This window comes from Rhizobium sp. 18055, assembly GCF_902706285.1.
Taxonomy (GTDB): domain Bacteria; phylum Pseudomonadota; class Alphaproteobacteria; order Rhizobiales; family Rhizobiaceae; genus Rhizobium.
Genome location: NZ_CACSKD010000011.1, coordinates 1 through 52,330, shown reverse-complemented (window position 1 = coordinate 52,330; position 52,330 = coordinate 1). Strand labels below are relative to the sequence as shown.

Here is a 52,330-nt window from a genome sequence, read left to right as displayed (position 1 = left end):
AAGGGGTCGGTGTCGCCGGCCGGTATCGGCGTCATCGTCGGCGCCTTCATGTTCGGCATCGGCATGCAGCTCGGCGGCGGTTGCGCTTCCGGCACGCTGTTCACCGCCGGCGGCGGCAATGCCCGCATGCTGGTGACACTGCTGTTCTTCGTGATCGGCTCGGTGCTCGGCACGGTGAACTTCGATTGGTGGGTCAGCCTGCCGTCGCTGCCGCCGACATCGCTGGTGACGACGTTCGGTGCAGCCGGCGGCATTGCCGTGTCGCTCGCCATCTTCGCTGTCATCGCCGGCATCACCGTGCTGGTCGAAAAGCGCTGGCATGGGACGCTGGAAAAGGAAGCACCGGCTCCGCGTCAGGGTCTGGCGCGCGTGCTGCGTGGCCCTTGGCCGCTGGTGCTTGGCGCCGTGGCGCTGGCGCTGCTCAACTTCGCAACGCTATCGATCGCCGGCCGCCCATGGGGCATCACCTCGGCGTTCGCCCTCTGGGGTGCCAAGGGTGCGCAGCTGATCGGCTTCGACCCGACCGCCTGGGCTTACTGGCAGTCGCCGGGTAACGCCAAGGCGCTGGCCGATAGCGTGTTTGCCGATATCACCTCGGTGATGGATTTCGGCATCATTGCCGGCGCCATGCTGGCTTCGTCGCTGGCCGGCCGGTTTGCGCCGAGCTGGGATATCCCGCTGCGCTCGGTGCTGGCCGCTGTGATCGGCGGCTTGCTGCTCGGCTATGGTGCACGCATCGCCTATGGCTGCAACATCGGCGCCTACTTCTCCGGCATCGCGTCCGGCAGCGTGCATGGCTATCTCTGGGCCGTGGCCGCTTTTGCCGGCAACGTCATCGGCGTGAAGCTGCGGCCGTATTTCTTCTTCGAGAAGAAGATCCTGCTGCGCAACGACGGATAAGTCATTTCCGGCGAACAGAAGATCGCCGGAAATCATCTCGGGTTTCGCTGGCGCGCGGTTCCTGACGGAACGGCTTCAGGACACACCCAAACCCTTGAGATCGCGGAGCGCTGTCTTCGCGATCTCGTCGATCGTCATGTCGATATCGACCGTCACCACGCCGGGCTCGCCCGTCGGCACTTCCAGTGTCGCCAGCTGGTTTTCGAGCAGCGACAGCGGCATGAAGTGGCCTTTGCGCTCGCCCATGCGCCTGGTCAGCAGTTCGTCGGAGCCGTGCAGGTAGACGAAAAACAAGTCTCCATCGACGGCGGCACGCAGCCGGTCGCGGTAGCTGCGCTTCAGCGCCGAGCAGGAAACGACGATCCCCTCGTGGCGATCAAGCGCCGCCTTCATGGTCTGGCCGATGACATCGAGCCAGGGCATGCGGTCCTCGTCGGTGAGCGGAATGCCCTTCGACATCTTCTCGACATTGGAGGCCGGATGCAGCGCGTCGCCTTCGGCAAATTCGACGGCGAGCGCCTGCGCGATCGCCACGCCCACGGAAGACTTGCCGCAGCCGCTAACCCCCATGACGATGATGGCATGGGGGTGCGTGTTGTGTCCTGACATTGCTATTCTCACTCCTCACTCCGGCACGATCCGCCGAAGCCGGAGACCCAGGCCTACGACGCGATGGCCGCATGCTTGCGGGCCAGACGGGCCCTGATGGTCTCGACATCGGCGCGCGGCGTCGCCGCGAACAATGTCTTGGTATAGCTGTGCTGCGGATCATTGAAAACCTGATCTCGCGTGCCGTACTCAACAGCTTCGCCGTAGTACATGACCATGACGTCGTCGGCCATATAGCGGACGACCGAGAGGTCGTGGCTGATGAAGACGTAGGTCAGGTTCAGCTCGTCCTGCAGGTCGGCGAGCAGGTTCAGCACCTGCGCCTGCACCGACAGATCGAGCGCGGAGACCGGTTCGTCGAGAACCAGGAGCCGCGGGTTGAGCATCAGGGCGCGGGCAATCGCAATGCGCTGGCGCTGGCCGCCGGAGAACATGTGCGGGTAGCGGTTGAAGTGGACCTCCTGCAGGCCGACCTTCTTCAGCATCGACATCGCCAATGCACGGCGCTCGGCAGCGGGCGTGTTGGTGTTGATGATCAGCGGCTCCATCAGGATGTCGCCGATCTTCTTGCGCGGGTTGAGCGAGCCGTAGGGGTTCTGGAAGACAATCTGCACCTTGCGGCGCATATCGGGCGTCAGATCGCCGGCGGCGATATCGACCTTCTTGCCGTCAATGAACAGTTCGCCGTCGCTGGCCGGGTCGATCATGGTGATGATGCGGGCGAGCGTGGACTTGCCACAGCCGCTTTCGCCGACGATTGCCAGGGTCTTGCCCTGCTCGACCTTGAAGTTGACGCCCTTGACGGCGTGCACGGTCTTCTCTTTCTTGAACAGGCCGCCCGGCAGATAGTAGTTGCGGACGATATTCTTGCCTTCGAGAACTGGCGTCATTGGGCAGCTCCCCCCACGGTTTTATCCGGATTGAAAATCTCGCCGATGGTCGGCAGGCGGTCACCGGTGGCATTGTCGGGCAGAGCCGACAGCAGCGCGCGGGTGTAATCGCTCTTCGGGGCTTCGAAGAGGGAGAGCACGTCGGCCTCCTCCATCTTGCGACCCTTGTACTGGACGATGACGCGATCGGCGGTTTCGGCCACGACACCCATATTGTGGGTGATCATGATCAGGCCCATGCCGTGCTCGACCTGGAGGCGCATCAGGAGATCGAGGATCTGCTTCTGGATCGTCACGTCGAGTGCCGTCGTCGGCTCGTCAGCGATCAGCAGCTTCGGATTGCAGGCGATGGCGATGGCAATCATCACACGCTGGCACTGGCCACCCGACATCTGGTGCGGGAAGTGGCCGAGGCGCTCGGCGGGGTTGGGAATACCGACGGCCTCGAACAGCTCGATGGCGCGCTTGCGGCGGGCCGACTTGTTCATGCCAAGGTGGATGCGCAGAACCTCCTCGATCTGGAAGCCGACGGTGAAGCACGGGTTAAGGCTGGCGATCGGCTCCTGGAAGATCATCGACATGTCCTTGCCGATAATCTTGCGCCGCTCGCTTGGCGACATGCCGAGCAGGTTGCGGCCGTCGAAGATCAGCTTGTCGGCGGTGACCTTTGCCGTCCAGGGCAGGAGGCCCATGGCGGCGAGCATCGAGACCGACTTGCCGGAGCCGGATTCGCCGACGATCGCCAGCACTTCGCCGGCATCGACCTTCATCGACACGCCATCGACGGCGCGGAAGGTGCCGGTCGAGGTCTGGAACTCGACGACGAGGTTTTCAATTTCGAGAAGTGCCATATCAGGACCTCTTCAGTTTGGGATCGAGCGCATCGCGCAGGCCGTCGCCCATCAGGTTGATGGCGAGAACGGTGATGAGGATGCAGAGACCCGGGAAAGTGACGAGCGACGGCGAGCTCTGGAAGAACTCGCGGGCATCGGCCAGCATCGTGCCCCACTCAGGTGTCGGCGGCTGTGCGCCCATGCCGAGGAAGCCCAGCGCCGCCGCATCGAGGATCGCTGCCGAGAAGGCGAGCGTTGCCTGGACGATCAGCGGTGCCAGGCAGTTCGGCAGGATGGTCTTGAACATCAGCCGCAGCGTGCCGGCGCCGGCGACGCGGGAGGCGACGACATATTCCTTCTCACGCTCGCTGATGACGGCTGCACGCGTCAGGCGGACGAAGTGCGGCTGGTTGACGATCGAGATGGCGATCATGGCGTTCAGCAGGCCGGGACCGAGAACGGCGACCAGCACGAGGGCCAGAAGCAGCGACGGGAAGGCCAGGATGATATCCATGACGCGCATGATGATGGTATCGGTGCGGCCGCGGAAATAGCCGGCAAACAGGCCGAGCAGCACGCCGGCGACCGCCGACAGCGAGGCGACGACGAGGCCGATGAACAGCGAGAAGCGGGTGCCGTAGATCAGGCGGGACAGCATATCCCGGCCGACGGCATCGGTGCCGAGCAGGAACGAGCTGTTGCCGCCTTCCGACCATGCCGGCGGCAGGCGCTGCATGCCGCTATAGGGCACGATCGGATCGTGCGGCGCGACGATCGGTGCAAAGATCGCCATCAGCAGCACGAAGAGAAAGACGACGAGGCCGATGACCGCGCCCTTGTTGCGAGAGAAATAGTACCAGAACTCCGACAGGGCGGAGGGCTGGGCAGACTTGGTGTTTGTCGTGCTCATGTGCCGCTCCTAGTGCCTGATGCGTGGGTTGATGAGACCATAGGTGAGATCGACGAGCAGATTGACCAGCATGATGATGCCGGCGATCAGCAGCAGACCGCCCTGCACGACCGTATAGTCACGCTTGAACACGGCATCGACCATCCACTTGCCGATACCCGGCCAGGAGAAGATGGTTTCCGTCAGGATCGCCCCCCCCAGCAAGACGCCCACCTGCAGGCCGATCGAGGTGATGACCGGGATCATCGCATTGCGCAGCGCATGGACGCCGACGACGCGCAGAGGCGCAAGGCCCTTGGAGCGCGCGGTGCGGACATAGTCTTCGCCGAGAACCTCCAGCATCGCCGAGCGCGTCTGGCGGGCAATGACGGCGAGCGGGATGGTGCCGAGCACGATGGTCGGCAGGATCAGCGACTGGAAGGCCGACTTGAAGGCGCCGGCCTGGCCGGAGATCAGGCTGTCGATCAGCATGAAGCCGGTGACAGGCTTGAAGAAATACATCAGCGAGATACGGCCGGAGACCGGCGTCCAGTGCAGCGTATTCGAGAACAGCACGATGAGCAGCAGGCCCCACCAGAAGATCGGCATCGAATAGCCGACCAGGGCCACACCCATCACGCCCTGGTCGAACCAGGTCCCCCGCTTGACGGCGGCGAAGATGCCGGCCGGGATGCCGAGGATGACGGCGAACAGCATGGCGCAGATCGACAGTTCCAGCGTTGCCGGGAACAGCGAGCGGAACTCCTGTAGCACCGGCCGCTTGGTGACGATCGACGAGCCGAGATCACCCTGCACGAGATTACCGAGGTAATCGAGGTACTGGACGTAGACGGGCCGGTCGAGACCGAGATCGTGCATGATTTCGGCGTGGCGTTCCGGCGCCATGACGCGCTCGCCCGACATCAGCATGACCGGATCTCCGGGCAGCAGGCGGATGAACGCGAAGGCGATGATGGAAACACCGAGGAAGGTGGGGATCAGGACCGCAAGGCGCCCGATGAAAAATCGAAACATGTCATATGTCCATATTAGTCCGGCGGTCAGGTATCACTCCTGACCGCCGGCCAAGCCCGGTCTTGCCGGGCATCTTTGCATAGATTTGCTTATTCGGCGATATCAACGCCATCGAAGCGGTGAACACCGACCGGATCCTGCACGTAGCCGGACACCTTGGCGCTCATCGGAACGAATTCGGTCGAATGGTCGATCGTCGCCCAAGGTGCTTCCTTCTTAAAGACGACCTGTGCTTCTTCGTAGAGCTTGGTGCGCTCTGCGACGTCTGCCGTCTTCTTGGCCTTCTTCACGAGGGCGTCGAATTCAGGATTGCACCACTGTGCGCGGTTGTTGCCGCCAACGGCTTCGCAGCCCAGCAGCGTGTCGAGGAAGTTGTCAGGATCGCCATTGTCGCCGGTCCAGCCGAGGATCGCAGCGCCGTCACGGTCCTTCGCCTTGGAGAGCTTCAGATATTCGGCCCATTCGTGGGTGACGATGTCCACCTTGACGCCGACCTTTGCAAGGTCAGCCTGCATCAGCTCGGCAGCGCGACGTGCGTTCAGCATGTACGGACGCGAGACGGGCATAGCCCAGATCTTCATGCTCAGATCCTTGACGCCAGCGGCTTCAAGCATCTTCTTGGCTTCGTCAGGGTTGTAGGCATCGTCCTTGACGGCGTCGTTGTAGGACCACATCGTCGGCGGGATCGGGTTCTTGGCAACCTGGCCAGCGCCCTGGAAGACCGCATCGACGATCGCCTGCTTGTTGATCGCCATGTTCAGCGCCTTGCGCACTTCAGGCTTGTCGAACGGCGCCTGCAGCGTGTTGTAGGCGAGGTAGGAAACGTTCAGGCCCGGCTGTTCGAGAACCTTGAGGCTGGAATCAGCCTTCAGATCCTTGACGTCGGCAGCGTTCGGGTAAGGCATGATGTGGCATTCGCCAGCCTTGAGCTTCTGCGTGCGAACGGAGGCGTCAGGCGTGATCGCGAACACCAGATCGTCGATCTTTTCCTTGCCCTTGAAGTAGGTTTCGTTGGCCTTGTAGCGGATGACGGCATCCGGCTGGTAGGCAACGAAGGTGAACGGACCGGTGCCGAGCGGCATCTGGTTCATCTGTTCCATCTTGCCGTCAGCCTGAAGCTTGTCGGCATATTCCTTGGAAACGACCGAAGCGAAGTCCATCGCGAGGTCGGCAAGGAACGGCGCTTCCGGATGGTTGAGCGTGAACTTGACGGTGAGATCATCGACCTTTTCGACCGACTTGATCAGGTCAGGGAAGCCCATGCCGGCAGCGTATTCGTAGGAAACGCCGGCAACGTATTTGGCCCAGGGGCTATCAGCCTTCAGCTGGCGCTCGAACGAGAAGACGACGTCGTCTGCGTTCAGCTCGCGGGTCGGCGTGAAGAAGTCCGTGGTCTGGAACTTGACGCCAGGGTGCAGCTTGAAGGTGTAGGTCAGGCCATCGTCGGAAACGGCCCAGCTATCGGCCAGGCCCGGCTCGACTTCGGTCTTGCCATGCTTGAACTCGACCAGGCGGCTGTAGACGGTACGCGAAGAGGCGTCGAACGTCGTGCCTGCGGTGTAGATGGCAGGATCGAAGCCTTCCGGCGATCCTTCCGAGCAGTATACGAGCGTCTTCGACCAGGCCGTCGACGCCATGGCAGAAGCCAAAACAGTCGCTGCCAGAAGGACAGAGATCTTTTTCATGATTTCGTTTCCCAGGTTTGTTCTTTTATAAGTTTTTCTGATGCCGGATTATGCCTCCGGATCGAGCGCAGATGGAACGATATTTATTTGCTGAAATCAACGACCGCGATTGAAGAATTTTCCAGTCGGTCAACTTTAGTAATTTTAGCTGAAAATCGTCTATTTTTGGAGATATTCTCGGATAATTTGCCAATACGTAGAGAATTTTCTATAATTTCAGCAGACAGACAACCCTATGCTTCTATGCGTAACGCGTTTCCACAGCCGAATCCGAAAACGAAACAACCGCAGACACCATGGGTGACTGCGGTTGTGGATAAATCGAATTTGCTACTTTAGGCGGCCGGAGCGACCACTGCCGGCTTGCGGTAATGCTGTTCACCGGTGATGCCGAGCAGAAAGTTGATCTGCGGACGCGCCTTGACGAGGTCGTCGATCGAATACTGCGACAGCACGTCGAAGAAGGCGTTCAGCGCCTTGCGAAGTGCCGAGTTCAGACCACAGCTGTCGATCAGCGGGCAATCGACGTCACCATCGTCTTCGAAGCATTCGGCCATGGCGAAGCTGTCTTCGGTGACGCGCACAACATCGAACAGGCTGATCTTTTCGGCCGGCTTGCCGAGACGCACGCCGCCATTGCGACCGCGCACGGTTTCTACCAGGCCAGCCTTGTTCAGGGGCTGCAGGATCTTGAACAGGAAAAGCTCGGAAACGCCGTATGCCTTGGCGATCTCCGGGATCCGGCTCAGGTTGCCGTCATTGGCAGCGCAGTACATCAACATGCGAACCGCATAGTTGGTCTGCTTGGTCAAACGCATGCCGATCTCCAGAATCGTTCTCGTTAATTGCTTATATAGAGGCTTTGGTAGTTTTGAACAATTCCAAAATGCCAAAATATGAAAAAATGAATCACGTTTACCTGACTGGCCGAAGACGGCCATGAACGAAAACGGGCCCCTTTCGGAGCCCGGTTCCAAAGCCTAATTTTTACAACAGCTTACTTCATTGTCGGCATGACGAATTCGGCACCGTCCTTGATGCCCGAAGGCCAACGGGCGGTGATCGTCTTGGTCTTTGTCCAGAATTTGATCGAATCCGAGCCGTGCTGGTTGAGGTCGCCGAAGCTCGAAGCCTTCCAGCCGCCGAAGGAGTGGTAAGCCAGCGGAACCGGGATCGGAACGTTGATGCCGATCATGCCGATGTTGATGCGCGATGCGAAATCGCGGGCCGCATCGCCATCGCGGGTGTAGATCGCAACGCCATTGCCATATTCGTGCTTCATCGGCAGATCGAGCGCTTCCTCATAGCTCTTGGCGCGAACCACCGAGAGAACCGGTCCGAAGATTTCGGTCTTGTAGATGTCCATGTCAGGCGTGACGTTGTCGAACAGGCAGCCGCCGACGAAATAACCGTCCTCGTAGCCCTGCAGCTTGAAGCCGCGACCGTCGACGACGAGGCTTGCGCCCTCTTCGACACCACGATCGATCAGGCCGGTGATGCGGGCCTTGGCTTCCTTGGTGACGACGGGGCCGAGGTCGGCCTTGTCATCGGTGTAGGGGCCGATGCGCAGCGACTCGATCTTCGGCGTCAGCTTTTCGATCAGGCGGTTGGCGGTTTCCTCACCGACCGGAACAGCGACCGAGATCGCCATGCAGCGCTCGCCGGCCGAACCGTAGCCGGCGCCCATCAGGGCGTTGACGGCCTGGTCGAGATCGGCATCCGGCATGATGATCATGTGGTTCTTGGCGCCGCCGAAGCACTGGGCGCGCTTGCCGTTCATCGCGGCGGTGCCATAGACGTAACGGGCGATCGGGGTGGAGCCGACGAAGGACACGGCGCTGATATCGGGATCGGTAAGGATCGCGTCGACGGCGGTCTTGTCGCCGTTGACGACGTTGAGGATGCCGGCAGGCAGGCCCGCTTCGATCATCAGTTCGGCGAGGCGCATCGGCACCGAAGGATCGCGCTCGGACGGCTTCAGGATGAAGGCGTTGCCGCAGGCGATGGCCGGCGCAAACATCCACATCGGGATCATTGCAGGGAAGTTGAACGGGGTGACGCCGGCGCCGATGCCGACGGCCTGGCGCATCGAGTACATGTCGATCGCAGGGCCGGCACCCTCGGTGAATTCGCCCTTCTGCAGATGCGGAATGCCGCAGACGAATTCACAGACTTCGAGGCCGCGAATGACATCGCCCTTGGAATCTTCGATGGTCTTGCCGTGCTCCCTGGAGAGCAGTTCGGCCAGCTCATCCATGTGCTTGTTGAGAAGCTCGACGAACTTGAAGAAAACGCGGGCACGGCGCTGCGGGTTGGTGGCAGCCCACTTCGGCTGCGCTGCCTTGGCGTTCTCGACGGCGGCGCGCATTTCCTCGTTGCTGGCAAGTGCTACCGTTGCCTGGATCTCGCCCGTTGCCGGGTTGAAGACGTTGCTCGAACGACCGCTCGAACCGACGACGTGCCTGCCGCCGATAAAATGACCAATCTCACGCATGGATGTGCCTCCTCTTGTTTTCTTGAATGATGCACAATCGCACTTCAATTTGCACAAATCAATGAACAGCTTTAAGCAACCGTTGTGCAAAAATTAAAGTCGGAGGCCGGTTTGGACTGGGATGATGTGCGTATGTTCCTGGCCGTGGCGCGAACCGGTCAGATCCTGGCGGCGTCGAAACGGCTTGGCGTCAACCATGCCACGCTCGGTCGCCGGGTGACGAACCTGGAGGAGCGGCTGAAGACGCGGCTGCTGGTGCGGCGCACCAATGGCTGCGAGTTGACCCAGGAAGGCGAGATCTTTCTGCATGCCGCCGAGCGGATGGAGACCGAGATGCTGCGGGCACAGGCAAGCCTCGGCCATCTCGACAGTTCGATCTCCGGCACGGTGAGGATCGGCGCGCCCGACGGGTTCGGCGTGTCGTTTCTGGCGCCGCGGCTGGGACGGCTGATCCAGCGGCATCCAGAGCTGCGCATCCAGCTGGTGCCGGTGCCTCGCTCCTTCTCGCTGTCGCAGCGCGAGGCCGATATCGCCATCACCCTGGAGCGACCGGAACAGGGTCGCCTGGTCTCCTCGAAGCTGACGGACTACACGCTGGGGCTCTACGCGTCCCGGGACTATCTGCAGGCCAATGGCACACCCGATGATATCGACGGGCTGAAGGCGCATCCGCGCATCGGCTATGTCGAAGACCTGATCTTCACCGCATCGCTGAACTTTTCTTCCTCGGTGATGCGCAGCTGGGATGCGTCGTTCGAAATCTCCACCGCGATCGGCCAGACGGAAGCCGTGCGCTCCGGCGCCGGTATCGGCATCCTGCACGACTATATCGCCCGGCAATATCCCGAGCTTATCCGGATATTGCCCGATGTCTCGATCGAGCGGGCCTATTGGACGACGTATCACGAAAGCGCACGCGATCTCGTTCGCGTGCGCACCGTCGTCGATTTCCTGCAGGAGCTGGTCGCGGCAGACCGGCAGATGTTCCTTTAGCGCGTGCCCCACGCAGTCTGGGCGTGCTTGGCGGGTTCGTCGTTTTCATCCGGATTGGGATTGGGCAGCTCGTCAGGAAGGACGTCGGGCTCCGGCTCGTGGATCGGCGGCTGCGGCGCCCAATCCGGTCCGGGCATCGGCGGTGTGCCGGGCATAGGTTCGTTGGGCACGGACATGTTCCGCTCCTTTTCTGTGCTCTGGGTTGGCTTCATACGACGCTACTGCGCAACGGTGTCGGCGGCGCGCATCGGCATCGCATCGATGATCGCAAACAGTTCACCTGTGCTGATCGGCTCACGGACGTTGAGCTTTACGGTGCCGTCCTTACCGACGAGGAAGGCTGCGAACTCGCCCGGCGATGGACCTCCGAGGTCACGGGAGATCGCCTCGGCATCGAGATCCGTACTGGCACCAAAGAGAGACCGGATTGCCGGGCCTGCAAGTTTCAGCACGACGATATCGCGCTCCTCCAGACCCGTCCTGTCCGCCATCAACTGGTTTTCCTGGCGGGCCGCTCTGGAATTGTCCTTATCGGGGAAGATCACCACGACGCGGTTTTTCCATTGGAACTGCTCGAGGCTTGTAATCGCCGCATAGGCGCCGCTGGTCTCATCGACCTTGGTCGCACCGTATAGAAGACTTCTGGACATGCTTGTTCTCCCGTCACGGGAAGAAACGTGTGCTGGTGGCTTGAGTTCCATGGCCGGCCGGCGGCAAGGCCCGGATGCCAGCCTGTCAGCTGCGCCAGGATCTGAGCAGGTGCCACATGCTGCCAAGCAGCAGCAGGAGCAGCGGCAGGCTGCCGTAGGAGAGATGAACCTCGGCGAAATGAGCCGGTTCCATACTGCCCTCGCCCGTCGTTGCAATCGCAGGCGCCATGCGCCATCCGATCATGTAGATCGCCCGCGAAACGGCGACGATGACCATGATCAGGCCGGCAAGGTCGATGAAGCGCATATGCTCGCGCATTCCGCGCGCAAAGACACCGAAGAGCGCAGCCATATAGGTCAGCGACAGCAGATAGGCGGCCGCCCCCAGCAAGCGAAAATCGTGCAGCAGGATATCGTCGGTCGTGCCGGAAAGGCCAACATCGAGAATGGGAAGCATGATGGCCAGAGCAGACAGCACTGCCAGAGTTCCCCGCTCGGCGAGTTCGCCGCTATCGACCATTCTGTCGCCGATGCGAATTGCACGCCGCTCCATGATGCTGTCCCCTTGCTACAGGCCTTCTGCCGCGCGGGTCAGCGCGACTTGCCGAACAAGAGCTTCGGCCTCAGGTTGCTAACGCATCATATAATGAGGGGAGGTAAAACTACCTCAGCTGGCTGACCGTTCATCGCCGTTTGGCAATCATGGTGAACAGATCGTTAAGCCGGGGGAGGACGGCAGGACCGGCTGGGCAACCGCCGGTCCTGTCAGCAGGACAAGATTATTCCAGGCCGAGCGATGCCAGCGGCAGCTGCAAGGCAGCAGCGATACGCTTGAGCTTGGCGGAATCCGTGTCTTCACCGCTCTCGACTTCCTGGATTTCCACGACGAGCAATCCGCACGTCACCGCAAGGTCATCAACACTGTAGCCGATGGCTTCGCGTGCCGTCTTGATGACAGCCGCGACGTTGACCGAGGGGATGGCCTGTGCAGTGGATCTATCCAGATTGCTGAGCGAAATGGACATATACGTCTCCTTCTAAAATCACTCTGAATTAACCCCCGCGGCAAAATGGCACTCTCGATCACATTTTGCAACGCAATATAACGGCGCATGCCGTTCAGAACGCGATCACATTGATTAGCAATAGCTTTTGGACGAACGCCGGAGAACCGGGGTGCATATTTCTGCGGCGAAAGACGGAATAGCATGATCATCGCCGCATAGCCACGAGACTCGTCCTGCCCTCGAATTCGCAGGTCAGCGAACATAGATTCGATTGCAGGCGGAGCCCAGCAGGCGTAAAATTGCGGCATTCGCGCCATGCCGTGACCACCTTCGTCACACGGCGACGTCCATTTCGGCGCGATGGCGTTTTGGAGCGCAGGCCGCCATGTTCACCAGAGAGCCGAGGGCCTTTGAACAGGATGCCGAGGCCTATAGCCCGCTTTGCAGATTGCACAGCGGCGCCGACGTCTTGGCCCTGCTGCCAGACCCGGCAACCGCGCGACTTTGCCTTGATATTGCCGAGGACGCCGCCCAGGCTGTGCACGGCTGCATGGCTGCCGCCCACATCGGCTCGGAGCCGATGAGCCTGATTTTCTCGGCCGAGGAGATCGATCTGATACAGTTGCGGGACCGTGCCGAAGGCTCGTCCCGCCAGCGCTTCGAGCAGGTGAACCGGACATTTGTGGCGTGGCGGCGGCGCAGCGCGGACCGCCGCACGGTGTTTCTTGACGACTGCCGTGGCGACATCCAACGCTGCGTGGCGACCGAATGCGTCGAAACCGAACTCGTCGTTGCTTCCCGGCACGGCAACATCGATGCGCGCGACGCCTTTCGGAGCGTTGTCTTCAACCAGCACAAGCTGGTGCTGGTGCCGCCAGCGCGAGGATATGGCGGCAATCTCTTGGGACATGTGGTGATCGGCTGGAGATCGCCGGGGCATGCCGAAGACGCACTTGTCGCCGCCAGACGCTGGCTCGCCGCGGCCGAACGCATCACCGTGGTGTGCGTCAACGATTCAGCCACCGGCAAAGCGCAGGGCAGCGCCGGCGCCATGCTCGCTAGGCTTGGGCTGGAAGCGCAGATCGTTTCGATCACGTCAGGCAAGCGCTCGACCGGCCAGACGCTCGTGGATTTCGCACGCGAGGAACAAGCGACCTGCCTGCTGATCGGCGCCTTCAAGCACAGCTATTTTCTGGAACTGCTTCTCGGTCGCATCACGCGCTACGTCCTTCAGCACGCTGTTGTCTGACACTGAGTACCGGAACTCCCGGGATTAACCGATAAAATCCGGTATTTGGTGAAAAGCGTTGAGATTACAGGGATGTACGAGAGATCGACCTGCAGGTGGCGGTGCGTACGTTTGACACGATAAATCGGCGGCTGCGCCCTCGACGAGGTCAAATGGCCCAGCAGCGGCGTCGTCTTCAAGGCCACGCTCAAAAATCGTCGAATGGCCTTTGAGGCGTCTTCAAACCACTGAAAAATAACGATCGACAGAAATCGGCGTTGGCCCGTTGCGGGTCGAGATCGATCGGCAACGGGCGACGAAAACCAATTCGAAGATGGAAGCCCGTTCCTTCTTTGAGGTTAACGGTGGGATTTCCATGACTTTTCAACAAGATGGCCCGTCCTGCGGCATCCGATGAACTTGGAAGCGTATTTCCACGTTCAACCGCTCCGGTTTTCTATTTGTAGGGGTAAGCGATATCGGTTATAAACGTAAGCGATATCGCTTATACTCTGGACTGGAGACGAAGTTGACGGACTTTCCGATATCGGATAGTCCCCCACGTATGGGGCGTCCAACACTCAATGTGAAACCTGTTCTCGTGCGTTTGCCGGAAGGCACGCCGGAGCGCATTGACGCCCTCGTTGGTCCGAAGAAACGCGCAGAGTTCATCCGCAATGCGGTTGAGAAAGAATTGCAGCGCGCCGAGGCCGAGAGCAAAGACGGAAACGCCTAGCCGCAGTATTCGCGGCCGACTTTGCCACAACTTTTCCAGAGTATTTCCAGTTGATGCTACGTCCATGCCTTGTGGGACAATACAAGGATACCTAGCATTATAATCGTTAATGGCATTGAGGATTGTAGTGCGTGTAGACCAGTAATCGAGTTCTTATCTTCCCTCTTTGGAACGCTCGGGTAGGGCCGTTCCCCTCCAATTCACATTGTCGATGTCTCTCACCTGGTCGCAAACCGGGAGCGCTCGGCTATCGCGTCCATTCCGGTTGATCCAAGCGCGGCTTGACGATCATCAGGCCGTACGTTTGCCGGACCCTGGCTTCTCCTGAGCCTCCAACAGAGTGTTCGACAGATCTTCCAGGACTATGGGTATGACGGCATCGACGACCCGCTGGTCTCGAATGTCGCCAACGCGCTCACGTAAAGCGTCCATTACCTCGCCGGTAGCGCGTGCAATGCGGTGAGAAGGTGCAGTTTGTTTGGCATCCTTATAAGCCCGCTCCACCGCAATGAAGAGACGCTCGTAAAGTTCCGATGTTCCTGCAGGGCGGATTTCAAGCGCCATTCGATCTTCGACACCTTCCCAACCGGTCCCGTTATCGGGCGAAATCACCTTCAAGCCCGTCGCAAGATATTCGAGGCTTACTCCCACGGCAGCGGCGATCTTCGCCGCATTGGTGACTGACGGGATCGATCGCATTGCGACGTACTTGTTGAGGGTTCCGAGCGGAATCCCGGTTTTCTTGGCCAAAAGCGGGGCCTTTCCGTTCGCCTGGATAACGTCGCGGATCCTCTCCTTGAAGGCCAGCTCCTCCGGATCTTCCATATTAGGTATGTTTCTCATTTAGATGCCCAATTGGGAATTGACTGAATTCCTAATTGGGAATATCCCTTCTTATGCAGCCTGCTTTGGCGGGCTGCGATTGCTCACAAACGATCAACAAAAAGCGGATGCGCCAACACCCGCTTAAAGGAGTTACCGGATGGCCAAGCCCCCGAAGTGGGACCGTCATGCCATCCTCGGCGAGTTACGTCGCCGAGGCATGACACTAACCCGCCTAGCCGAACTGAACAACGTCAGCCCGGGTGGATTCCGTACCATCTGGACGCGCCCCAACAGCAACTCGGAAGCCATCATCTCGACATTCCTCGAGATCCCTGTCGAGCAGCTGTTTCCCGACCGCTATCCGAAGTCGCGCAACACTGTCCTCGCACCCGAGTTTGACCCGGACGCCAAGGCAAGAGCTGCCTAATGCGTGACACCCGATCGACCGCTGCTCTAGCCTGCCGCGACCTTCGTCGCAGGAACATCGTTCCCGGCTGTCAGACCCGATCGACGGGCGTCACACACACACAATCCCGTATTTCCGGATCTTCGCCAATGACGAAAAAGCGTGTCGAAATTGACGGTAGAAACCCGTTCATTCCTTCCCTCTCCCCCGTCTGCTGCACGGCCGATCTGGTGCTTTTGTTCAGCGTAGCACTGGGCGGTCTTGTTGCCGCCGTTGCCGCCCTCATCGCTCATCTGTGAGAGAAATCATGCTCAATCCATATTCTGAGGACGAGCGCTCGCAGGCCATGGTTTCGGCCTGCTATCGCGCCAGCCGCTCGCATTTTAACCACTTGCCCATCCAGCACATCATCAACCCGCCGCGCGACATGTTTGACGCCAAGCTGGCACGGCAACTTGCCATTCACATCCTGACGGTTGAATTCGACATTCCACGCCGCCGCCTGGTGAAGATCCTCGCATTGGCCCGCACGACCATTTACGGCGCGGTCTGCACCATCGACGAACGCCTGTATGACCCCGTCTTTGAGCGCGCCTATTGCCGCATCTCGGCGCGCGCCCAGGACCTGTTCATGGCGACGATGCGGGAAGCGTCCATGCAAGAGGACGCAGCATAATGGCTGAGTTCGTCCGCGCCGAGATCGCAGAAATCCACATCGGTGATCGGCTCCGCCCGATCGACATGAACTACGTCGAGGCGATTGCCGCCTCGATGTCGCGGGACGGCCAGATCAGCCCGATCATGATCCGCCGCACGCCAGCCAAGAACAAGGGCGTCACGCCTTTCACGCTGGTCGCCGGTGGGTATCGCACGACCGCCGCCAAGCTGCTCGGCTGGACCGCGATTGACGCCATTGTAGTCGCTGCCGATCAGACCGAGGCGCAGCTGCTTGAGATCTCGGAAAACCTCTATCGCAACGAGCTCAATCCGCTCGACCGCGCCATCTTCGTGATGAAGTTCCGTGAACTTTGGGAAGAGAAGAACGGCAAGATCGACCCGAAAGGTGGACGCCCGAAAAAACTGGATCACGATGAGCCCGTTTTCTCCGCCGGGCGGCAGCTGGCCGAGCAAGTCTGCGACCGCCTGGGCTTCTCAGTTGCGAGCTACAAACGTGTTTCGAGCATCGGCCAAAACCTGCACCCATCCCTCCGCCAGGCGGTGCGTGGCACCGAGGCTGAAAACGACCAGTCGAAACTCTTGAAGCTCGCCAAGCTTTCATCTGACGATCAGGTGAAGGTCGCAGCTGCGCTCAAGGAAAACGGCAATTTGAAGCCGGTTTTAGAGTGGCTCAAAGGGCCAAAGGCTGCCGTCGATCCGCAGGAGGAAATCTTCAAAAAGGTCGCTGCCCTGCTCGCTAAGGCCGAGCCGGACACGCTCCGCCGTGTTGCTGACCACATCGGCGGCTTGGCCGACTTCTCCTTCCTAGAGGCCGCATGATGAAGCGCGATCCCGCACAATTTGACCTCTTCTCGACGGCCCTGTTCCCCGTCCGGACAGCGGCCGAGAAGCTTGACCTCGATCGCTTCCGGTCCAAGCTGAAGCGCGAGATGGCCCGCGCCATCCGCGAGTGCCAATATGACCGGCCAACGATCGCCGCCCGCATGGCCCAATACCTGCGCCTCGAATCCATCTCGAAAGCGGCGCTTGATGCCTACACGGCCGAGAGCAAGGTAACTCACGACATTAGTCTGGTCCGCTTCAAGGCATTCGTCCGTGCTACCGGTGCGGTCTGGCTTTGGGATTACATCGTTTCCGACGACGGCCTGCTTCTCCTGGAGGGTGACGAGGCCCGCCTCGCAGAGATCGCCCGCGTCCAGCAGGAACGGAAGGTGCTGTCGGCCGAGCTGAAGCTGCTCACCTCAACGCCGGTCAACATCCGCCGCAAGGGAGACCGCTCATGAAGGAGTGGTTCACACCCGCCGAGCTGGCAGACGCCAAGCTGCCAGGACTGCCGACCACACAGCGTGGCATCAATATGTTCATCGAGAAGTGCGGTGCGCGCTCGACCGGCCTTGCCCGTCAACGTGCCGGCCAGGGCGGCGGCTTCGAGTACCACTATCGCTTCTTGCCTGATGTCGCCCGACAGAAGCTCGCATTCCTCAACACCGAGCTGCCACCCGAGCGCACCGACGCCTCGAAGCTGCTCTGGCGGAAATACGAGGCGCTGACAACCGAGCAGAAAGGCGTCTGCCAGAAGCGGCTCGATGTCATCGTCGAGGTGGACAGCATGCGGGCATCCGGCATCAGTGCCGAGCTGGCCGTCAAGCACGCCACCCATCGCGCCGATATCGCCATCGCCACCTATTACGAATGGCGCAAGTTGGTTGAGGGCAAGGCACGCAAGGACTGGCTTGCGGCCCTTGCACCATCCACGTCGTCGATCGCCGAAGGTCTCGCACCGCAGCTTACCGAGGTGCATCCGGACGCCTGGGATGTTCTCGCGTCTGACTTCCTGCGGCCGGAAGGCGCGGCCTTCTCCGCCTGCTATCGTCGTATGGAAGCCGTTGCCAAGAAAAAGGGCTGGGCACCTATCCCGCCCGAACGGACCCTGCGCCGCCGCATGGACATCCTTGTTCCTCGCGCCGTACAGATCCTCGCCCGCAAGGGCAAGGAAGACGCCAAGAGGCTGTTCCCGGCGCAGATGCGTTCGGTTGCTCACCTCCACGCGATGCAGATGGTCAACACCGATGGCCATAAGCTCGATCTTCATGTCCAGCTCCCCGGACGCGACAAGCCCAGCCGCGTCTTCCTGATGGCAACGCAGGACATCTTCTCTCGCAAGATCCTGTCGTGGGTGCTTTGCGAGGCCGAGACATGGGAAGCCGTCCGTATCATCATCGGCAATATGGTCGAGGCTCACGGGATTCCCGAACGCCTCTACATGGACAACGGCCGCGCCTTCGCCTCGAAGAAGATCTCAGGCGGTGCCACGCGCCGTAATCGTTTCAAGATCACGGAAGACGAGGTCGCCGGCCTTCTAAAGACGCTCGGCATCGAGGCCCGCTTCGTCAACCCGTACTCCGGCCAGTCGAAGCCGATCGAGCGTGGCTGGGGAGATCTCGCAGAGAACATCTCGAAGCATCCTGACATGGCCGGCTGCTACACCGGTCGCAGCACACAGCACAAGCCGGAGAACTACGGCAAGAGCGCGGTGCCACTTGCGAAGCTTGAGAAGCATGTCGCCATCTGCATCGAAGAGCACAACGCCCGCGTCGGTCGCAAGACCGAAACCGCCCAGGGCACGAAGAGCTTCGACCAGGTGTTTACTGACAGCTTGGCAGATCCTGCGAACCTCGTCAGCTTCGCCAGTCCGTCGCAGCGTTCGCTTTGGATGCTTACCGCCGAGGATGTTACGGCCCGCAAGCCAGATGGGGCAATCCACCTCTCAGGCAATCGCTATTGGAATAGCGCCCTGAACCAGTGGATTGGCAAGAAACTGAGAGTGCGGTTCGACCCGTCCAACTTGCACGCCGGAATAAAGGTTTATGATCGCCAGGGGCGACTGATCTGCGACGCGGAATGCATCGATAAGACCGGTTTCGACTGTGCCGCTGCTGCCCGCGACATCAGCCGTGCTCGCGCCACCAAGAATAAGGACAATGAGACAGCGCTGAAGAGTCACCGGCGTCTTGCCGACCTGGAGCTCAGCGAGTTGATGGGACGCGGCATAAAAGACAAGCCTGTAGAGGCCGCGAAGCCGACCGTCACCCGCCTGATCACCCGCCGACCGGTCGCGTCGAACCGCGCCACATCCGCAGTGGAGATCGACGATCAGCATTTCGAAGACAGTTTCAGCCGGGGCCTTGCGCGCCTGGCGGGCGGCGATGCCGCCATCATCGAATTCCCGAAAGGGGATCGCCCGAAAAGGTAGTGCGTTCGGGCGCATTCATAGAGCCGACAAGTAGTGCGTACGGTTCCAAACAAAAAAATAGGGCGGGTTTCGAGGCCCGCCCATCAATCAGATCTAGGAACCAAGTAAATGATGAAAGCAAAATCCACAATCCCGAGCTGGACATTTCCGACGCCCGCTCAGGAATTTCTGCAGCGGCACTCCCAAGACGACGTCACCCAGTGGCGCAAGCTTCTCAACCGCGTCATCGACGCGGCCTCCGCCAACTCCTGGAATAAGGCCGAAGTCGCACGTCGCGCCGGGATCAAGGATGGCACGTTCTCGCAGTGGTCCAATGGCAACTATCCAGGCGTCCTCGCCAACATCAACGAGCAGGTCAGCAACTGGCTGGAAGCTCTTGAGGAAAGCGCGAGCATCGCCGCGAGCATTCCCGTTTCGCCAATGTTCGTGAAAACCAACGTCGGCGCTGACATCTACAATGTTCTGATGTTCACGCAGATGACGTCTGGCTTCACCGCCGTGACCCTTCCATCGGGCTCCGGCAAGACGACAGCGGCTCGCCACTTCTGCGATACGCGCCCCCATGCATGGCTTGCCACGATCAGCCCCAATACCAAGACCGTTCACGGCATGCTGGTCGAGCTGGCGGCGGAGCTGGATATTCAGGAGCATAATCCGACCAAACTCGCCCGCGCGATCGGTCGCAGGCTGCAGCGCCTGGGTGACGGCACGCTCCTCGTCATCGATGAGGCACAGAACCTTGTTCCCGACGCCGTCAACCAGATCCGGCACTTCGTCGATATCAACAAGTGCGGCGTTGCTCTTCTCGGCAACGAGGATACCGCCGTATCCTTCCTGAAAGACAAGGGCTCGGTCGCCAGCCGAGCGCAGGTTGCGACGCGGTTCGATCGTAGGCTGAAGCGTGAGCGTGATCCTGCGGCAGACGCCTCGCTGCTTATCAACGCCTGGAAGATCAACGACAAGGATTGCGTCACCTTCCTCATGAACATTGCTACCAAGCCCGGCGCGCTCCGCAACATCGACCGGACTATCAAGGCCGCGTTGATGGCATCGCTCGGTGATGGCGAGGATCTGTCTCTCAATCACCTGGTCGCTGCTTGGCGCAACCGCGACATGGGAGACCTCTCATGAGCACTGTTGATACCCAGCTCAGTAGCACCCTGCAGATGATTGTCGAAGGCTTCGCGGTTCACCTGGTAGAGCCCGATGGGATTGGCATCGAACAGGCTGATCTCCAGCGGCTCGTCAGCACGCTGCAGGTGATGCAGGCGATGGCGACCAACCTTGAGATCGAGGTGCGCTGCCTTCGCGACATGGAAGCTGGGCGCGATGCCCGGACCTTCCTCGCCGAGGAAGCCGCCAGCCACCTTGAGCAGCTGCTGCCCGAGGTGGACGGGAACGTCGTCAAGTTCGATTTCGTGAAAAGGAGCCGGTCATGATCGCGGAGCTGTTCAAGCCCTCCAATTACGTCATCCGCCTGCGCAAATCCTTCCGCGAGATCGTTCGCCCTGGTCGTGCGCTGACCGAGCTGGAAGTTGCTCGCCTCGCCGCCGAGATCAACACGGCGCACGCGATCGCCATCGATTTCGAGCATGACATGATCATACTCGAAAATACGATCACGCCCGTTCGACCCGAACCGGTACCGAGCAGCTCGTCCGGCGTGGTCATCCCGATCCGCCGCCGGCCAGTGCTTCGCCTTGTCGTCAATGATGGGGGCGATGCAGCATGAAGGATGTTCCATTCACCATCCTGTTGCCGCTCGCCGAAATCGTCGATGCCCTGCGGCCCGACGTGGTCAACGCGGTTCTTACGGCCAAGCCTGTGAAGGTTGTGCGGCGGAACCTGCCGGAAACGCTGCTTCGCGCCAATCGCGATTTGGCAGCGGCTTACACCCGTTATGAAGCCAGCCTTGGCACCCGCGATGAGGGCAAAGCCCTGACCCACCTGTTGGCAACTGTGAGCGGCACTCGTGCCGCCTTCAAGAACCTCAAAAACCCGCTTTAAAGGATCTCCATCATGGACGCAGTCATACTCGAAGAACAGCCCGCAGCCGGCATCACCGTCGTGAACGGCCGTAACTACATGCCCGACGCCAAAGGCAAGCTGGTGCCGGTCGATCTGATCAAGCCGGCCGACAAGCTCCAGGACGAAGTCGTGCGCAAGGTCATGGGCTACGCGCTCGACATCTCCGCCCAGGTCGGCCGCTTCCGCGTCAACACCATGACCGACCTCGACGGCTTCGATCAGCTCCTCGATCAGGAGTACGGTGTCAAGCACGGAGGCCAGAAGGGCAACCGCTCTTATCAGTCGTTTGATGGCCTCTTGAAGGTGCAGGTGTCGGTTGGCGATTTCATCGACTTCGGTCCGCAGCTGCAGACCGCAAAGCTGCTGATTGATGAGTATCTGAATGAGCTGACGGCCGACAGCCCGCAGCAGATCCAAGCGCTGATCACCGAGGCGTTCCATACCGACAAGGCTGGCAAGATCGATCCCACGGCCATCAAGAAGCTGAAGCGCCTGCAGATCGACGACCAGCGCTGGAAGGATGCCATGCGCGCGATCGAGGACGCCGAGCGTGTCAACTACTCGAAGCAGTATGTCCGGTTCTACCGGCGCTCCTCGATAGAGGAACAGTGGTCGCCCGTTACCGTCGATCTGGCCAAGGCGTGAGGTGTTGGAGATGAAGAAGTTCAGATTTGAAGTCACGCAGACGATCCATGTCCACATCGATGAGAACAAGCTCGCTCCCCTCATGGACGAATTCAACCAGAGCATCAGGGACTATGGCGTCGGCGACGGCGCGATTGAACAGCACGCCGAGCGTATCGCGCGCCTTGCCGCCCAGGGCTATGACTTTGATCCTAGCGATTTTGTCGAGGGATACGGCGTCGTTCGTGATGCTGGCATCTCGATCGTGGTCGAGAACACCATCGACGTCGAAAAGGTAGGTGCGTAATGGACAGCCGCACCAAAGCGCGCCTCACAAGCTGGACCTCCTCGGACTACGAACGAAAGATCGTCAGCGCCTTCCAGGAGGAAGGCTTTGACATCGTCGAACATGATGGCGCGAGCTTCGCCCGCGTAACGACGATCGACGAAGATGGCACCAGCACCTTGGCTGAGATCAACCTGACGAAAGTCGCGATCGGAATGGCGAGGGCGACGTCATGAGCGAAGCTATCTTCCGCGCGCGCCTTCAGGCGATCATCGACTGGGCCGACTTGGCTCTTCTAAACCGCGACGTTTTTGACAAACACGGTGCCCGCAATCTCGACGGCCCTGTATTCGACGCCGCTCGCGACGCTTTGAATGCGCCGCGAGCCGAAGTGCCGGAAATCGAAAGCGGCCGCTTTGAGCAGTGGTCCCTCGAAGACTTCGCCGGCCAATGCCGGATGCAGTCGCGCGAGATGCTAGATCCGGAGTATGCGCAATTCATGGGTGAGTTGGCCAAGCGGTTAAGGGGCGTTGCTGACCGGACCATCGACACTTCGTTCCTTGCCGACTTCGCAAGCTGGAATGTTGCCACCTTCGGACCCGGCGAGCGGACTGCGGGCACGATCGCCCATATCCGCAAGGAGCTGTTAGAGATCGAGGCCGATCCGACTGACCCGAAGGAATGGATTGATGTTCTGTTGCTGGCAGTTAACGGCCTGATCCGGATCGGCAAGAGCCCTGCAGAGATCATCGACGGCATACGGTCGAAGCACGCCGTCAACCAGGCGCGGACTTGGCCGGACTGGCGAAGCCATCCGGACACGCCGATCGAGCACGTTCGCTCGGAGGTTCATCCATGAGCCGCAAGCCAACCAAATCCGTTTCTATCAAAGTCCATAAGGACGGCTCGATGACGCTCCGTTCGACCGGTGGCGTCGATCTCCGGAAGGTCGTTCCGCAGTTTTTCCCGCCAGCGGATGACGGCTTGGCCGGCGTGCGCCGTGTCCGTGGTTCAGAGATCCATGTTGGTGCTCATCTTTATGGATCGTCATCGCTGATCGACGGAAACAAGGTTTTCTTCCGCATCGCTGCGGCCGACAGGAGCCGTGCGAGCATCTACTCGGCCGACCAGTCCACCTATATCTGCGAGGCAATCTGCCCTGAGTTGTGCGGAAAGCGGGTACCTGAATGACCAGCATTTTCTTCAGCGAACCTTGCCGCCTCAAGTCCTACAGCGCGACGACGAAGGCCGGCAAAACCGTGATCCGCATCGAGATCGAGAGCACCGATCACAGCGAGGCAGGTTATCTCCTCAACGACCTTGAGCGGACCCTCAGGCAGCAGAAGGAAGCCGATCGGCCCAAGAAGGCGTCGAAGGCACCCGCCAAGCCGCTAGCGCTGCCTGCTCCCGCGCTGCAGCTCACCTATCGAGGAGACAGCGAATGACCAGCTCGATCGCCGCCATCCACGTCGCCAAGAAGCAGCTCGGCCTCGACGACGACACCTATCGCGCCAAGCTTGCCCGGATCACAGGCAAGCATTCCGTCAAGGACATGAGCGAACCGGAGCGTCAGCAGGTTCTCACCGTCTTCCGGAGTGAGGGCTTTGCACCGGTACCGACAGCCCGTCGAGCCAACGGTCGCCAGCAACTCACCGGAAAATTCGCCAAAAAGCTGCAGGCGCTCTGGATCGCCGCGTGGAACCTGGGCATTGTCCGCGATCGGGATGACGCCGCGCTCCTCTCTTTCGTAAAGCGCCAGAGCGGCATCGACCACACACGGTTCTTGACGGACGCCAATGACGCCAAGCGCGCAATCGAGGCGCTGAAGGGATGGCTCCGCCGTGAGGCCGGCGTCAGCTACGGCAACACCAACGGTTACGACTGGTTGTCGCAGGACGGCGGCAAGGTTGCCTGGGCGCAGTGGAAGATCCTCACACCGGGCGCATCGATCATGACGCGAAAGGGCTTTGATGAGGAAGTCTTTGTCCTGATCGGGAAGAAGCTCCTGCAGGAGATGACCGCCGGCGATTGGCAGAAGGTCATGAACGTGCTCGGCGTCCGTATCAGGGCCGCGAAGGGCGGGACGGCATGAACACCGTGATTTCGTTTCACCCGCGCGACACGTCGCCCAGGCCGACCGTGCAAGATCCGCACGGTCGGGCCGAGCTGCTCTACGTCTGTGTTTTCATTCACCAGGGTCGCAAGTTCTCATTCATGCTTGCGGCCAACTCCTGGACAGACGCCGAGGAGCGCCTTGCCTCTCTCCGCCAGTCAATCGTTCTCGATGGCGAAACGCATGCCATGGGCGATATCGACATCTTCCTTCCACCGCCGCCTCGGGAGGTCTGATCGATGTCCGACCTTCGTGGCGCACCGAATGTGATGGCTTCCCGCAAGCACCCGAAAGGGTCGCTGGATTTCTTCCCGACGCCGCCCTGGGCGACGCGCACCGTCATCAATGAAGTATTGCGCCCGTATGGCATCGAGACATCGGGCAAGCGGGTGCGAGATCCCGCCGCCGGCGGCGGCCACATGATCGCGCCATTGCTCGAGTCCTTTTCCGCCGTCGATTATTCCGACGTCGAGGATTGGGGTATCAATCCCGAGATCCGCGACTTCACCTTCGAGACCCGCGACAGCCTGGTCGCAGACGGTCACGCGGTTCCCGACTGGATCTTCTGCAATCCACCCTTCAACATCGCCGAACGGTTTCTCGATCGCGCACTCTCGATCGCCACCGAGGGCGTTGCCTTCCTATGCCGTCTTAGCTGGCTTTGCGGGCAGGATCGGTACCGGACTATCCACGGTCCCCGGCCTGCACGCTTCTTCTGCCCGTTCTCCGAGCGCGTCGCGATGATAGAGGGCGTCTGGGATCCCGAGGCCAGCAGCGCGACCGATTACGCCTGGTTCATTTGGTTCGCTGCAGACGCCGGCCGCAACGACCTTCGTTCCGAGGTCTGGCACCTGCCACCCGGCATGCAGGATCGATACACCCGGAATTCCGACATGGCACTGGCAAGCCCTGGTGAAGCCGCCCGTCGCGCTGCTGCGCGCAAGGCCGGTGAGATCGTCCAGACCTTGCCCCTCTTCGAAGGAGCATGACGATGACAACTGCGATGCCCCTGTTTGATAGTACCGAGTTGGCCAGCGTTAAGGCCGAGTGCGAACTGCTTTCAAAGAAGCTTCAAAGAGGCGGCGTCGATGCTCGCACCCGGATAGGCCGCGAGCAGAAGCTACAGCAGCTCCGCGCCAAGCAGATCCGACTTGAACTTCAGCTTGACCTCGGGAGACGCCAGTGAGCGAGCTGACCGATGAACTGATGGACGCGCTTGGCGAAGAAGGCTTTTTGAAGCTTATCGAAGTTCATGGAGGCATCCGTCTCTATATCCCGAAGAACGCTCCGGCTTCGAAGCTTTCCTCCGAAATAGGGTCGGAAAATACCGCCCGCCTTTCCAATATGTTTTCGGGCGAGTATATAAGTGTTCCGCTCGCCCGCGAGTTTCGTGCGAACCATTATCGCGCTCAGGGCGAGAGCAATGCGATGATCGCTCGTCGTTTGGGCTTGACCGAAAGCGGCGTTGAACGGATATTCAGCCGCGTGCCGAAGCCGATTGGCGGCAGGAAAAAAGATCCTCGGCAGATCGAAATGTTCTGACCCCCACGTCCGTTCCTTAAAGCCCAGAGTGCTGGTGAGTAAATTGGTCCCAATATTCGTAATGGGGCTTTTTTCATGTCTTCTCTCGACCAGCGCTTGACGGCGCGCATTGACGCCAGCGTTCTTTCCGCCATCGTGCCGAAGGTTTCCGGCAAGGCCACGCGCCAGACTTCCGTCATCAACCAGTTCGCCGAGATGCTGCCGCCGCTGCTCGATCGCTTCGAGGTCAACACGCAGCTGCGTATTGCACATCTGCTCGCCCAGACAGCCCACGAGAGCGATAGCTTCTGCACCACGGAAGAATATGCCAGCGGCGCTACCTATGAAGGCCGTTCCGACCTCGGTAATTCCAACCCCGGAGACGGCAAGCGCTACAAGGGTCGAGGCCCGATCCAGCTCACAGGTCGTGCCAATTATGCGGCCTTCACCGCTTGGCTGCGCGGCATCGTCAGCAACTGCCCCGACTTTGTCGCCAATCCCGAGCTTGTCGCGGCGTTCCCCTGGGCGGGCTGGGCAGTCTTCTTTTTCTGGTCCACACACAGCCTCAATCGCTATGCCGACGCCGACGATCTGATTGGCGGAACCAAGGTCATCAACGGTGGCCGCAACGGTCTCGCCGATCGTGCTGCTTTTCTCAAGAAGGCGAAGATCGCCGTCGCCACCATCCAGGCGGACGCGATATCGGGCCGGCAGGCTTCCGCAACGCTTCGTCGTGGCATGTCCGGAGCCCGTGTCGAGGATCTGCAGCGGGCACTCGCTGCGGCGGGCTTTTACCTGTTGTCGATCGACGCTGATTTCGGCGCGGGCACGGAAGCTGCGCTGAAGCTCTTCCAGCGTGCGCGCGGTCTGACGGTCGATGGTATCGCCGCTCGTGAAACGTTCGCTGCTCTCGACCCCTATCTGTCGAAGGCGGCCTGACATGCAGAAGCCGTCATACCGTACATCGAAGCAACAGCTCTGGCTGACCTCGGGCTTGGCCTGGGTGCTGATCTACATGCTTGGCATCGGCGCTGTCCTCCAGGGCGAAGCCGTCGCGTTCGCGACGATTGCCATTCCTTCGCTTGTCTTCCTGGTCGGCGGCTCGCTGGGCATCCATCGCCACTACGGCAGCAAGGACATGGAAATCATGTCGCAGAACGGGGAGCTGAACTGATGGAGATGTTCGGCATCAAGCTTGGCACCGTCGCCGTCGTGGCGCTTTCGACCAGCGCCGTGCTCCTCGGCGCTGCCTTCCTCGGCTTTGCCGCTGTGTCGAAGTTTCAGGACACGCTCGCCTCGATCGGCCAGCAGGTTCGCGAAGAGCGCGATGCACACTGGCAGGGCGAGATCGACAGAGCCAACGCCAAGGTTGCCCAGGCGCAAGAAAATCAGGCCAAGGCCGTACTCGAAATTCAGGCCGATTCGTCCGATCGCGTCAACGCCGCCACCCAAGAACTCGAAGAAGTGAGAAAACGAAATGCGGCTTTGTCTAACGGCAGTGATCGCGGCCTTACCGCTGATCGCGTCGGCTTGCTCCCCAAGTGACCCGAGACCCGATCCAATTGTTGTGACGCGGCTGGTTCGTCCGACCCTGCCACCCGAGGTCCGCAAGGAGACGCCGGCGCTATCGGTCATGCCGAAGAACCCGCGTGATCTCACCCAGGATGAAACCCTGATCAACTGGTCGAACGATCGTGTCGCCCGCAACATCGGCGAGACCAGGCGCAAGGCTTGCGTCGCCGCCGTGGATGCTGCCGAGGTCACGCCATGAGCGACGAAGCGAACTTCGATCTTGCCGAGATCCTCGCCGATCGGGAGCGCCAAACCGCCATCGACGCCGCCAAAGGTGCACTGAAGCGCGCCGGTTCGGAGTTTTGCGATGATTGCGGCGTCGCGATTCTCGCATCGCGGCGTCAGGCTATCCCGTCCGCGCGGCGCTGCACGCCCTGTCAGAACACGCATGAAGCGGCGGAGAAAGCGCGATGAGCTTCAACCAGTCCGATATCACGGCCCTCATCGCCCTCCTGCTGTCTTCGGTCAACCTGTTTGCTGCCATCAGAACGATCCTGTCGGCCGGAGAGAAGAAGCTCGATGAGCGGCTTAGCAAGGCGGAGAGCAAACTTGTCGAATACGACCGACGCATTCAGGCGCTCGAAAACGAGATCAAGCATCTGCCCGATCGCGACACCACGCATCGGATCGAGATGACCATGGCGCAGATCATGGGCCGACTTGACGCCCAGGACGCGACACTAGCCGGCCGCTTCTCCGCAATGGATGAGCGGCTGAAACCAATCCAGGCGATCGGCGAACGCCTGCAGGACGTCCTTATTGAGCAGGCGAGGAATGCAGCATGACGAACCTTGGCATTGATTATGCCGAAATGACCCGCGAGGAAGCGCGCCTGGTCCTTTTGAAAGAGCTGTCGATACAAGCCAACGAAAGCTTGTCGTCGAGCATGATGGAACCTGCGCTGCGCGTCTTTGCGATCTATCAGGACCGTGTGTGGATCCACCAGCAGCTCGATTGGATGGCGAACATGGGCGCGATCGCCGTCGTCGATGCCGGCTCCGTCAAGATCGCCACCTTGTTGCCGGCCGGCTGGGCGCACCTGCGCCGTGAGCGGTTCATCGAAGGCATCAAAAAGCCTTCCCTGAAGCAGGGCGTTTGACCATGGCCCAGGGGCGCGGCCGTCTCACCGCAATCGATCAGCTTCCCGAGGAATGTGATGCTGTCGTCAGCTGGGCCGCCCAGGCACTTGCCGATCGCGAGCGCACGCAGGTCGAGATCTATGGCGAGTTCAAACAGCAGCTCATTGCTCTCCAGGGCGAACAGGGCATCGCCTTCGACATCCCGTCATTCTCGGCCTTCAACCGCTATTCGATCAAGCTTGCGATCCTTTCCCGCAGGATGGAACAGACCCGCGAAATCGCCGCCACACTCTCGCAGCGCATGGACGCGGCCGGCTCCGATGAGCTGACGTTGATCTCGGCCGAGGCGATCAAAACGCTGATCTTCGAAATCCTTCAAGCGAAGGGCGAAGCAGGCCTTGATCCGAAGGGCGCTATGGAATTGGCGAACGCGTTGCGCGCTGCATCGGCCGCCCAGGTGAGCAGCTCGAATCGCCGCCAGAAGCTGGAAGCCGAGGAGAGGCTCCGCAAGGTCGAGACCGACATGAAGGCCAATGCCGAGAAGGCGCTCGACACGCTTGCCAACGAGCCGGGTATTTCGAAGGAAGCGATTGCCCGCGCCCGGCGCGAATTCCTCGGTGTCCGTCCGAAGAAGAAGGACAAGGAATGATGTCCGACATTGCCGTCGAAGCACCAGCATGTTCACGGTGCCGGGGCGTTGGCCTCGGCATCAAACGTATCACGACGCGCAAGGATGGCTCGATCGCTACGATCAGCTACGACCTAAAGGCGAAGTGTAAGGCCTGCCAGGGAACCGGCCTGCAGGTGATGGAGGTTACCCGTGGTTGAAGCATCGTTACCCGGCCTGCCGCAGGGCAAATGGATTGATCCACCTGTCATGCCCCTCGATCCGGCTCTTCTGCCGGATAGTCTTTTGCGCGGCGGCGACATCCCTGATGACCTCGACCCATTGGCCGAAGGCGTCCTTATGCTTCACCAGTCGGAGTGGATCGCCGACGAAAGCACGTTGAAGATTTGCGCCAAGGGCCGACGCACGGGCATCACATTCGCCGAGGCGCTCGACTGCACGCTCATCGCAGCGGGCCGCCGATCGGCGGGTGGTCAGAACGTCTTCTATATTCCGGACACCAAGCCAAAGGGTCGCGAGTTCATCGGCTATGCCGCGCATTTCGCCAAGACCGTTTCGAAAGAGATGCTGACGATCGAGGATGGCATCTACTTCGACCAGAAGGCAGACGGCACCACGACGGCCATCTCCAGCTACATCATCCGCTTTTCATCCGGCTTTCGAATCGAGGCGCTGTCTTCGCGGCCGGAAAACATCCGCGGCCTTCAGGGAACCGTCGTCATCGACGAAGCCGCATTCCACCGCGACGTGCGCGGCGTCGTCGATGCTGTCGGCGCTTTGCTTATCTGGGGCGGCAAGGTCCGCATTATATCCTCGCATAACGGCATCCACAGCCCGTTCAACGAACTGATCAAGGAAGCCGAGGCTGGCAAGAACGGTTTCAAGGTCCACACCTATTCATTCGGCGACGCCGTCGAGAACGGCCTTTACCGGCGCGTCTGCCTGATCAAGGGCGAGGAGTGGTCACAGGAAAAGCAGGACGCCTGGGAAGCGGAGATCCGCAGCGCCTACGGCACGCGCACCGCGAAGATGAAGCAGGAACTCGACGCGATCCCGGCCGAGTCCGAAGGCTCGGCGCTGACCCGCGTTCTAATCGAGAGCTGCATGTCGCGCGATCTGCCGCCCGTCGTTCGCTGGGATCGGCCGGATGATTTCAAGAACCTCGACGACTTCGAGCGGCAGGAGCAAGCCGACGAATTCTGCGAAGGCATTTTGAAGCCGCTTTTAAGTGCGCTCAATCCGGATCGCGAACATGTCTTTGGCGAAGACTTTGCGCGATCAGGCGACAAGACGGCGATCATTGTCTTTGAGATCGGCGCGGACCTGATCCGCCGCGCCCGGCTCACGGTCGAGCTGAAGAACATTCCGTTCGATCAGCAGCGCGACATTCTCTTCTATATCGGTGATGCCCTGCCGCGACTGTCGGGCGGCGCGCTCGATGCGAGAGGCAACGGCCAGTACCTCGCGGAAAAGGCGCGTCAACGCTGGGGCGAATGCATCCATGAAGTGATGCTGTCGGCCAAATGGTATTCGGTGAACATGCCGGCATACATCGAAGCCTTCGGCGACAAGAGCCTGTTACTGCCCTTCGACGCCGACGTCCTGGCCGACCACCAGGCGCTCTCCTACGTCAACGGCATCATCAAGGTTCCGGACGGCCATTCGACCAAGGGTGTCGATGGCTATGACCGCCATGGCGATACTGCGCCGGCTGGCGCGCTTGCATGGTTTGCGAGCAACCAGGACGCCATCGCCTACGAGTACGAAACCAACCGCAACACCGGCATATCGAACGGCACGGGCCACAATGGCGGCCCGCCGCTCGATGACGATCGTCGCCGGTCTGTCGATATCTACATGAGAGGATCGCTGTGATGGCGTCATTCAGGGACTGGCTTGGTCGGGTTGTTCTCGGCCGGGAGCTGATGGAACAGGTCGCCGAGGGGCGCATGGGGAGCGTGCGCAATCCCTTCGCCGGCCATCCTGCCGATGGGCTGACACCGATGCGCCTGTCGAGCATTCTGCGCGCCGCCGCGAACGGCGAACCGGAAAGCTACTTCGAGCTGGCCGAGGACATCGAGGAGCGCGACCTGCACTACGCCGCCGTCATGGCGACCCGCAAGCGATCGGTGGCGCAGCTTCCGATCAGCGTCAAGGCAGCGTCCGACAGTCCCGAGCACCAGAAGCATGCCGCCCTGGTGCAGTCGTGGATTGATGACGACGTGCTCCGCTCCTCTCTCTTCGACATCCTCGACGCCATCGGCAAGGGCCTGTCGGTGATGGAGATCGACTGGCAGGTCCGCCATGGCAACCTGCTGCCACGCGAACTTATCTGGCGAACCCAGCGCTGGTTCACCTTTGACCAGGGCGATGGCGAAACCGTGCTGTTGCGCGAGGGCGTATCCGGCGAGCCACTCGCTCCTCACAAGTTTGTCGTCCACCGGCACAAGACGAAGTCCGGTCTGACAATCCGATCGGGCGTTGCCCGCGTTGCGTGCTGGGCGTGGATGTTTAAAGCATTCACCGTCAAAGACTGGGCGATCTTCTGCCAGAATTTTGGTCAGCCGATCCGCATCGGTAAGTATGGGCGTGGTGCCACCGAAGCCGAGAAGGACGTGCTCTGGCGCGCCGTGAGTGGCATCGCCGGCGACTGCGCCGCGATCCTCCCCAGAGAAATGATGATCGAACTGACCGAGGTCGGGTCGAAAGGCACCTCCACCGATATGTATGAGCGGCGCGCAGACTGGCACGATCGCCAGATCTCGAAGCTTGTTCTCGGCCAGACCACGACCACGGACGCGGTCTCCGGTGGCCATGCCGTCAGCCAGGAGCACCGTCTCGTCCAGGAAGACATCGAGCGTGCCGACGCGATGAACCTGTCATCCACACTGAACATACAGCTGATCCCGAATATCGTTGCCTTCAACTTCGGTCCGCAGGATCATTACCCGACAATCCGGATTGGCCGTCCGGACGAAGTGCCACTCAAGGATTTCGCCGATGCCTTCCAGAAACTGGCACCACTCGGCCTCACGGCCGACGAAAGCTTCCTGCGCGATCGCATGGGTATCCCGACGCCGAAGGCGCAAGCCATCCTTGTTGGCGGCCGAACACCGGCACCTGCCGCAGTCGACGATCCAATCATCTCGCCCGCGAAAACCGACAAGCCGGAAAAGACGGTTCACAGCGCCTTCAATGGCCTTTTCGAAAAATCCGCACATAGCCGTTCGTCGAATGACGATCTGATCGACAGCCTAACCGAGCGATTGGAACGGGATGCGGCCGGCGCGGTCGGCGGCATGGTTGACGAGGTCCGCAAGGTGCTGATGACAGCGACGGATCTGCGCGATGTCGCCGAGCGTTTGGCAAAGCTCGAGCTTTCCACCGATGACCTCACAGAAGCGATGGCGCGGGGCATGGCGTTGGCGCATCTGGCTGGCCAAGCATCGCTGATCGACGACCTTCGAGGGACGAATGAATAGCGGCTCACAGAGCCTCTCAGACGCGCGTTCGCCGACTGTCACGCCCGCGAGCGGCTCAATCGCGTCCAAGGGCTTCAAAACGGCTTCAAAATTGATGGGGTTGGTCGTTGCTCGCATGGCTTCTACCATCTCTGCGCTGGACCTTCCGTTTTCGGAAGCGATCGACTTTTTCCGGCAGAAGACGGCGACCCCGACGAAGAGCTGGCGCGACGTCTGGGATGGTGCCCATTCGAAGATGTTCATGGTCGCCGGCGCCAATTCTGCCGCCCTGGTCGCGGACTTCCAGGCGGAGATCGCCAAGGCTCTTGAGAACGGCACCACGCTTGCGGATTTCCGCAGCGGCTTCGACCAGATCGTCAAAAAGCATGGCTGGTCTTACAACGGCGATCGGGGCTGGCGCACCCGTACCATCTTCGAGACCAACCTGCGCACCGCCTATGCTGCCGGCCGCTATGCCCAGATGACCGAGCCGGATACGCTCGCCACGTTTCCATATTGGCAATACAATCATTCCGGCTCGCTCCATCCTCGTCTTCAGCACAAGGCATGGGATGGCAAGTGCTATGCGGCCGACGACCCGGTTTGGAACTCGATGTATCCACCGAACGGTTTCGGCTGCGGTTGCTTCGTCACGCCGGTCTCGCGTCAACGTCTTCGCCGCCTCGGCAAGTCTGGTCCCGATCGTGCTCCGGATCTCGACCAGCTCGGCACCGATCAGCCGCTCGGCATCGATCCGTCTTTCAATTACAATCCGGGCAAGGTCTGGCTTGATCAGACTGCACCAGGTCCGACACCTGTCACCGCATCGGAGGCGACGGTGGCCGCGTTCATCCAGTCGTCGCTCCGAGGAAAATGGCCGGACACGAGCTGGACACCAGCTGGCATTGTTGACAAGAACGTCGCGGCGCAGCTCGGCACTGCCGCCTCCACCGAGTTGCGTCTTTTGGCCGAGACCGTGCGCAGTCTCGACATCGGCCCGATCGAGGCCAACGAATATGCCACCGTTCCGCGCCGGCTTATGCGCGGCGGCAAGGTGACCCGGAAGGGCAAGGGCGCGTTCACTGTCACCAAGGATCTGGACGGCAAGACCTGGTCGGCAGACGTCGATGTCGTGAAGGACGGGAAACGGACACAGCTTCACCTGGGCAAACTTCGCAGCGAGGTCGCCCGATGAGTGGCGTCGCAATCTCCGTCACGATCTCCGACGCCAAAGTCCGCCGCGCCTTCGAGCAGCTTGAGCGGGCAATGGGCGGGAACACCCGGCCGCTTATGTCGGCGATCGGCGTCGAGCTGGTCGGATCGACGCATATGCGTTTCGTCACCCAAACTGATCCGGAAGGGCAAGCTTGGCAGACGCTCAACACGACGTACGCCGAGGATAAGCGCAACTCCCGCATCCTAACTGAGAGCGGCCGGCTTCGCGACAGCATCAACGCGCAGGCCAGCAACGATGAAGTTCGGGTCGGCACCAACACCATTTACGCTGCAGCTCACCAGTTCGGAGCGACCATTACCCCGAAAAATGCCTCGCATCTTTTCTTCCGTATGGGCGGCCGGTTGATACAGACCGACAGTGTGACCTTGCCCGCTCGCCCGTTCCTCGGTATATCGAACGATGACGAGACCGCGATTTCCGAGATCGTCTTCGACTTCGTTGGCCGATACGTCACGCGGCCCTAACTCTCCCCTTAAAATATCCATCAAGCCTGCCGCCCGCCTTCGCGGGCATGATATCGCGCACTGCGACATGGCATTTCTCGTGTCATGGAAAAGGCAATCAACTCAATCATCCGCTCTCTCAATCAGGCCGGCGCCACAGCGCCGGAGTGGCTGCACCTCTTGCCGTCTGGCGAGTTCAAGGGTGTTGACGGTCGTGGCCCGTACGCCGCGCCTGACATGGATGCGTTGATCGCGCTTTTCGAGAAAGAAGGCGTCAAGCTCGCCGTCGATGAGAACCACTCTACCGATTTGGCCGGAAAGCAGGGTCATTCATCGCCTGCGCGCGGCTGGATTGTCGCTCTGCAGAAGCTCGATGACGGCCTCTACGGTCGTGTCGAGTGGACACCCGAGGGCGAGCGCATGGTTTCGAGCCGTGAGTACGGTTTCCTGTCGCCCGTCTTTCACCACTCGGTGGCGAAGCCCTTCAAGATCTGCCGAATGCTGCGTGTCTCGCTGACCAACGATCCCAACCTCAATGTTTTGAAATCACTTCACTCTCAAAGGGAGAATGCAATGCTCGAAGAATTGCGGAAGGCGCTTGGCCTTCCCGAAACTGCCGACGAGGCCGCCGTCATGGTTGCCGTCAAGGCAGCTCACGCGGCGCAGGCCGTCGTAGCGACCAACCAGACGGCCACCGCCGCCTTGATGTCGCGGATCGCTGAAGCCGCCGGCGTTGCATCCGACACCGCTCCCGACGTCCTGGTCACCGCGATCCAGTCGCGCGGCAAGGCGACAGCCGCCGAGGCCGAGAACGCCGAGCTGAAGACGCAGCTCGTCTCCATGCAGTCGCAGCTTACCACGCTGGCGACAACCACTGCCCAGGGAAAGGCCCAGTCGGCGATCGATACGGCGATCGAGGCTGGCAAGGTCATCCCGGCGCTGCGCGATCACATGATCGCCCGTCACATGAAAAACCCTACCGAAGTCGAGACCGAGCTGAAGGTGATGCCGTCGCTGAATGCCGGCGGTCTCGGTGGTCGCACGTTGCCCGATAATGGCGGCACGATGACGGCCGAAGACGACAAGGTCATGGCCATGATGGGCATGGACCCGACAGCCTACGCCGCGACGGCCAAGGCACTGCATGGAAAGGGCAACTGATCATGGCAGCTAGCAACGATATCCGCGCGAAGAAGAAGCCGGGTCACACGCGCGCTTACGGTTACCCCGTCCTGACCAATATCGTGATCTTCGGCGGCGCTGCTGTCGGTATCACAGCCAACAAGGAGGCGGTCCCGGCTGGCCACGCTAGCGCCGTGAAGCTCATGGGCTTTGCCGAGGAGCGCATCGACAACACGGGCGGCGCGACCGGCGACCAGTACGTCAAGGTCGAGAAGGACGTGCGCATCATCACGCTCGCCGGCTCAACCGTCGCCAACATCGGCGCTGCTGTCTACGCCAGCGCCGACGACACCTTCACCCTGACGGCCGGCGCGCTGCTTCAGATCGGCACCATCGACGCCATCGACGCTGACGGCGTCTGGCTCAAAACTCTCTAAGGAGCGACCGTTGGACATCAATTCAAATACCCTTCGGGGCATCTACACCGGCCTTTCGACCGCCTACAACATGCGGTTCTCGTCGGTGCAGACCTTCTATACGTCCGTCGCGATGACGGTTCCTTCGACCACCGCCATGAATGAATACCCGCGTCTCGACGATCTGCCGGGCATGCGCGAATGGATCGGCGATCGTATCGTCCACGACCTGTCGGCCCAGACCTACATCATCCGGAACCGCGAGTTCGAGAAGACGGTCTCGATCAAGCGTAGCCAGATTGAGGACGATCAGATCGGCATCTTCAGCCCGGTCGCCAGCCAGATCGGCCAGGACGCGGCCGAGTTTCCCGACCAGCTCGTGTTCCCGCTGATGAAGAAAGCCGAGACCATCAAGTGCTACGACGGCCAGTATTTCTTCGACACTGACCATCCGGGCTATGATGAGAACGGCGGCGCGTCTTCTGTCGTGAACTTCACCGATGGTGCAGGTCCTGCCTGGTACCTGATCGACGATACCCAAGCGATGAAGCCGTTCGTCTTCCAGAGCCGGAAGAAGTTCGTGCTGACGGCGATGCAGAACCCTGACGATCCAAACGTCTTCTACCAGGGCAAGTTCGTCTGGGGCGTCGATGGTCGATGCAACGCCGGCCTCGGCCTGTGGCAGCTCGCCTACAAGTCCAAAGCGACGCTCAACGCGGCGAACTACGCCTTGGCGCGTACTGCCATGCAGTCGATCCGCAAGCGCAGCGGCGAGATCATCAACATTCGGCCGACCAAGCTTTGCGTGCCGCCGGCGCTTGAAGGTGTCGCTCGCCAGCTCCTCAACGCCGAACTGGTGAACGGCGGCGACAGCAACGTCTGGGCAAAGACAGCCGAAGTCCTGGTCATTCCGTACCTCGGCTAATCCTCCGCTGGCGAGATCTCCTCCCGCCAGTTCCGTCGCCGGTGTCCTCCCAGACCGGCGGCGGGTTTCTGAAAAGCGGCCGATATCGGCGACCTCTTTTTCGAAACCCGAAGGAAAAGGAACGATGACGAAAATCCAGATCATCTGCAGTTCGCCCGGCATGCGCCGCAACGGCATCGAGCACGCGGCCAGCGCGTTCTACGAACCCGGCTTTTGGACCGAAACGCAATTGAGCGCTTTTCGCGCTGACCCGGCCTTCACCGTCCGTGAAGCCGATGAGGCGGTCGAAAACACCCTGTCGGCCGACGACTTCAATCTGAAGCTTGAGGCCGAAGTTGTCCGGCAGGTCGGGCTCAAGACGGTCGCCCTGGAGAAGAGCTTCAAGAAGGCCGTCGATGACAAGGTCGCCAAACTGAAGGGCGAACAGGAAACCGCGCTCGATGCCATCGGCAAGAAGCACGCCAGCGCCGAAGCCTCTGTCGCCGAGCTGCAGGCAAAACTGACGGCCGCCGACGCCGCGAATGCCGAGCTGCAGACGAAGCTCGATGCGGCCGAAAAGGCAACGCCCAAGAAATAACCCCGGCGGACCACAACCGGGCGGCGGGGCAATCCGGCTCCGCCGCCACGGCAACCATCCAAGCGGGGAGCGCCGCGAGTGGGTCATGTCCTGTCTGACAGGGCCGCAGCCCCGAAGCCTCCCGACCGGACCAGGACGCAGTAATGCGCCGGCGGAAACAGCGGCAAGACTGAAGCCTGCAACCCCGAAAGGACTGAAATGCGTCTCTACAGCATTCGAAGTATTTGCCTCGGCAGCCTTGCTCTGATCGCGAGTGTGCTGCTGGCCTCCCAGATGCCTGCGTCGGCGGACGTTCTGCCGCTCGATGCCGGCTTCTACGCGATCGCTCATCACCCGATGGACTTCGCGATTGTCGTTCACGACATGCTGCCAGCCGCCGAGCTGGCACGCATCGACCAGGATGCGCCCCTGTCCGTCACTGCCTCGACCGGCTTCGAACCGCTGAAGCCGGAATATGCAGAGAGCTACGCGACCAACGGCCTCAACTTCATCGACCTGCGACGGCGTTGCTAAGCCGCCTTTACCGCAGACCTGACTTCGAGGCTGGCTTCATAGCCGGCCTCACTCTCAACCCTTCCGGATCTCACCAATGTTCGACGGCCTCGCAGAGTTTCTCCTCATCCTCGCTTTTCTGGTCGGCAGCGCGTTCGGCGCAGTCGTCGCCATGTTGGTGCTGCTGGTCGTCTACTGCTTCGTCTGGATTCCGCTTCACGCAGCGCTTGCCATCGTCGTCATCACCAGCGGCCTCACGGGCTGGATTGTTCACCTCTATTTCGCGCGGAAGATCAGCTGATGTACGCAACCGTTTCCGACATGATCGCTCGCTTTGGCTTGACGCAGATCATTCGTCTTTCGCGCCCGGAAGACCGCACAGCCGAGACCGTCGATGACGAGAAGGTGCTGACGGCGATCGCCGACGCGACATCGCTGGTCAACGGTTACATCCGTGGGCGCTACCTCGTGCCGATCGCAACACCGCCCGATGAGATCGTCCGCGCCACCTGCATTATCGCTCGCTACGATCTGGCCCAGGGCGAGCATACCGACCCGAGCGAAGAGATGAGCAAGGGTCGCAAGGATGTTGTCACCTGGCTTGAGAACATCGCCAAGGAACTGATCAATCTCGACGTGCCCGCCGCAGCTCCGGCCGGTGCCGCCGTTGGCTCCGGGCCCCGCATGTCAGACCGGCCGCGCATCATGTCCTATGACAGCCTGAAGGGCTTCTGATGGAACTGGCGCGCGCACCGATCCGCAACATGGAACCGGCGATCATTGACCGCCTGCGGCTGGCTTTCCCGGCCAAGACGTTCACCATCGAGCGTGTTCCGCAGACCATGACCATCAAGGAATTCGAGCGCATCACGAAGTTCTCGCCCTTTATCGGTCTCGCCTGGACAGGCATGCGTCCGGACACGGCGAGCGGTCGCATCCTGAAGGGCAAGATGCTGTGGCGGCTTATCATCGTTTACAAGGCTTCGAGCACGCTTGAAGCCCGCTTCAAAGGCGACACGCGCGGCCTCGGCCTGGACGCGATGATCGACGTATCGGTGGCACTCCTGCAGGGTGCGGAGATTCCCGGCGTTGGTTACGCCAGCGTGACGCTTGCCAACAGCATCATCGCTGACGGTTGGAGCGACGACGATATCGTCATCGCCCAGGTCGATTTCGACGTCACCTTCTCGGCCAGCGTCGCTGGCCTGGAGCTGAAGACGCTCGAAGACTTCCTCGCCTTTGGCATCACCTGGGCCGTGTCCGACGATCCGGACAGCGACACCGTCACCGAGACCATCCCCGTTCCGACCACCGAGGAGTAACACCCGCATGTCGCAATTCTTGAAGCCGGCCGAGGGCCGCACCGTTGACCAGGAGGACGGCACGCCGTGGCCGGTCGATGGCATGGAAGCGCCGAACTCGCTGTTCGTGCGCCGTCGCATCGCTGATGGCGATCTGATCGAAGCCGACGCGCCGGCCGAAGTCGAAGCCGCCGAGCCGGAAGCCGAAGCCCCGAAAACTACGCGCAAGCCCAAAGGAGACAACTAAGCCATGGACTTCAACGAGATCCCCTACGACTGGCTTGAGCCGGCCACCTTCCTCGAAATCAGGCCGAACTACGCCAGCATGGGCGTGCTTCCCTATCCGACCCAGGCGCTGATCGCCGGTCAGAAGCTCGCCAGCGGCACGATCGCGGCCGGCCAGATTGTCGAAATCACCAACGCCGACGAAGCGATCGCGCTGTTTGGTCTCGGCTCGATCGGCGCTGAAGCGGTTAAAGCCTACCGTTACGCCAACAAGACGACGCCGCTTTTCGTCATCGGCGCGGCCGACGCGGCCGGTGCGGTCAAGGCATCCGGCACCATCACGTTCGCAGGGGCGGTTCCCAGCGCCACGGTTCTCCGGTTCAAGATCGGCGGTCAGGCAATCCGGATCACGGCCAAGCCGACCGACACGCCGACGATCCTTGCAGCCGCACTGGTTGCCGCGATCGCCGCCGATACCGACAACGTCGTCACCGCTGCGGCCGCCGCCGGCGTCGTCACCTGCACCGCCCGCAACGGCGGCGAGGTCGGCAATGGCATTGACCTGCGTGTTGACATCGATGCGCAGCCGGTTCCGAACGGCCTCACAATCACGGTCGTCGCCATGGCGAACGGCGCTGGCAATCCGGACATTCAGCCAGTCCTCGATGCGCTCGCCAACACCTGGTTCACCGACGTCATGCATCCTTGGAATGACGTCACCAACCTGACCATCTTCGCCGAGTGGCTCCGAGTCCGCTACGTCGCGACAGCCAAGCTCGATGTCCATGGCTTCATCGCCATGCGCGGCACATATGGCCAACTCAGCACATTCGGGATGCTGACGAACTCGCCATATCTCTCGGCGATGGGCCTGAAGAACTCGCCGACCAGCCCGTGGGTGCTCGCCGCCTCGGTCATGGGGATCGCCACCTTCCAGCTTACGAACGATCCTGCTCGTCAGTTGCGATCGCTGCTCGTTCCCGGCGTCGAAGCGCCGCGTGCTGCCGACCAGTTCACCGAGGAGGAACAGAACCTTCTTCTGAACAAGGGGATCTCCACCTTCGACCATCTGCCGGATGGCTCGACGATGATCTCCCGCCTGATCACGACCTACAAGATGTCGAACCTCGGTGTTGCGGATCGCGCCTGGCTGGACATCATGACGCCGAAGACGCTGTCACGCATCCGCTACGACTGGTCCGGCTACATGGCGCTTCAGTACCCGCGCTCGAAGCTGGTCGATGACGAAAGCGAGGCAGCCTTTGCCAGCCGCTTCGACAGTGACGAAGACGCCGGCAGCGCTGTCGTCACGCCACGCCGCGTGCACGCCTCGTGGGGCGGGCGCTGCAGGCTCTATGGCGAGAAGGTGTGGATCGAGGACGTCAACCGCACCGTCAAGGAAAGCGTCTTCCAGCGCTCCACCGACGACAAGAACCGCCTCGAAAGCCGTCAGCAGGTCCGCATCGTCGGCAACCTGATGGTTCTCGCCGGCTCCCTTGAATTTCAGGTCTAAGGAAGGATCTTAAAACATGGCTCAGACTTTGGGCATCGTCGATATCGTCTGGCGCGGGCGCAACATCCCGGTCGAGAAGGGCGCGAAGATCCGCCCAGGCGGTATCAAGAACAACGCCGTCAACTACGGTCGCAAGACCGGTCGCGCTCAGGAGTATATCGGCTCCGAGGTCACAGCGACCACCAACCTTGAGGCCGGCCAGCGCTGGGGCAACCTTTGGGACCCGGGCGAAGGCGAACTGCAGGTGGTTTGCGATACCGGCCAGACCTTCGTCATCGCCGATGCCTTCCTCGTGGACGACATCCCCGAGATCACGGGCGGCGAAGGTGGCAAGATCGAACTCAAGTGGGCCGGCTCCGCTCCGGAGGAGATCTTGGCATGAAGGACGTTCTTGCAAAGAACATCTCGATCGACCTCGACGAAGACGCCGAGGTCGCCACCGCCGCTGACGTGGATCTCGATCGTCCCGTCCCGCTTGACGGCAAGGCGATAGATTCCGACGTCATCGATGAGGACGTCAATCCGCTCGACACCTTGCCGAAGGATGCCATTCGCAATGCCGACGGTTCCGTCACCTTGCCTCTCAATGTCAGCGTCACGCTGAAGACGAAGAAGGACGGGAAGATCAAAGAACGGGTGTTTAACGAACTGGTGTTTCATCGCCTCGTCGGCGCTGACCAGCGCGCGATCGCTGCAGCTACCGAAGAGCACCAGGTCGTGACCTCGTTCGCACGTACGACCCGCCTCAATCAGGCGATCATGAACGCGCTCTTCGATAAGATGGATCTGTCCGACGTGACGCGTGGCGGCCGGGTGCTCAACTATTTTTTGAACAATGGCCCAAAAACTGGCGCGTGATTTTCGGCGCGCTGGCTGATGGGACAAGCCTCTCGGCGTCGGAGATAGACAGCTTCGACGCCGAAAAACTCATCTTCTGGTGGGACTGCATTATGGATTGGCGCAAGTTCGCCAAAAGCTTGGAGAGTTGAAATGGCGTCTCGCTCAATGGCATTGGATGTTCTTGTCCGCCTGAAGGACATGCTTTCCTCGCCATTGCGCGGACTGCGCCGTAGCCTCCAGGGCGTGGCCGACATGGCCAAGAAGATCGGCGTCGTCGGTACCGCCATTGCAGCCATCTCCTTCATGGCTCCGATGAAAGAAGCGGCTGCGTTTCAGCAGCAGCTCCTCGATATCGCCGGTACCGCTGGCAAGAGCGGATCAGCCGCTTATCAAATGGTCGATGAGCTGAAGGCACGATACGAGGGCCTCGCGCTTCAGGTCGGCCAGACTTCCGACACCATTGCCAAGGGCTCCGGCAAGATGATCGCGGCCGGCCTGGACGAAGCGCTGGTCGATCGCTCGCTAAAGGGCATTGGCAAGGCCACGAAGGCCGCGAACGCCGACTTCGACGACATGGCCGGTGTCGCCATCTCTCTGCTTCAGACGCTAAAGCTTCCGGCCTCCGAGCTGGACGATACCTTCGCGGGCTTGATCGTTGCCGGTAAGGAAGGTTCCTTCGAGCTGAAGGACATGGCGAAATACTTCCCGACCTTGACCGGCCAGATGGCCAAGCTCGGTATCACCGGCCGCACCGCCGCGACCCAGCTTGCGACCATGTTGGAAATCGCGCGCAAGGGCACGGCCGATCCTGCCGAGGCGGCAAACAACCTGAACAACTTCCTTTCGAAGATCACCGCGCCGGAGACCCGAAAGAACTTCCAGAAGATGGGCGTCGATATTCAGGGCGTCATGCTCGACGCCGCCACCAAGGGCATCAACCCGATCGAGGCCGTCATCCAGAAGGTCTCCAAGCTCACGGGTATTTCCGGCAAGGAAATCGAAGGGCTGATGAAAAAGGCCAAGGCCAGCGGGCTCGAAGGTGCCGACGCGCTGGAGGAAGTGCGCAAGCAGCTTGAAGCGATCCATGGTGCCGGCGCGCTCGGCGGCTTGTTCTCCGACATGCAGGTGATGGGCTTCCTCATTCCGATGCTTGGCAACATCGACGAATACAAGCGGATCAAACAGGCGGTTGCGGACGCGACCGGTGCGATGTCCGATGCCGACTTCGCCACCCAGATGGCGAGCCTGAATACGCAGCTCGTCACGTTCGGAGAAATCGGAACGCAGGTATGGCGGGAAGTCGGTCTCGCGTTCGGCACGTGGATGCCGTCGATTAACGCCTATCTGCAGGACGGGTTGAAGTGGCTGCGCGAGACGGATGCCGCGACCGGTGGTCTGGTGAAGACAAGCCTTGCCTGGGCAGGTGCCGGCATCCTCGTTGCCGCTGGTCTCGGCGCTTTCGGTGTTATCCTGCCGATCCTCGGCGCTGGCCTTGCCGCCGTTGGCGCGCTGATCTCGCCGTTCGGCGTGGCGCTCGCCGCTGTCGCCGCCGGCGCGATGTACATTTACAAGAACTGGAACAGCTACGGGCCGCGCCTGACGCAACTCTGGCAGCGTGCCAAGGCTGGTTTCTTCCAATTCGCCGACGATATGAAGGAGCGCGGTGGCCGCATCGTTGCAGCAGGCCGCGAGATGGTCAGTCGCTATGCACCGATCGTGCGCGCGGGATTCGCATCGGCATGGCAGGATATCAAAGCCGGTATGAACAACCTTCAACCGCTATTTGAAGGGTTCAAGAAGGCTCTTAACTTCGACATCGACCTGTCTGGCTTGACGATCGATGACGCTAAGATTGCTGCATTCAAGGCGCTCGACGCCGCACTGGCGGGCATCAGGATCGGCTGGCAGGCGCTGAAGGATTTCGGCTCAGGGTTCGCTCCAAGTCTCGGGACGATCGGTGAGAACCTCGGGAAGTCTGTGTCGTCGATCAAGAGTGCGGGAGATGGATTCATCCGGCTCGGTCGAGGTCTTGCGCAGTTGGTTGGGCTTGACGAGGCGAAGCTTGGCGGCATCGCGAAGTTTGCGGGCATGTTCGCCGGTAAGGTGTGGGAAGTTGCTACTGCGATCGTTCGCGATCTGGCGAAATTCATCGCTGACCTGGTGAACGGTGTCGCCGATCTGGTCGAGAAGGTGAACGCCGGCATTGATTGGAGCAGCCTTCTGCCGCAGAGCGTCGTCAATTCATGGAACGCTTTGGCCAGCGCCGTCGAGAAGGTGAAAGCCGCGATGAACTTCGGCGGCTCGATGCAGCCCGGCGACGTGCTGCCGAACGGCACCGCAGCGGGGTCGTCAGCTGATGGCTCCGATCGCACGGCCGCACTGGACGATATGCTCGCCGGCCCGCAGCCTGCGAACAACAATCGTCCCGCAATCGCCGGAGCACAGCGCCCGGTCAACCAGCAGGTCCAGGTTGGCGGAACGGTGAACATTAAGGTGGAGGGTCCAGGCACGGTCACTGGCACGTCAACCGAGAACTCGGCCGTTCCAATCACCGCCAACACCGGCCGCGCTGTCGGGAGAAACTAATGCAGCTCGATAGCATCAGCTGGGTTCTTCCCGGTCTTCTGCCCGGATCGTTTCGTGGCATCGTTTTTCATGTGCCCGATGCGACCAGCGATGTCGGCCGGCGTGTCGTCGAGTATCTCTTCCCCGGCGTCGATGCGGCTGATTACGATGACTTCGGTCTCGCGCCGGGTGTCGTGTCGTTCAGCGGCCTGATCGTGGGTGACGATTATCGCGTGCAGGCAATGGCTCTGCAGGCGGCATTCGAAGCGCCTGGTCCCGCTACGCTCATCCACCCTTGGCTTGGCCCCATGACCGTCATCATGACGGAGCCGGCGCAGATCTACTTCTCCGATCGGGAGCTGCGCGTCGTCCGCTTCTCGGCCTCGTTCAAGCGCATCGATGCCGGCGTGCTGGGTGCCGTTGCCGGTCTCAGCGGCTTGACCTCGGCCATCTCTGGCGTTGTCCAGGCGGCCACTTCGTTGGCTGCTGCAGTCGGCGGCATCATCTCGTCTGTCCGGTCTCTGTCGGCTGCGCGCTCTTATCGTGTCGTCTCGTCAGCAATCGCGGCCCTCACGGCTCCGGCCGGTACTGCTCGCCTGCTGCCTCGCCTCAAGGCGACGATCGGCGATGCCAGCCCTGCAGATCCGCTGGCATTCGATGCTTTGATGCAGACAGCTTCTGCCCTTGTTAATTCCGACAACGCGACGCCGGCCGTCTCTCCGGCTGCAGGGGCTGTCATCGATGATCGGCCGTTGGCTTTGCCGGCAATCGGCATGGCTTTGACCCTTGTCGAACAGCTTAGCGCCGCATCCCTCGACGCGCCGGCCGACGCCGATCGCGCGCTGCTCTTGACGGCTAGTGCTCAGTTCCTCGGCCAGCTCGCCGCGCAATCCGCCTTTGCCGATTATGCCTCACGACAGGAAGCGCAGGCGGTTCGTGCCCGCATCACAGTCGCGATCGAAGCACTTTGCGATGCCCTCGACCAGTTCTCCGGATCGACCTTCGATGCGGCCAGCACAGTCCTGCGTCGATCAGCCCGAGACCTTCAGTCGGCGATCATCGCAGATATCAACGAGACGATCGGCCGGCTTCCGGCTGTGCTGGTCTTCCGCGCCGATCGCCAGCTTGACGCTTGGCTGCTTGCGCAGCATGTCTTCGGGGATACGCCGCAGCTGATCGAGGCCGGCTACCGCGACATCGTTGCCCGCAACAATCCGCGCCATCCCTCGGCCCTGCCGGCTGGCGGCATCGAGGTTCTCGGCTGATGGCGAAGATCCTTCCAATTCAGCTGCGCGTTGCTGGCAAGGTCTACGACAAATGGACGTCTGCCCAGGTGACGCGCGACATGAAAGATTTCAGCGGGTCTTTCAGTTTCACGCTTCGCGATACGCAGCGCTCGCTAAAGACGTTCGCCTATGCCAGCGGCGGAACGGCTTTCGACCTTCGCCCTGGTGTTGCGGCAGAGGTGCTACTCGAAGGCGCTGTCGTGCTGAAGGGGTACATTGACCAGGTCAATCCAACGATCGACGAAAGTCAGGCACAGGTCAGCATCTCCGGCCGTGACAAGACAGGCGATCTCGTCGATAGCGCGGCGCTGACCGATGGGCCTTCGGAATTTCGCAACGTCAAACTTGAAGATGCCGTCAAGCAGATTGCCAAGCCCTTCGGCCTGGACGTCCGTAGTGAGATCGATACCGGCGAGCCCTTCACTCGCTATGGTCTCGATCTCGCAGAGACAGCCTTCTCGGCGATCGAGAAGGGCTCGCGGTCCCGTCACGCCCTGGTGCTCTCGGATGGCGTTGGCGGACTGGTGATTACGCGCACCGGAAGCAACCGCGCACCAGCAGACATCACACTGCCCGGCAACGTCATCGGTTCTTCCGGTTCATATAGCGATGCAAAGCGGCACTCGAAAACCTACGTTCGCGGTCAGGGCGAAAAGGCCGGCAAGGCCCGCTCCGGTTCTGCTGCCCTGGACAGCACTGCCGCGCCGCTCGATCCAGCCGACAGAAATGTCGGCGACGGTTCTGCGACCGAGAATGAGCGCAAGGGCACTGCCGCAACGGGGATCGCCACCGACGATGAAGTCACCCGGCATCGCCCGGCGGTTCACCTTGCGCGCAGCAAAGCCGACGCCACGAGCGCCCAGGACGAAGCCGACTTCCGGATGCGGACCGCACGTGGCGAGAGCGAGGAAGTCACCGAGACCGTCAAGGGGTTTGCGGTCAACGGTAAGCTCTGGCGCGTTAACGAGATCGCTTACGTCTCAGACGCCTTCCAGGGCATCGAGCGCGATATGCTAATCATCGGCGTGTCCAACAGGTCCGACGAAAGCGGCAACTTCACCGAGCTGAAATTGTCCAGCCCGGAGGCCTTCGACGCAGACCCGGTCGGCAAGCGTCGGAAGAACCGCACGCGCAAGACGAAGGCGGCGGCCGGCAATCTCGACAGCAGCGCACAGGGGCTTTGATGGACAAGGAAACAGCCGATAAGACGCGTGGCATGATCCGTCGTGGTGTACTCAAGAACATCAAGGACGATGGCCAGACGCAGACAGCATCCGTCGAGGTTGCCGAGGGTGTGTTTCGCGATGACGTCGAGATCATTCAGCCGTATGGCTCCGCATCGCACACGCCTGCAGATGGTTCCCTCGCTGTCGTGCTGGCCGTGGGCGGCGATCAGAGCGACTTGATTATCCTGCAGGTGTCCAACCCTTCGAAGCGCCTGGGCAAACTTCCTGAAGGTGCAGTGGGGAATTACAACGAGCACGGCGATCGCGTTCTCGTGCTGCCCGATGGCACCGTCCAGGTCGCGGCCGGTCATGCGCTGGACGTGACAGTCGGTGGCGTCAACTTTCGCGTCACAGCCGAGGGCGTCGATATCACTGGCGGCCATGTCCGCCACAACGGCAAGAATATCGGCGACACCCACGTCCACGGCGGCATCGTTCCAGGCAGCGCCGACACCGACGTTCCGTCGAATTAGTCGCACCGCCCGCCGAGGCGGGCATGATCTGGCTTTCGCGCGCGCGATAGTTTCGCGCCATGTTCTTCGATCTGGCTCTCACTTACGATCCTGACAAGCGCCGCTGCGACCTCACGCTCGGCGATGATTGCGATCTGGTCATCGACGAAACCCCAATCCCTGCCATCCTGCTTTCCGTTGGCCTTGATCGGCGCGCGGCTCCGGACGATCCGCTTCCAGAAGGACGCTCTCAGTTCCTCGCCCCCGTATCCTATTCGGAGCGTCGAGGCTGCGCTGGCGATGCACTGGACCCTTCAGGAGCAATGACCGGCAGTCGTCTTTGGTTGCTTGATCGCGCCAAACAGACTGAGACAACCCGGCAGCTTTGCCAGTTCTGGCTTCAGGAATCACTCGCCTGGGCGTCGAAGGAAACCGGTCAGCCGGCTGAGATCGAGGTGCAGTGGATCAGGGATGGTGTCCTTGGCTACCGCGTCCAGGTGCAAGACGCCAGCGTTTCACTCACACGCCGCGTGGAGGCCTAAATGCCGTGGCCCGTGCCAACTGCCAAACAGATCGCAGCCAAGATCGCAGGTTCGCTCGAAGCGGGCCTGCTTCGCATTCGTCCAGATGCCGCCCCCGCAAAGGTATCGCTGGCCGTACGCTCCGCCCAAGGCGTCTTCTCCCAACTCGGAAGGGCATTTTCGCTGGAGCTACGCGAAGTGCATGACCATCTCGCGTGGTGGGGCCGTCAGTATTTCGTCGATACCGCCGAAGACGAGTTCGTGCTGCGGCACGCGGCCATCTGGGGCGTCGAGCAGCGCGCGGCTACAAAGGCGCTTGGTACCGTCCATGTGGAGGGTGTGGCCGGTACGGCATTGCCTGAAGGACTACAGCTGTCAGCCTCAAATGCAGTCGCGTATGTCACCTCGACCGCATCTGTTATTGCAGCGGGCGGAACTGTCGATATCGCAGCCGTCGCCGTTAGCGCTGGCACCTCCGGAAACCTCGAAGAAGGTGTCCAGCTCACCGTCGTCACGCCGTTTCCGGAGATCAGCCGCGTGTCGGTCGCATCGGCATTCCTTGGCGGCGCGGATGAGCAGTCAATGGCAGAGTTGCAGTCCGCTACCTTGCAGCGCATCCGACAACCACCTCACGGCGGAGCCGGTTTCGACTACCCGGTTTGGGTTGGCGCTCAGTTTGCGGTCAAGGCCGTCGCCGTCATTCCCGAATGGATCGGCCGAGGATCTGTCGGTCTGGTCGTTGCTATGAAGAATGCTGATGGCTCGGCGCGCGTTCCAACCGATCCCGAGCGCGATGCGATCCTCGACTATCTCGGCCCACTCGGAAGCCAGAGCGGCGTTCGGCCGGTGACCGCGCGTGTCATTGTTATAGCGGCGGAGCTTCGAGTTCTCGCACCGACCATCCGCCTTCGGCCCGATACCGTGCTCACGCGTGCCGCCGTGACCGATGCATGGCAGCGCTACGTCGCCACGATAGGCGATGCCGACGATAGTGAGAATGCGAGCCCCATCGGCGCGCTAATCGAACCTTCGCGGATCTCCGAGGCAGTCTCGGCCGCCAACGGCGAGTATGCCCATGACCTGATCGCTCCGGCTGCTCCATTCACGCTGGCGAGCGTCGAATATCCAGTCGCCGGTGCAATCGACTTCGAGGACGCTTAATGGCCAGGACGCTTTCAACGGTGCTTCAAAGCATCATTTCTAAGGCCGCTCCGGGATTTGCGCTCGGCCTTCGCGGAGGCGTGCTGGACACGGTCTTTGAGGCTGGCGCTGATCGTATTGTCGCTGTAGAGGCGGATGCGGAAGCAATCATGCGGGAGGTCGATCCCCGTTCGGCCTACAACCTCCTGCCTGACTTCGAACGCGTACTTGGCCCAGACCCATGCGGGCGTGATCTCAATACCAGGACGATCGAAGATCGCCAGAGGATCACGCATCAGAGATGGACAGCAACAGGCGGTCAGTCGATCCCGTACATGGTTTCTCTGGCCGCCAAACTCGGCGTCTCCGTTACCGTCGATGAGTTCTGGCCGACGCGCACCGGCGGCTTGCGTTGTGGCCAGCGGCTCCGCCCTGAAGGCACGCAGTTCCTTTGGCGCATCAACGTTCCGGGACTGGTCAAAGTCACCAAATTCCGGACAGGGGTAAGTGTCACCAAGCACCGCCTCGGCAGCTTCACAATTTCCGACATCGAGTGCGAGCTGCGGCGGGTGAAGCCCGCACACACCGTCCTTGTCTTCAATTACGCCCAGGAGGCCTGATAAATGGATCGCATCAACGGCGCGGGAACGATCGACATCGGTGGCGGCCGTCGTGGCTTTCGCGATGAGAACCTTGAGGTCGGCACAGAGGGAACCGAGGTCACGGCTCTCTTCATGAACATGACGCAGGAAGAGATCATCAAGATTATCGAAGCCGCTGGCCTCGTTCTCAACGACGCCGATTGGACGCAGTTCTATCAGGCCCTGAAAATCCTTGGCCTGTCGGCTGCAGGCCGGACGCGCAGGTGGACGGCTGTCAACTCAATCACTACAACAGCTCCTCCGGGTGCCCCTGTTGAAGGCGACGTCTATCTTATCCCGGCTGGCGCTACCGGTGTCTGGAACGCCAATATCGGCAAGCTGGCCGAGTGGACCGGCACGGCATGGTCCTACGTCACATCTCCAGATGGTCAGGGAATCAGTCTACCGGATGGCCGCATATTTGAGCGCATTGCGGGAGTGTACATCGAAAAGTTGGCGCTTGATTCGCAGTCTGGCAAATGGAACTACGCGGCCGCCGCTGGTACAGCGAACGCCCTCACAGTCACGCTGGCGCCTATCCCTGCAACCCTCGCCTCGCTGAATGGCGCTCCGATCCGGGTGAAGGCGGCTGCCACGAACACCGGTGCTGCAACGCTGAATGTGAACGGCTTTGGAGCTGTCCCGATCGTGAAGTTCGGACAAGCAGCCCTTACAGGCGGCGAGATACCGGCTGGCGAAACTATCGAGCTTCTCTACAATGGAACGAGCTTCCAACTATTCACGGCATCGAGCAGCTTGGCTGTGGCCGGCGCATCCACGACGAAGGCTCCGAAACTAATAACGCTCGACGCAGCCCAGAGCGCAAATGTCAGCGTGCCATCGGCAACCGACACCCTCATCTCGTTCGGAAACACCGTTACCAACAGCCTTGGGACATCGACCTGGAATGGCACCAGGCTCACTGTTGGAGCTGGCGAAGGCGGATTTTGGAGCCTGCGGGGCACATGGTATTTTTCTTCACCGACCACGGGCGCATACGCCGTGGGTCGCTTTAAGAAGAATGGAGCCGTGGTGCTTCTCGAGTCCGTCCCTGGCTACCACGTCGCCGGCAGTGGCTCGATTATAACTGCCGTTGGCGTAGTTAAGCTCGTTCCGGGCGACTACGTCGAGTTCGCGGCTTATCATCAGGCTGCAGGCACCCAGCCGGCATACTTCGACAGCGTTGCTGACCGAACCCACTTCGCCGCTCAGCTAATCTCTGCTTATTGACAGCTCTTACCCCGCGTGAGGTGAACTATGAAGAAGATAGCGATGACATTAACGCAGGTCGAAAGCTGGACTGCGCAATATACAGGTGACCGGGCAGGCATCCAGTACGATGGCGAGTACCTTTATTTTCCCGATGAACTCTTGTCCACGATACAGAGCATCGACACGTCACCGGCTAGCCAGCCATATCTCGAAATCCTCAAGTCCCGACTGAAGCGGGAAATTGACCAAAAGGCTGAGATACAGCGCCTAAGGTACATCACGCCGGGCGCTGGCCAAGCCATGACGTATCAGCAGAAGATGGAAGAGGTCCGCGCTCTCGCTGACGACGTCGGTGCGGACGCCGCACTCTACCCGCTGTTGGCTGCCGAGATCGGGATCACCGCTCCATCGCTCTCCGAGGTGGCAGCAGTCGTGCGTTCGGCCTATCAGCAATGGCAGTTCGTCGGTGCTGCGATAGAAGCTGCTCGACTTGGAACAAAAGCGGCGATCGACGCCGCCCCCACCCAAGATGAGGCCCAGCAAGCCGCCGACAGCGTGCTCTGGCCTTAAACCGCGCCGTTCAAGCACCTACAGGAACACCCGACGATTGTACTCTCCACTCTGTACAGGTATATCGCCGCGATGCCCTTATTGACTGCGAGGAACTACTCTTGATCGGCAACCTTCAGCTAATTAGAGCTTTTGCAGCATCCGGGGTGGTTATCTATCATTGTGCGGCACTTATTTTTGGCTTTCACACCGAGTTCTACGGTGTCGCGCTGTTCTTCGCTCTCTCTGGCTACCTGATGTGCAAGATTAAAGAAAAACGGAGCGCGTCTGCGTTTGCGTGGGAGCGATTCTTGCGCATCGCTCCCAGTTATTGGCTGGCAACCGCGCTTTTGGCTCGGCAGTTGCAGCCGGACAAGACATTCGGTGAATATCTGCCTTCGCTATTTTTCATTCCTCACGCGTCGGAAGCTGGCTTTTATCCTCCGCTGGGTGTCGGTTACACGCTGAATTTGGAGATGTATTTTTACGGCATCTTCGCGTTGTCTATTATGATCAACCGGAAATTCGCGCCATTGCTCTGTGCAGGTGTAATCGTCGCGATCGCACTCTTCCTACCCTCGGTCACCAGCAATAAAGCCGCTATCTTTTACTACACGCATCCATACGTTTTTTGCTTCGTATGCGGGATAGGCGTTTGGTATTTTACCGAGTGGCTTCTGCCTCGCATTGATCATCTGATCATTCCCAGTTGGTTCTTCCCAATCGCGCTGCTCACTTACGCGTTGATGGTGCCTATTGTACTCGGTCCGCTCGAATCGACCGTCGTCGCTTTCGCGGCAGCGTCGCTGCTGCTCCTCGCTGGCGTTGTCTCTGCGAAATTGGGAACCGATTTGCGCTCGAAGCCAATCATGCTTCTCGGAAACGCCTCCTATGCCTGCTATCTGCTGCACACAATCATCATCGAACTCTTCCGACAGCGCGGCTTTGCTATCGACGGTTCCGTGGGGTTAACGGTTATAATTTTCGCCCTATCGTGGTGCGCGGCGCTGGCTTGGCATGGCTCGATCGAGAAACTTATCGGCTTGGTCACCGGCCGATCTCCCACATCAGCACGCGTGGCGAGCGCCACTAGTTGATCTCATCAGCTGCGAGCGAGGTTTGAGACAGCTTCAAAGCCTCATTAAAGATTCGTGCCAGACCAATGCGAAACCTGAAAATTCCAGAACTTGGTGTCAAAATTCCGATTTTTCGCGTCCGGCTACA

The 52,330-nt window shown here is 60.7% G+C and carries 73 protein-coding genes (1 of these 73 cut by a window edge); 60 read left to right on the top strand and 13 right to left on the bottom strand.

The window, feature by feature from the left end:
* Window positions 1–900, top strand: partial view of a YeeE/YedE family protein gene (locus tag GVL52_RS18725; RefSeq protein WP_160009884.1) — the 3' portion only. It extends 324 nt beyond the left edge of the window; only the last 900 of its 1,224 coding nucleotides appear in the window; its start codon lies beyond the left edge, outside the window; its stop codon occupies window positions 898–900.
* 75 nt (window positions 901–975) lie between these two features.
* On the opposite strand, the gene GVL52_RS18720 is transcribed toward GVL52_RS18725, so the two are convergent.
* From GVL52_RS18720 to GVL52_RS18685, 8 genes are all read right to left on the bottom strand, one after another.
* Window positions 976–1,509: a gluconokinase gene (locus tag GVL52_RS18720; protein ID WP_160009882.1), complete on the bottom strand. Its 534-nt coding sequence runs from the start codon at window positions 1,507–1,509 to the stop codon at window positions 976–978.
* Between the two features lie 53 nt (window positions 1,510–1,562).
* A complete protein-coding gene (locus tag GVL52_RS18715; RefSeq protein WP_160009880.1) occupies window positions 1,563–2,399 on the bottom strand; it encodes a dipeptide ABC transporter ATP-binding protein in 837 nt (278 codons plus the stop codon).
* Window positions 2,396–3,250 carry an ABC transporter ATP-binding protein gene (locus tag GVL52_RS18710; protein ID WP_160009878.1) on the bottom strand — a complete coding sequence of 285 codons (855 nt, stop codon included), beginning with the start codon at window positions 3,248–3,250 and terminating at the stop codon, window positions 2,396–2,398. The genes GVL52_RS18715 and GVL52_RS18710 overlap by 4 nt, the downstream gene beginning before the upstream one ends.
* Window position 3,251: 1 nt before the next feature.
* Window positions 3,252–4,142: an ABC transporter permease subunit gene (locus GVL52_RS18705; protein ID WP_160009876.1), complete on the bottom strand. Its 891-nt coding sequence runs from the start codon at window positions 4,140–4,142 to the stop codon at window positions 3,252–3,254.
* A 9-nt stretch (window positions 4,143–4,151) separates the two neighbouring features.
* A complete protein-coding gene (locus GVL52_RS18700) occupies window positions 4,152–5,156 on the bottom strand; it encodes an ABC transporter permease subunit (RefSeq protein WP_160009874.1) in 1,005 nt (334 codons plus the stop codon).
* A gap of 89 nt (window positions 5,157–5,245) precedes the next feature.
* Complete coding sequence (locus GVL52_RS18695) at window positions 5,246–6,841, bottom strand: ABC transporter substrate-binding protein (RefSeq protein ID WP_160009872.1); 1,596 nt, start codon at window positions 6,839–6,841, stop codon at window positions 5,246–5,248.
* A 335-nt stretch (window positions 6,842–7,176) separates the two neighbouring features.
* Entirely contained in the window at window positions 7,177–7,659 is a 483-nt protein-coding gene (gene rirA / locus GVL52_RS18690) for an iron-responsive transcriptional regulator RirA (protein ID WP_160009870.1), read from the bottom strand.
* A gap of 179 nt (window positions 7,660–7,838) precedes the next feature.
* Window positions 7,839–9,335: a CoA-acylating methylmalonate-semialdehyde dehydrogenase gene (locus tag GVL52_RS18685; RefSeq protein ID WP_160009868.1), complete on the bottom strand. Its 1,497-nt coding sequence runs from the start codon at window positions 9,333–9,335 to the stop codon at window positions 7,839–7,841.
* 111 nt (window positions 9,336–9,446) lie between these two features.
* Here GVL52_RS18685 and GVL52_RS18680 point away from each other — a divergent pair, with 111 nt between their 5' ends.
* The gene (locus GVL52_RS18680) at window positions 9,447–10,328 is read left to right on the top strand and encodes a LysR family transcriptional regulator (RefSeq protein ID WP_160009866.1); all 882 of its coding nucleotides are present in this window, start codon (window positions 9,447–9,449) and stop codon (window positions 10,326–10,328) included.
* Here the strand turns inward: GVL52_RS18680 and GVL52_RS18675 are convergent.
* From GVL52_RS18675 to GVL52_RS18660, 4 genes are all read right to left on the bottom strand, one after another.
* On the bottom strand, window positions 10,325–10,504 hold the full coding sequence (locus tag GVL52_RS18675; protein ID WP_160009864.1) for a hypothetical protein: 180 nt from the start codon (window positions 10,502–10,504) through the stop codon (window positions 10,325–10,327). The two genes, GVL52_RS18680 and GVL52_RS18675, sit on opposite strands and share 4 nt — an antisense overlap.
* A gap of 42 nt (window positions 10,505–10,546) precedes the next feature.
* Window positions 10,547–10,978, bottom strand: coding sequence for a DUF4174 domain-containing protein (locus GVL52_RS18670; protein WP_160009862.1), 432 nt, complete (start codon window positions 10,976–10,978; stop codon window positions 10,547–10,549).
* 85 nt (window positions 10,979–11,063) lie between these two features.
* Window positions 11,064–11,531: a hypothetical protein gene (locus tag GVL52_RS18665; RefSeq protein ID WP_160009860.1), complete on the bottom strand. Its 468-nt coding sequence runs from the start codon at window positions 11,529–11,531 to the stop codon at window positions 11,064–11,066.
* Window positions 11,532–11,757: 226 nt separating this feature from the next.
* Window positions 11,758–12,003 (bottom strand): helix-turn-helix domain-containing protein, encoded by a 246-nt coding sequence (locus GVL52_RS18660; RefSeq protein ID WP_160009858.1) that lies wholly within the window; start codon window positions 12,001–12,003, stop codon window positions 11,758–11,760.
* A 367-nt stretch (window positions 12,004–12,370) separates the two neighbouring features.
* Here GVL52_RS18660 and GVL52_RS18655 point away from each other — a divergent pair, with 367 nt between their 5' ends.
* Together GVL52_RS18655 and GVL52_RS18650 are read left to right on the top strand one after the other, a co-directional pair.
* The gene (locus tag GVL52_RS18655; RefSeq protein WP_160009856.1) at window positions 12,371–13,234 is read left to right on the top strand and encodes a universal stress protein; all 864 of its coding nucleotides are present in this window, start codon (window positions 12,371–12,373) and stop codon (window positions 13,232–13,234) included.
* A 508-nt stretch (window positions 13,235–13,742) separates the two neighbouring features.
* Window positions 13,743–13,949, top strand: a complete 207-nt coding sequence (locus GVL52_RS18650; protein ID WP_160009854.1) for a hypothetical protein — start codon at window positions 13,743–13,745, stop codon at window positions 13,947–13,949.
* A gap of 291 nt (window positions 13,950–14,240) precedes the next feature.
* Here GVL52_RS18650 and GVL52_RS18645 read toward each other — a convergent pair whose 3' ends face one another.
* Window positions 14,241–14,774 carry a helix-turn-helix transcriptional regulator gene (locus tag GVL52_RS18645; RefSeq protein ID WP_160009852.1) on the bottom strand — a complete coding sequence of 178 codons (534 nt, stop codon included), beginning with the start codon at window positions 14,772–14,774 and terminating at the stop codon, window positions 14,241–14,243.
* Window positions 14,775–14,931: 157 nt separating this feature from the next.
* Here GVL52_RS18645 and GVL52_RS18640 point away from each other — a divergent pair, with 157 nt between their 5' ends.
* From GVL52_RS18640 to GVL52_RS18370, 56 genes are all read left to right on the top strand, one after another.
* Window positions 14,932–15,201, top strand: coding sequence for a helix-turn-helix domain-containing protein (locus GVL52_RS18640; RefSeq protein ID WP_160009850.1), 270 nt, complete (start codon window positions 14,932–14,934; stop codon window positions 15,199–15,201).
* Window positions 15,202–15,329: 128 nt separating this feature from the next.
* Window positions 15,330–15,479: a hypothetical protein gene (locus tag GVL52_RS30435; protein ID WP_200847855.1), complete on the top strand. Its 150-nt coding sequence runs from the start codon at window positions 15,330–15,332 to the stop codon at window positions 15,477–15,479.
* A 47-nt stretch (window positions 15,480–15,526) separates the two neighbouring features.
* Window positions 15,527–15,856, top strand: a complete 330-nt coding sequence (locus GVL52_RS18635) for a hypothetical protein (RefSeq protein ID WP_244619228.1) — start codon at window positions 15,527–15,529, stop codon at window positions 15,854–15,856.
* Window positions 15,856–16,677: a ParB N-terminal domain-containing protein gene (locus GVL52_RS18630; RefSeq protein WP_160009846.1), complete on the top strand. Its 822-nt coding sequence runs from the start codon at window positions 15,856–15,858 to the stop codon at window positions 16,675–16,677. Before GVL52_RS18635 ends, GVL52_RS18630 begins: the two co-directional genes overlap by 1 nt.
* On the top strand, window positions 16,677–17,141 hold the full coding sequence (locus GVL52_RS18625) for a hypothetical protein (RefSeq protein WP_200847854.1): 465 nt from the start codon (window positions 16,677–16,679) through the stop codon (window positions 17,139–17,141). Before GVL52_RS18630 ends, GVL52_RS18625 begins: the two co-directional genes overlap by 1 nt.
* Window positions 17,138–19,111, top strand: a complete 1,974-nt coding sequence (locus GVL52_RS18620; RefSeq protein ID WP_160009842.1) for a transposase domain-containing protein — start codon at window positions 17,138–17,140, stop codon at window positions 19,109–19,111. Before GVL52_RS18625 ends, GVL52_RS18620 begins: the two co-directional genes overlap by 4 nt.
* 108 nt (window positions 19,112–19,219) lie before the next feature.
* Window positions 19,220–20,242 carry an AAA family ATPase gene (locus GVL52_RS18615; protein WP_160009840.1) on the top strand — a complete coding sequence of 341 codons (1,023 nt, stop codon included), beginning with the start codon at window positions 19,220–19,222 and terminating at the stop codon, window positions 20,240–20,242.
* Window positions 20,239–20,550 carry a hypothetical protein gene (locus GVL52_RS18610; protein WP_160009838.1) on the top strand — a complete coding sequence of 104 codons (312 nt, stop codon included), beginning with the start codon at window positions 20,239–20,241 and terminating at the stop codon, window positions 20,548–20,550. The genes GVL52_RS18615 and GVL52_RS18610 overlap by 4 nt, the downstream gene beginning before the upstream one ends.
* A complete protein-coding gene (locus GVL52_RS18605; protein WP_160009836.1) occupies window positions 20,547–20,843 on the top strand; it encodes a hypothetical protein in 297 nt (98 codons plus the stop codon). The genes GVL52_RS18610 and GVL52_RS18605 overlap by 4 nt, the downstream gene beginning before the upstream one ends.
* Window positions 20,840–21,118 carry a hypothetical protein gene (locus GVL52_RS18600; RefSeq protein ID WP_160009834.1) on the top strand — a complete coding sequence of 93 codons (279 nt, stop codon included), beginning with the start codon at window positions 20,840–20,842 and terminating at the stop codon, window positions 21,116–21,118. Before GVL52_RS18605 ends, GVL52_RS18600 begins: the two co-directional genes overlap by 4 nt.
* A 12-nt stretch (window positions 21,119–21,130) precedes the next feature.
* On the top strand, window positions 21,131–21,784 hold the full coding sequence (locus GVL52_RS18595) for a DUF3164 family protein (RefSeq protein WP_160009832.1): 654 nt from the start codon (window positions 21,131–21,133) through the stop codon (window positions 21,782–21,784).
* 10 nt (window positions 21,785–21,794) lie between these two features.
* Window positions 21,795–22,070 (top strand): hypothetical protein, encoded by a 276-nt coding sequence (locus GVL52_RS18590; protein WP_160009830.1) that lies wholly within the window; start codon window positions 21,795–21,797, stop codon window positions 22,068–22,070.
* Window positions 22,070–22,285 carry a hypothetical protein gene (locus GVL52_RS18585; RefSeq protein ID WP_160009828.1) on the top strand — a complete coding sequence of 72 codons (216 nt, stop codon included), beginning with the start codon at window positions 22,070–22,072 and terminating at the stop codon, window positions 22,283–22,285. The genes GVL52_RS18590 and GVL52_RS18585 overlap by 1 nt, the downstream gene beginning before the upstream one ends.
* Entirely contained in the window at window positions 22,282–22,908 is a 627-nt protein-coding gene (locus GVL52_RS30430) for a dATP/dGTP pyrophosphohydrolase domain-containing protein (RefSeq protein WP_200847853.1), read from the top strand. The genes GVL52_RS18585 and GVL52_RS30430 overlap by 4 nt, the downstream gene beginning before the upstream one ends.
* The gene (locus GVL52_RS18575; protein WP_160009826.1) at window positions 22,905–23,240 is read left to right on the top strand and encodes a Mu transposase C-terminal domain-containing protein; all 336 of its coding nucleotides are present in this window, start codon (window positions 22,905–22,907) and stop codon (window positions 23,238–23,240) included. Before GVL52_RS30430 ends, GVL52_RS18575 begins: the two co-directional genes overlap by 4 nt.
* On the top strand, window positions 23,237–23,494 hold the full coding sequence (locus GVL52_RS18570; RefSeq protein WP_160009824.1) for a hypothetical protein: 258 nt from the start codon (window positions 23,237–23,239) through the stop codon (window positions 23,492–23,494). The genes GVL52_RS18575 and GVL52_RS18570 overlap by 4 nt, the downstream gene beginning before the upstream one ends.
* The gene (locus tag GVL52_RS18565) at window positions 23,491–24,141 is read left to right on the top strand and encodes a gp16 family protein (protein WP_160009822.1); all 651 of its coding nucleotides are present in this window, start codon (window positions 23,491–23,493) and stop codon (window positions 24,139–24,141) included. The genes GVL52_RS18570 and GVL52_RS18565 overlap by 4 nt, the downstream gene beginning before the upstream one ends.
* On the top strand, window positions 24,138–24,398 hold the full coding sequence (locus tag GVL52_RS18560; protein WP_160009820.1) for a hypothetical protein: 261 nt from the start codon (window positions 24,138–24,140) through the stop codon (window positions 24,396–24,398). The genes GVL52_RS18565 and GVL52_RS18560 overlap by 4 nt, the downstream gene beginning before the upstream one ends.
* A gap of 3 nt (window positions 24,399–24,401) precedes the next feature.
* Window positions 24,402–25,151 carry an SAM-dependent DNA methyltransferase gene (locus tag GVL52_RS18555; protein ID WP_160009818.1) on the top strand — a complete coding sequence of 250 codons (750 nt, stop codon included), beginning with the start codon at window positions 24,402–24,404 and terminating at the stop codon, window positions 25,149–25,151.
* Between the two features lie 2 nt (window positions 25,152–25,153).
* The gene (locus GVL52_RS18550; RefSeq protein WP_160009816.1) at window positions 25,154–25,348 is read left to right on the top strand and encodes a hypothetical protein; all 195 of its coding nucleotides are present in this window, start codon (window positions 25,154–25,156) and stop codon (window positions 25,346–25,348) included.
* Window positions 25,345–25,704, top strand: a complete 360-nt coding sequence (locus GVL52_RS18545; protein ID WP_160009814.1) for a hypothetical protein — start codon at window positions 25,345–25,347, stop codon at window positions 25,702–25,704. The genes GVL52_RS18550 and GVL52_RS18545 overlap by 4 nt, the downstream gene beginning before the upstream one ends.
* Before the next feature lie 75 nt (window positions 25,705–25,779).
* Window positions 25,780–26,622, top strand: a complete 843-nt coding sequence (locus GVL52_RS18540; RefSeq protein WP_160009812.1) for a peptidoglycan-binding protein — start codon at window positions 25,780–25,782, stop codon at window positions 26,620–26,622.
* 1 nt (window position 26,623) lies between these two features.
* Entirely contained in the window at window positions 26,624–26,857 is a 234-nt protein-coding gene (locus GVL52_RS18535) for an NAD(P)+ transhydrogenase beta chain (protein WP_160009810.1), read from the top strand.
* Window positions 26,857–27,228 carry a hypothetical protein gene (locus GVL52_RS18530; RefSeq protein ID WP_160009808.1) on the top strand — a complete coding sequence of 124 codons (372 nt, stop codon included), beginning with the start codon at window positions 26,857–26,859 and terminating at the stop codon, window positions 27,226–27,228. Before GVL52_RS18535 ends, GVL52_RS18530 begins: the two co-directional genes overlap by 1 nt.
* 22 nt (window positions 27,229–27,250) lie before the next feature.
* The gene (locus GVL52_RS18525) at window positions 27,251–27,454 is read left to right on the top strand and encodes a hypothetical protein (RefSeq protein WP_160009806.1); all 204 of its coding nucleotides are present in this window, start codon (window positions 27,251–27,253) and stop codon (window positions 27,452–27,454) included.
* On the top strand, window positions 27,451–27,669 hold the full coding sequence (locus tag GVL52_RS18520) for a TraR/DksA C4-type zinc finger protein (protein WP_160009804.1): 219 nt from the start codon (window positions 27,451–27,453) through the stop codon (window positions 27,667–27,669). Before GVL52_RS18525 ends, GVL52_RS18520 begins: the two co-directional genes overlap by 4 nt.
* Window positions 27,666–28,040 carry a DUF2730 family protein gene (locus GVL52_RS18515; RefSeq protein ID WP_160009802.1) on the top strand — a complete coding sequence of 125 codons (375 nt, stop codon included), beginning with the start codon at window positions 27,666–27,668 and terminating at the stop codon, window positions 28,038–28,040. Before GVL52_RS18520 ends, GVL52_RS18515 begins: the two co-directional genes overlap by 4 nt.
* Before the next feature lie 26 nt (window positions 28,041–28,066).
* Window positions 28,067–28,354, top strand: a complete 288-nt coding sequence (locus tag GVL52_RS18510; RefSeq protein ID WP_244619227.1) for a hypothetical protein — start codon at window positions 28,067–28,069, stop codon at window positions 28,352–28,354.
* 2 nt (window positions 28,355–28,356) lie between these two features.
* Complete coding sequence (locus GVL52_RS18505) at window positions 28,357–28,983, top strand: phage protein Gp27 family protein (RefSeq protein ID WP_160009798.1); 627 nt, start codon at window positions 28,357–28,359, stop codon at window positions 28,981–28,983.
* The gene (locus GVL52_RS18500) at window positions 28,983–29,162 is read left to right on the top strand and encodes a hypothetical protein (protein ID WP_160009796.1); all 180 of its coding nucleotides are present in this window, start codon (window positions 28,983–28,985) and stop codon (window positions 29,160–29,162) included. The genes GVL52_RS18505 and GVL52_RS18500 overlap by 1 nt, the downstream gene beginning before the upstream one ends.
* Window positions 29,163–29,211: 49 nt before the next feature.
* Window positions 29,212–30,837 (top strand): hypothetical protein, encoded by a 1,626-nt coding sequence (locus tag GVL52_RS18495; protein ID WP_244619230.1) that lies wholly within the window; start codon window positions 29,212–29,214, stop codon window positions 30,835–30,837.
* Window positions 30,837–32,444: a DUF935 domain-containing protein gene (locus GVL52_RS18490; protein WP_160009792.1), complete on the top strand. Its 1,608-nt coding sequence runs from the start codon at window positions 30,837–30,839 to the stop codon at window positions 32,442–32,444. Before GVL52_RS18495 ends, GVL52_RS18490 begins: the two co-directional genes overlap by 1 nt.
* A 115-nt stretch (window positions 32,445–32,559) precedes the next feature.
* The gene (locus tag GVL52_RS18485; protein ID WP_160009790.1) at window positions 32,560–33,618 is read left to right on the top strand and encodes a phage minor head protein; all 1,059 of its coding nucleotides are present in this window, start codon (window positions 32,560–32,562) and stop codon (window positions 33,616–33,618) included.
* Entirely contained in the window at window positions 33,615–34,124 is a 510-nt protein-coding gene (locus GVL52_RS18480; protein ID WP_160009788.1) for a phage virion morphogenesis protein, read from the top strand. Before GVL52_RS18485 ends, GVL52_RS18480 begins: the two co-directional genes overlap by 4 nt.
* Window positions 34,125–34,208: 84 nt before the next feature.
* Window positions 34,209–35,264 carry a phage protease gene (locus GVL52_RS18475; protein WP_160009786.1) on the top strand — a complete coding sequence of 352 codons (1,056 nt, stop codon included), beginning with the start codon at window positions 34,209–34,211 and terminating at the stop codon, window positions 35,262–35,264.
* A 2-nt stretch (window positions 35,265–35,266) separates the two neighbouring features.
* Window positions 35,267–35,662, top strand: a complete 396-nt coding sequence (locus tag GVL52_RS18470; RefSeq protein ID WP_160009784.1) for a hypothetical protein — start codon at window positions 35,267–35,269, stop codon at window positions 35,660–35,662.
* Window positions 35,663–35,672: 10 nt separating this feature from the next.
* On the top strand, window positions 35,673–36,566 hold the full coding sequence (locus GVL52_RS18465) for a Mu-like prophage major head subunit gpT family protein (protein WP_160009782.1): 894 nt from the start codon (window positions 35,673–35,675) through the stop codon (window positions 36,564–36,566).
* 124 nt (window positions 36,567–36,690) lie between these two features.
* Complete coding sequence (locus GVL52_RS18460; RefSeq protein ID WP_160009780.1) at window positions 36,691–37,143, top strand: hypothetical protein; 453 nt, start codon at window positions 36,691–36,693, stop codon at window positions 37,141–37,143.
* Window positions 37,144–37,341: 198 nt separating this feature from the next.
* Window positions 37,342–37,656, top strand: a complete 315-nt coding sequence (locus tag GVL52_RS18455) for a hypothetical protein (protein WP_160009778.1) — start codon at window positions 37,342–37,344, stop codon at window positions 37,654–37,656.
* Between the two features lie 76 nt (window positions 37,657–37,732).
* Entirely contained in the window at window positions 37,733–37,936 is a 204-nt protein-coding gene (locus GVL52_RS18450; protein ID WP_160009776.1) for a hypothetical protein, read from the top strand.
* Entirely contained in the window at window positions 37,936–38,370 is a 435-nt protein-coding gene (locus tag GVL52_RS18445; RefSeq protein ID WP_160009774.1) for a gp436 family protein, read from the top strand. Before GVL52_RS18450 ends, GVL52_RS18445 begins: the two co-directional genes overlap by 1 nt.
* Window positions 38,370–38,957 (top strand): hypothetical protein, encoded by a 588-nt coding sequence (locus GVL52_RS18440; RefSeq protein ID WP_160009772.1) that lies wholly within the window; start codon window positions 38,370–38,372, stop codon window positions 38,955–38,957. The genes GVL52_RS18445 and GVL52_RS18440 overlap by 1 nt, the downstream gene beginning before the upstream one ends.
* Before the next feature lie 7 nt (window positions 38,958–38,964).
* Complete coding sequence (locus GVL52_RS18435) at window positions 38,965–39,183, top strand: DUF2635 domain-containing protein (protein WP_160009770.1); 219 nt, start codon at window positions 38,965–38,967, stop codon at window positions 39,181–39,183.
* A 3-nt stretch (window positions 39,184–39,186) separates the two neighbouring features.
* A complete protein-coding gene (locus GVL52_RS18430) occupies window positions 39,187–40,674 on the top strand; it encodes a phage tail protein (protein ID WP_160009768.1) in 1,488 nt (495 codons plus the stop codon).
* Window positions 40,675–40,690: 16 nt separating this feature from the next.
* Complete coding sequence (locus GVL52_RS18425; RefSeq protein ID WP_160009766.1) at window positions 40,691–41,056, top strand: phage tail tube protein; 366 nt, start codon at window positions 40,691–40,693, stop codon at window positions 41,054–41,056.
* Window positions 41,053–41,532 (top strand): hypothetical protein, encoded by a 480-nt coding sequence (locus GVL52_RS18420; protein WP_160009764.1) that lies wholly within the window; start codon window positions 41,053–41,055, stop codon window positions 41,530–41,532. Before GVL52_RS18425 ends, GVL52_RS18420 begins: the two co-directional genes overlap by 4 nt.
* Window positions 41,533–41,664: 132 nt before the next feature.
* A complete protein-coding gene (locus tag GVL52_RS18415; protein WP_160009762.1) occupies window positions 41,665–44,100 on the top strand; it encodes a phage tail tape measure protein in 2,436 nt (811 codons plus the stop codon).
* A complete protein-coding gene (locus tag GVL52_RS18410) occupies window positions 44,100–45,344 on the top strand; it encodes a DNA circularization N-terminal domain-containing protein (protein ID WP_160009760.1) in 1,245 nt (414 codons plus the stop codon). The genes GVL52_RS18415 and GVL52_RS18410 overlap by 1 nt, the downstream gene beginning before the upstream one ends.
* Window positions 45,344–46,549, top strand: coding sequence for a phage baseplate assembly protein (locus tag GVL52_RS18405; RefSeq protein WP_244619226.1), 1,206 nt, complete (start codon window positions 45,344–45,346; stop codon window positions 46,547–46,549). Before GVL52_RS18410 ends, GVL52_RS18405 begins: the two co-directional genes overlap by 1 nt.
* Window positions 46,549–47,064, top strand: a complete 516-nt coding sequence (locus GVL52_RS18400) for a phage baseplate assembly protein (RefSeq protein WP_160009758.1) — start codon at window positions 46,549–46,551, stop codon at window positions 47,062–47,064. The genes GVL52_RS18405 and GVL52_RS18400 overlap by 1 nt, the downstream gene beginning before the upstream one ends.
* A 59-nt stretch (window positions 47,065–47,123) precedes the next feature.
* Complete coding sequence (locus tag GVL52_RS18395; protein ID WP_160009756.1) at window positions 47,124–47,585, top strand: phage GP46 family protein; 462 nt, start codon at window positions 47,124–47,126, stop codon at window positions 47,583–47,585.
* The gene (locus tag GVL52_RS18390) at window positions 47,586–48,725 is read left to right on the top strand and encodes a baseplate J/gp47 family protein (RefSeq protein ID WP_160009754.1); all 1,140 of its coding nucleotides are present in this window, start codon (window positions 47,586–47,588) and stop codon (window positions 48,723–48,725) included.
* Window positions 48,725–49,324: a YmfQ family protein gene (locus GVL52_RS18385; protein WP_160009752.1), complete on the top strand. Its 600-nt coding sequence runs from the start codon at window positions 48,725–48,727 to the stop codon at window positions 49,322–49,324. The genes GVL52_RS18390 and GVL52_RS18385 overlap by 1 nt, the downstream gene beginning before the upstream one ends.
* Window positions 49,325–49,327: 3 nt before the next feature.
* Complete coding sequence (locus GVL52_RS18380; protein ID WP_244619225.1) at window positions 49,328–50,575, top strand: DUF2793 domain-containing protein; 1,248 nt, start codon at window positions 49,328–49,330, stop codon at window positions 50,573–50,575.
* A 27-nt stretch (window positions 50,576–50,602) separates the two neighbouring features.
* Window positions 50,603–51,127, top strand: a complete 525-nt coding sequence (locus tag GVL52_RS18375; RefSeq protein WP_160009750.1) for a hypothetical protein — start codon at window positions 50,603–50,605, stop codon at window positions 51,125–51,127.
* Between the two features lie 101 nt (window positions 51,128–51,228).
* Window positions 51,229–52,203 (top strand): acyltransferase, encoded by a 975-nt coding sequence (locus GVL52_RS18370; protein WP_160009748.1) that lies wholly within the window; start codon window positions 51,229–51,231, stop codon window positions 52,201–52,203.
* The last annotated feature ends 127 nt before the right edge of the window (window positions 52,204–52,330 follow it).

Excerpts from the sequence above, each read along its gene's own strand:
- GVL52_RS18540 (WP_160009812.1), top strand. The coding sequence starts at position 25,780 with ATGTCTTCTCTCGACCAGCGCTTGACGGCGCGCATTGACGCCAGCGTT.
- GVL52_RS18475 (WP_160009786.1), top strand. The coding sequence starts at position 34,209 with ATGGAAAAGGCAATCAACTCAATCATCCGCTCTCTCAATCAGGCCGGC.
- GVL52_RS18575 (WP_160009826.1), top strand. The coding sequence starts at position 22,905 with ATGAGCCGCAAGCCAACCAAATCCGTTTCTATCAAAGTCCATAAGGAC.
- GVL52_RS18505 (WP_160009798.1), top strand. The coding sequence starts at position 28,357 with ATGGCCCAGGGGCGCGGCCGTCTCACCGCAATCGATCAGCTTCCCGAG.
- GVL52_RS18520 (WP_160009804.1), top strand. The coding sequence starts at position 27,451 with ATGAGCGACGAAGCGAACTTCGATCTTGCCGAGATCCTCGCCGATCGG.
- GVL52_RS18375 (WP_160009750.1), top strand. The coding sequence starts at position 50,603 with ATGAAGAAGATAGCGATGACATTAACGCAGGTCGAAAGCTGGACTGCG.
- GVL52_RS18380 (WP_244619225.1), top strand. The coding sequence starts at position 49,328 with ATGGATCGCATCAACGGCGCGGGAACGATCGACATCGGTGGCGGCCGT.
- rirA (WP_160009870.1), bottom strand. The coding sequence starts at position 7,659 with ATGCGTTTGACCAAGCAGACCAACTATGCGGTTCGCATGTTGATGTAC.
- GVL52_RS18685 (WP_160009868.1), bottom strand. The coding sequence starts at position 9,335 with ATGCGTGAGATTGGTCATTTTATCGGCGGCAGGCACGTCGTCGGTTCG.
- GVL52_RS18635 (WP_244619228.1), top strand. The coding sequence starts at position 15,527 with ATGGTTTCGGCCTGCTATCGCGCCAGCCGCTCGCATTTTAACCACTTG.
- GVL52_RS18570 (WP_160009824.1), top strand. The coding sequence starts at position 23,237 with ATGACCAGCATTTTCTTCAGCGAACCTTGCCGCCTCAAGTCCTACAGC.
- GVL52_RS18670 (WP_160009862.1), bottom strand. The coding sequence starts at position 10,978 with ATGTCCAGAAGTCTTCTATACGGTGCGACCAAGGTCGATGAGACCAGC.
- GVL52_RS18425 (WP_160009766.1), top strand. The coding sequence starts at position 40,691 with ATGGCTCAGACTTTGGGCATCGTCGATATCGTCTGGCGCGGGCGCAAC.
- GVL52_RS18720 (WP_160009882.1), bottom strand. The coding sequence starts at position 1,509 with ATGTCAGGACACAACACGCACCCCCATGCCATCATCGTCATGGGGGTT.
- GVL52_RS18420 (WP_160009764.1), top strand. The coding sequence starts at position 41,053 with ATGAAGGACGTTCTTGCAAAGAACATCTCGATCGACCTCGACGAAGAC.
- GVL52_RS18435 (WP_160009770.1), top strand. The coding sequence starts at position 38,965 with ATGTCGCAATTCTTGAAGCCGGCCGAGGGCCGCACCGTTGACCAGGAG.
- GVL52_RS18455 (WP_160009778.1), top strand. The coding sequence starts at position 37,342 with ATGCGTCTCTACAGCATTCGAAGTATTTGCCTCGGCAGCCTTGCTCTG.
- GVL52_RS18515 (WP_160009802.1), top strand. The coding sequence starts at position 27,666 with ATGAGCTTCAACCAGTCCGATATCACGGCCCTCATCGCCCTCCTGCTG.
- GVL52_RS18410 (WP_160009760.1), top strand. The coding sequence starts at position 44,100 with ATGCAGCTCGATAGCATCAGCTGGGTTCTTCCCGGTCTTCTGCCCGGA.
- GVL52_RS18400 (WP_160009758.1), top strand. The coding sequence starts at position 46,549 with ATGGACAAGGAAACAGCCGATAAGACGCGTGGCATGATCCGTCGTGGT.
- GVL52_RS18630 (WP_160009846.1), top strand. The coding sequence starts at position 15,856 with ATGGCTGAGTTCGTCCGCGCCGAGATCGCAGAAATCCACATCGGTGAT.
- GVL52_RS18490 (WP_160009792.1), top strand. The coding sequence starts at position 30,837 with ATGGCGTCATTCAGGGACTGGCTTGGTCGGGTTGTTCTCGGCCGGGAG.
- GVL52_RS18710 (WP_160009878.1), bottom strand. The coding sequence starts at position 3,250 with ATGGCACTTCTCGAAATTGAAAACCTCGTCGTCGAGTTCCAGACCTCG.
- GVL52_RS18495 (WP_244619230.1), top strand. The coding sequence starts at position 29,212 with ATGCCCCTCGATCCGGCTCTTCTGCCGGATAGTCTTTTGCGCGGCGGC.
- GVL52_RS18660 (WP_160009858.1), bottom strand. The coding sequence starts at position 12,003 with ATGTCCATTTCGCTCAGCAATCTGGATAGATCCACTGCACAGGCCATC.
- GVL52_RS30435 (WP_200847855.1), top strand. The coding sequence starts at position 15,330 with ATGACGAAAAAGCGTGTCGAAATTGACGGTAGAAACCCGTTCATTCCT.
- GVL52_RS18470 (WP_160009784.1), top strand. The coding sequence starts at position 35,267 with ATGGCAGCTAGCAACGATATCCGCGCGAAGAAGAAGCCGGGTCACACG.
- GVL52_RS18640 (WP_160009850.1), top strand. The coding sequence starts at position 14,932 with ATGGCCAAGCCCCCGAAGTGGGACCGTCATGCCATCCTCGGCGAGTTA.
- GVL52_RS18605 (WP_160009836.1), top strand. The coding sequence starts at position 20,547 with ATGATCGCGGAGCTGTTCAAGCCCTCCAATTACGTCATCCGCCTGCGC.
- GVL52_RS18565 (WP_160009822.1), top strand. The coding sequence starts at position 23,491 with ATGACCAGCTCGATCGCCGCCATCCACGTCGCCAAGAAGCAGCTCGGC.
- GVL52_RS18715 (WP_160009880.1), bottom strand. The coding sequence starts at position 2,399 with ATGACGCCAGTTCTCGAAGGCAAGAATATCGTCCGCAACTACTATCTG.
- GVL52_RS18675 (WP_160009864.1), bottom strand. The coding sequence starts at position 10,504 with ATGTCCGTGCCCAACGAACCTATGCCCGGCACACCGCCGATGCCCGGA.
- GVL52_RS18445 (WP_160009774.1), top strand. The coding sequence starts at position 37,936 with ATGTACGCAACCGTTTCCGACATGATCGCTCGCTTTGGCTTGACGCAG.
- GVL52_RS18560 (WP_160009820.1), top strand. The coding sequence starts at position 24,138 with ATGAACACCGTGATTTCGTTTCACCCGCGCGACACGTCGCCCAGGCCG.
- GVL52_RS18595 (WP_160009832.1), top strand. The coding sequence starts at position 21,131 with ATGGACGCAGTCATACTCGAAGAACAGCCCGCAGCCGGCATCACCGTC.
- GVL52_RS18480 (WP_160009788.1), top strand. The coding sequence starts at position 33,615 with ATGAGTGGCGTCGCAATCTCCGTCACGATCTCCGACGCCAAAGTCCGC.
- GVL52_RS18430 (WP_160009768.1), top strand. The coding sequence starts at position 39,187 with ATGGACTTCAACGAGATCCCCTACGACTGGCTTGAGCCGGCCACCTTC.
- GVL52_RS18590 (WP_160009830.1), top strand. The coding sequence starts at position 21,795 with ATGAAGAAGTTCAGATTTGAAGTCACGCAGACGATCCATGTCCACATC.
- GVL52_RS18550 (WP_160009816.1), top strand. The coding sequence starts at position 25,154 with ATGACAACTGCGATGCCCCTGTTTGATAGTACCGAGTTGGCCAGCGTT.
- GVL52_RS18500 (WP_160009796.1), top strand. The coding sequence starts at position 28,983 with ATGTCCGACATTGCCGTCGAAGCACCAGCATGTTCACGGTGCCGGGGC.
- GVL52_RS18530 (WP_160009808.1), top strand. The coding sequence starts at position 26,857 with ATGGAGATGTTCGGCATCAAGCTTGGCACCGTCGCCGTCGTGGCGCTT.
- GVL52_RS18700 (WP_160009874.1), bottom strand. The coding sequence starts at position 5,156 with ATGTTTCGATTTTTCATCGGGCGCCTTGCGGTCCTGATCCCCACCTTC.
- GVL52_RS18510 (WP_244619227.1), top strand. The coding sequence starts at position 28,067 with ATGACCCGCGAGGAAGCGCGCCTGGTCCTTTTGAAAGAGCTGTCGATA.
- GVL52_RS18440 (WP_160009772.1), top strand. The coding sequence starts at position 38,370 with ATGGAACTGGCGCGCGCACCGATCCGCAACATGGAACCGGCGATCATT.
- GVL52_RS18555 (WP_160009818.1), top strand. The coding sequence starts at position 24,402 with ATGTCCGACCTTCGTGGCGCACCGAATGTGATGGCTTCCCGCAAGCAC.
- GVL52_RS18665 (WP_160009860.1), bottom strand. The coding sequence starts at position 11,531 with ATGGAGCGGCGTGCAATTCGCATCGGCGACAGAATGGTCGATAGCGGC.
- GVL52_RS30430 (WP_200847853.1), top strand. The coding sequence starts at position 22,282 with ATGAGCGAAGCTATCTTCCGCGCGCGCCTTCAGGCGATCATCGACTGG.
- GVL52_RS18385 (WP_160009752.1), top strand. The coding sequence starts at position 48,725 with ATGGCCAGGACGCTTTCAACGGTGCTTCAAAGCATCATTTCTAAGGCC.
- GVL52_RS18620 (WP_160009842.1), top strand. The coding sequence starts at position 17,138 with ATGAAGGAGTGGTTCACACCCGCCGAGCTGGCAGACGCCAAGCTGCCA.
- GVL52_RS18460 (WP_160009780.1), top strand. The coding sequence starts at position 36,691 with ATGACGAAAATCCAGATCATCTGCAGTTCGCCCGGCATGCGCCGCAAC.
- GVL52_RS18705 (WP_160009876.1), bottom strand. The coding sequence starts at position 4,142 with ATGAGCACGACAAACACCAAGTCTGCCCAGCCCTCCGCCCTGTCGGAG.
- GVL52_RS18600 (WP_160009834.1), top strand. The coding sequence starts at position 20,840 with ATGAAGGATGTTCCATTCACCATCCTGTTGCCGCTCGCCGAAATCGTC.
- GVL52_RS18485 (WP_160009790.1), top strand. The coding sequence starts at position 32,560 with ATGGCTTCTACCATCTCTGCGCTGGACCTTCCGTTTTCGGAAGCGATC.
- GVL52_RS18415 (WP_160009762.1), top strand. The coding sequence starts at position 41,665 with ATGGCGTCTCGCTCAATGGCATTGGATGTTCTTGTCCGCCTGAAGGAC.
- GVL52_RS18585 (WP_160009828.1), top strand. The coding sequence starts at position 22,070 with ATGGACAGCCGCACCAAAGCGCGCCTCACAAGCTGGACCTCCTCGGAC.
- GVL52_RS18395 (WP_160009756.1), top strand. The coding sequence starts at position 47,124 with ATGTTCTTCGATCTGGCTCTCACTTACGATCCTGACAAGCGCCGCTGC.
- GVL52_RS18645 (WP_160009852.1), bottom strand. The coding sequence starts at position 14,774 with ATGGAAGATCCGGAGGAGCTGGCCTTCAAGGAGAGGATCCGCGACGTT.
- GVL52_RS18695 (WP_160009872.1), bottom strand. The coding sequence starts at position 6,841 with ATGAAAAAGATCTCTGTCCTTCTGGCAGCGACTGTTTTGGCTTCTGCC.
- GVL52_RS18625 (WP_200847854.1), top strand. The coding sequence starts at position 16,677 with ATGAAGCGCGATCCCGCACAATTTGACCTCTTCTCGACGGCCCTGTTC.
- GVL52_RS18405 (WP_244619226.1), top strand. The coding sequence starts at position 45,344 with ATGGCGAAGATCCTTCCAATTCAGCTGCGCGTTGCTGGCAAGGTCTAC.
- GVL52_RS18655 (WP_160009856.1), top strand. The coding sequence starts at position 12,371 with ATGTTCACCAGAGAGCCGAGGGCCTTTGAACAGGATGCCGAGGCCTAT.
- GVL52_RS18610 (WP_160009838.1), top strand. The coding sequence starts at position 20,239 with ATGAGCACTGTTGATACCCAGCTCAGTAGCACCCTGCAGATGATTGTC.
- GVL52_RS18615 (WP_160009840.1), top strand. The coding sequence starts at position 19,220 with ATGATGAAAGCAAAATCCACAATCCCGAGCTGGACATTTCCGACGCCC.
- GVL52_RS18535 (WP_160009810.1), top strand. The coding sequence starts at position 26,624 with ATGCAGAAGCCGTCATACCGTACATCGAAGCAACAGCTCTGGCTGACC.
- GVL52_RS18390 (WP_160009754.1), top strand. The coding sequence starts at position 47,586 with ATGCCGTGGCCCGTGCCAACTGCCAAACAGATCGCAGCCAAGATCGCA.
- GVL52_RS18450 (WP_160009776.1), top strand. The coding sequence starts at position 37,733 with ATGTTCGACGGCCTCGCAGAGTTTCTCCTCATCCTCGCTTTTCTGGTC.